At 49.5% G+C, this 57,273-nt stretch carries 57 protein-coding genes, 1 tRNA gene and 1 pseudogene (1 of these 59 only partly in view); 35 read left to right on the forward strand and 24 right to left on the reverse strand.

Features of this window, described 5'->3' with window-relative positions:
- Positions 1-42: 42 nt before the first annotated feature.
- Positions 43-360: pseudogene (locus HYW32_00035) on the forward strand (recombinase zinc beta ribbon domain-containing protein).
- A gap of 501 nt (positions 361-861) precedes the next feature.
- Here HYW32_00035 and HYW32_00040 read toward each other — a convergent pair.
- The 3 genes from HYW32_00040 to HYW32_00050 form a co-directional block, all read right to left on the reverse strand.
- Positions 862-951, reverse strand: a tRNA-Ser gene (locus HYW32_00040).
- Positions 952-1,062: 111 nt separating this feature from the next.
- The gene (locus HYW32_00045; GenBank protein MBI2589414.1) at positions 1,063-2,268 is read right to left on the reverse strand and encodes a hypothetical protein; all 1,206 of its coding nucleotides are present in this window, start codon (positions 2,266-2,268) and stop codon (positions 1,063-1,065) included.
- Positions 2,265-3,794: a type II/IV secretion system protein gene (locus HYW32_00050; GenBank protein ID MBI2589415.1), complete on the reverse strand. Its 1,530-nt coding sequence runs from the start codon at positions 3,792-3,794 to the stop codon at positions 2,265-2,267. The genes HYW32_00045 and HYW32_00050 overlap by 4 nt, the downstream gene beginning before the upstream one ends.
- Before the next feature lie 80 nt (positions 3,795-3,874).
- Between HYW32_00050 and HYW32_00055 the strand changes: the two genes are divergently transcribed.
- Both HYW32_00055 and HYW32_00060 read left to right on the forward strand, forming a co-directional pair.
- Positions 3,875-4,564, forward strand: a complete 690-nt coding sequence (locus tag HYW32_00055; GenBank protein MBI2589416.1) for a hypothetical protein — start codon at positions 3,875-3,877, stop codon at positions 4,562-4,564.
- A 96-nt stretch (positions 4,565-4,660) separates the two neighbouring features.
- Positions 4,661-5,590 (forward strand): hypothetical protein, encoded by a 930-nt coding sequence (locus HYW32_00060; GenBank protein ID MBI2589417.1) that lies wholly within the window; start codon positions 4,661-4,663, stop codon positions 5,588-5,590.
- A 49-nt stretch (positions 5,591-5,639) separates the two neighbouring features.
- Here HYW32_00060 and HYW32_00065 read toward each other — a convergent pair whose 3' ends face one another.
- The 12 genes from HYW32_00065 to HYW32_00120 all read right to left on the reverse strand — a co-directional run bounded on the left by HYW32_00065 (position 5,640) and on the right by HYW32_00120 (position 13,510).
- Positions 5,640-6,860: a hypothetical protein gene (locus tag HYW32_00065; GenBank protein MBI2589418.1), complete on the reverse strand. Its 1,221-nt coding sequence runs from the start codon at positions 6,858-6,860 to the stop codon at positions 5,640-5,642.
- A 25-nt stretch (positions 6,861-6,885) separates the two neighbouring features.
- On the reverse strand, positions 6,886-7,281 hold the full coding sequence (locus HYW32_00070; GenBank protein ID MBI2589419.1) for a hypothetical protein: 396 nt from the start codon (positions 7,279-7,281) through the stop codon (positions 6,886-6,888).
- 27 nt (positions 7,282-7,308) lie between these two features.
- Positions 7,309-7,467 (reverse strand): hypothetical protein, encoded by a 159-nt coding sequence (locus tag HYW32_00075; protein MBI2589420.1) that lies wholly within the window; start codon positions 7,465-7,467, stop codon positions 7,309-7,311.
- Positions 7,454-7,630: a hypothetical protein gene (locus HYW32_00080; protein ID MBI2589421.1), complete on the reverse strand. Its 177-nt coding sequence runs from the start codon at positions 7,628-7,630 to the stop codon at positions 7,454-7,456. Before HYW32_00080 ends, HYW32_00075 begins: the two co-directional genes overlap by 14 nt.
- A 15-nt stretch (positions 7,631-7,645) precedes the next feature.
- On the reverse strand, positions 7,646-7,966 hold the full coding sequence (locus HYW32_00085) for a hypothetical protein (GenBank protein MBI2589422.1): 321 nt from the start codon (positions 7,964-7,966) through the stop codon (positions 7,646-7,648).
- Positions 7,967-8,056: 90 nt separating this feature from the next.
- Complete coding sequence (locus HYW32_00090; protein ID MBI2589423.1) at positions 8,057-8,488, reverse strand: hypothetical protein; 432 nt, start codon at positions 8,486-8,488, stop codon at positions 8,057-8,059.
- Positions 8,489-8,495: 7 nt separating this feature from the next.
- Positions 8,496-9,365, reverse strand: coding sequence for a hypothetical protein (locus HYW32_00095; GenBank protein ID MBI2589424.1), 870 nt, complete (start codon positions 9,363-9,365; stop codon positions 8,496-8,498).
- Positions 9,362-9,991, reverse strand: coding sequence for a hypothetical protein (locus HYW32_00100; GenBank protein MBI2589425.1), 630 nt, complete (start codon positions 9,989-9,991; stop codon positions 9,362-9,364). The genes HYW32_00095 and HYW32_00100 overlap by 4 nt, the downstream gene beginning before the upstream one ends.
- 46 nt (positions 9,992-10,037) lie before the next feature.
- Complete coding sequence (locus tag HYW32_00105) at positions 10,038-11,438, reverse strand: extracellular solute-binding protein (GenBank protein MBI2589426.1); 1,401 nt, start codon at positions 11,436-11,438, stop codon at positions 10,038-10,040.
- Positions 11,439-11,466: 28 nt separating this feature from the next.
- The gene (locus tag HYW32_00110; protein ID MBI2589427.1) at positions 11,467-12,345 is read right to left on the reverse strand and encodes a UTP--glucose-1-phosphate uridylyltransferase; all 879 of its coding nucleotides are present in this window, start codon (positions 12,343-12,345) and stop codon (positions 11,467-11,469) included.
- A gap of 12 nt (positions 12,346-12,357) precedes the next feature.
- A complete protein-coding gene (locus HYW32_00115) occupies positions 12,358-12,753 on the reverse strand; it encodes an Hsp20/alpha crystallin family protein (GenBank protein ID MBI2589428.1) in 396 nt (131 codons plus the stop codon).
- A gap of 55 nt (positions 12,754-12,808) precedes the next feature.
- A complete protein-coding gene (locus HYW32_00120) occupies positions 12,809-13,510 on the reverse strand; it encodes a ComF family protein (protein MBI2589429.1) in 702 nt (233 codons plus the stop codon).
- 43 nt (positions 13,511-13,553) lie between these two features.
- On the opposite strand from HYW32_00120, the gene HYW32_00125 reads away from it, so the two are divergent.
- The 23 genes from HYW32_00125 (at position 13,554) to HYW32_00235 (ending at position 39,188) form a co-directional block, all read left to right on the forward strand.
- Entirely contained in the window at positions 13,554-14,174 is a 621-nt protein-coding gene (locus HYW32_00125; protein MBI2589430.1) for a hypothetical protein, read from the forward strand.
- 55 nt (positions 14,175-14,229) lie between these two features.
- Complete coding sequence (locus tag HYW32_00130) at positions 14,230-17,487, forward strand: S8 family serine peptidase (protein MBI2589431.1); 3,258 nt, start codon at positions 14,230-14,232, stop codon at positions 17,485-17,487.
- Positions 17,459-17,623, forward strand: a complete 165-nt coding sequence (locus HYW32_00135) for a hypothetical protein (GenBank protein ID MBI2589432.1) — start codon at positions 17,459-17,461, stop codon at positions 17,621-17,623. Before HYW32_00130 ends, HYW32_00135 begins: the two co-directional genes overlap by 29 nt.
- Positions 17,624-17,682: 59 nt before the next feature.
- Positions 17,683-18,567: a methyltransferase domain-containing protein gene (locus HYW32_00140; GenBank protein MBI2589433.1), complete on the forward strand. Its 885-nt coding sequence runs from the start codon at positions 17,683-17,685 to the stop codon at positions 18,565-18,567.
- A gap of 17 nt (positions 18,568-18,584) precedes the next feature.
- Positions 18,585-20,108, forward strand: a complete 1,524-nt coding sequence (locus tag HYW32_00145; protein MBI2589434.1) for a hypothetical protein — start codon at positions 18,585-18,587, stop codon at positions 20,106-20,108.
- A gap of 92 nt (positions 20,109-20,200) precedes the next feature.
- Positions 20,201-21,337, forward strand: coding sequence for a UDP-N-acetylglucosamine 2-epimerase (non-hydrolyzing) (gene wecB, locus HYW32_00150; GenBank protein ID MBI2589435.1), 1,137 nt, complete (start codon positions 20,201-20,203; stop codon positions 21,335-21,337).
- Positions 21,318-22,964, forward strand: coding sequence for an isocitrate lyase/phosphoenolpyruvate mutase family protein (locus tag HYW32_00155; protein ID MBI2589436.1), 1,647 nt, complete (start codon positions 21,318-21,320; stop codon positions 22,962-22,964). The genes wecB and HYW32_00155 overlap by 20 nt, the downstream gene beginning before the upstream one ends.
- Before the next feature lie 16 nt (positions 22,965-22,980).
- Positions 22,981-24,144: a hypothetical protein gene (locus HYW32_00160; protein ID MBI2589437.1), complete on the forward strand. Its 1,164-nt coding sequence runs from the start codon at positions 22,981-22,983 to the stop codon at positions 24,142-24,144.
- The gene (locus HYW32_00165; protein MBI2589438.1) at positions 24,144-25,238 is read left to right on the forward strand and encodes an iron-containing alcohol dehydrogenase; all 1,095 of its coding nucleotides are present in this window, start codon (positions 24,144-24,146) and stop codon (positions 25,236-25,238) included. The genes HYW32_00160 and HYW32_00165 overlap by 1 nt, the downstream gene beginning before the upstream one ends.
- An 8-nt stretch (positions 25,239-25,246) precedes the next feature.
- A complete protein-coding gene (locus HYW32_00170) occupies positions 25,247-25,984 on the forward strand; it encodes a phosphocholine cytidylyltransferase family protein (protein MBI2589439.1) in 738 nt (245 codons plus the stop codon).
- Positions 25,951-26,715: a CDP-alcohol phosphatidyltransferase family protein gene (locus HYW32_00175; GenBank protein MBI2589440.1), complete on the forward strand. Its 765-nt coding sequence runs from the start codon at positions 25,951-25,953 to the stop codon at positions 26,713-26,715. The genes HYW32_00170 and HYW32_00175 overlap by 34 nt, the downstream gene beginning before the upstream one ends.
- 60 nt (positions 26,716-26,775) lie before the next feature.
- Entirely contained in the window at positions 26,776-28,464 is a 1,689-nt protein-coding gene (locus HYW32_00180; GenBank protein ID MBI2589441.1) for a hypothetical protein, read from the forward strand.
- A gap of 68 nt (positions 28,465-28,532) precedes the next feature.
- Positions 28,533-28,748 (forward strand): hypothetical protein, encoded by a 216-nt coding sequence (locus HYW32_00185; protein MBI2589442.1) that lies wholly within the window; start codon positions 28,533-28,535, stop codon positions 28,746-28,748.
- 336 nt (positions 28,749-29,084) lie between these two features.
- On the forward strand, positions 29,085-30,149 hold the full coding sequence (locus HYW32_00190) for a hypothetical protein (GenBank protein MBI2589443.1): 1,065 nt from the start codon (positions 29,085-29,087) through the stop codon (positions 30,147-30,149).
- A 597-nt stretch (positions 30,150-30,746) separates the two neighbouring features.
- Positions 30,747-30,983, forward strand: coding sequence for a hypothetical protein (locus HYW32_00195; GenBank protein MBI2589444.1), 237 nt, complete (start codon positions 30,747-30,749; stop codon positions 30,981-30,983).
- Positions 30,984-31,092: 109 nt separating this feature from the next.
- Positions 31,093-31,677 (forward strand): NTP transferase domain-containing protein, encoded by a 585-nt coding sequence (locus tag HYW32_00200; GenBank protein MBI2589445.1) that lies wholly within the window; start codon positions 31,093-31,095, stop codon positions 31,675-31,677.
- A 14-nt stretch (positions 31,678-31,691) separates the two neighbouring features.
- A complete protein-coding gene (locus tag HYW32_00205; GenBank protein ID MBI2589446.1) occupies positions 31,692-32,333 on the forward strand; it encodes a glycosyltransferase in 642 nt (213 codons plus the stop codon).
- The gene (locus HYW32_00210; protein MBI2589447.1) at positions 32,320-33,438 is read left to right on the forward strand and encodes an N-acetylneuraminate synthase family protein; all 1,119 of its coding nucleotides are present in this window, start codon (positions 32,320-32,322) and stop codon (positions 33,436-33,438) included. Before HYW32_00205 ends, HYW32_00210 begins: the two co-directional genes overlap by 14 nt.
- A gap of 16 nt (positions 33,439-33,454) precedes the next feature.
- The gene (locus tag HYW32_00215; protein ID MBI2589448.1) at positions 33,455-34,447 is read left to right on the forward strand and encodes a class I SAM-dependent methyltransferase; all 993 of its coding nucleotides are present in this window, start codon (positions 33,455-33,457) and stop codon (positions 34,445-34,447) included.
- Positions 34,444-35,160, forward strand: coding sequence for a class I SAM-dependent methyltransferase (locus HYW32_00220; protein MBI2589449.1), 717 nt, complete (start codon positions 34,444-34,446; stop codon positions 35,158-35,160). Before HYW32_00215 ends, HYW32_00220 begins: the two co-directional genes overlap by 4 nt.
- A gap of 62 nt (positions 35,161-35,222) precedes the next feature.
- Positions 35,223-36,677, forward strand: a complete 1,455-nt coding sequence (locus tag HYW32_00225; protein MBI2589450.1) for a hypothetical protein — start codon at positions 35,223-35,225, stop codon at positions 36,675-36,677.
- Positions 36,674-38,179, forward strand: a complete 1,506-nt coding sequence (locus HYW32_00230; protein MBI2589451.1) for an oligosaccharide flippase family protein — start codon at positions 36,674-36,676, stop codon at positions 38,177-38,179. Before HYW32_00225 ends, HYW32_00230 begins: the two co-directional genes overlap by 4 nt.
- Positions 38,180-38,228: 49 nt before the next feature.
- Positions 38,229-39,188 carry a glycosyltransferase family 2 protein gene (locus tag HYW32_00235; GenBank protein ID MBI2589452.1) on the forward strand — a complete coding sequence of 320 codons (960 nt, stop codon included), beginning with the start codon at positions 38,229-38,231 and terminating at the stop codon, positions 39,186-39,188.
- 34 nt (positions 39,189-39,222) lie between these two features.
- Here HYW32_00235 and HYW32_00240 read toward each other — a convergent pair whose 3' ends face one another.
- Positions 39,223-39,939 carry a hypothetical protein gene (locus HYW32_00240; GenBank protein MBI2589453.1) on the reverse strand — a complete coding sequence of 239 codons (717 nt, stop codon included), beginning with the start codon at positions 39,937-39,939 and terminating at the stop codon, positions 39,223-39,225.
- A 181-nt stretch (positions 39,940-40,120) separates the two neighbouring features.
- Here HYW32_00240 and HYW32_00245 point away from each other — a divergent pair, with 181 nt between their 5' ends.
- From HYW32_00245 to HYW32_00270, 6 genes are read left to right on the forward strand one after another with little or no spacing between them, the layout of a single operon-like run.
- Entirely contained in the window at positions 40,121-40,624 is a 504-nt protein-coding gene (locus tag HYW32_00245) for a dTDP-4-dehydrorhamnose 3,5-epimerase family protein (GenBank protein ID MBI2589454.1), read from the forward strand.
- Between the two features lie 15 nt (positions 40,625-40,639).
- Positions 40,640-41,728, forward strand: coding sequence for an SDR family oxidoreductase (locus HYW32_00250; GenBank protein MBI2589455.1), 1,089 nt, complete (start codon positions 40,640-40,642; stop codon positions 41,726-41,728).
- Positions 41,725-42,624, forward strand: coding sequence for a dTDP-4-dehydrorhamnose reductase (rfbD, locus tag HYW32_00255; GenBank protein MBI2589456.1), 900 nt, complete (start codon positions 41,725-41,727; stop codon positions 42,622-42,624). The genes HYW32_00250 and rfbD overlap by 4 nt, the downstream gene beginning before the upstream one ends.
- Positions 42,596-43,333: a methyltransferase domain-containing protein gene (locus HYW32_00260; GenBank protein ID MBI2589457.1), complete on the forward strand. Its 738-nt coding sequence runs from the start codon at positions 42,596-42,598 to the stop codon at positions 43,331-43,333. The genes rfbD and HYW32_00260 overlap by 29 nt, the downstream gene beginning before the upstream one ends.
- A 7-nt stretch (positions 43,334-43,340) precedes the next feature.
- A complete protein-coding gene (locus HYW32_00265; GenBank protein MBI2589458.1) occupies positions 43,341-44,414 on the forward strand; it encodes a hypothetical protein in 1,074 nt (357 codons plus the stop codon).
- A 35-nt stretch (positions 44,415-44,449) separates the two neighbouring features.
- Positions 44,450-45,571 (forward strand): glycosyltransferase, encoded by a 1,122-nt coding sequence (locus HYW32_00270; protein MBI2589459.1) that lies wholly within the window; start codon positions 44,450-44,452, stop codon positions 45,569-45,571.
- Between the two features lie 9 nt (positions 45,572-45,580).
- Here HYW32_00270 and HYW32_00275 read toward each other — a convergent pair whose 3' ends face one another.
- Both HYW32_00275 and HYW32_00280 read right to left on the reverse strand, forming a co-directional pair.
- Positions 45,581-46,324 carry a class I SAM-dependent methyltransferase gene (locus HYW32_00275; GenBank protein MBI2589460.1) on the reverse strand — a complete coding sequence of 248 codons (744 nt, stop codon included), beginning with the start codon at positions 46,322-46,324 and terminating at the stop codon, positions 45,581-45,583.
- An 85-nt stretch (positions 46,325-46,409) separates the two neighbouring features.
- Positions 46,410-47,243 (reverse strand): methyltransferase domain-containing protein, encoded by an 834-nt coding sequence (locus HYW32_00280; protein ID MBI2589461.1) that lies wholly within the window; start codon positions 47,241-47,243, stop codon positions 46,410-46,412.
- An 89-nt stretch (positions 47,244-47,332) separates the two neighbouring features.
- Between HYW32_00280 and HYW32_00285 the strand changes: the two genes are divergently transcribed.
- Both HYW32_00285 and HYW32_00290 read left to right on the forward strand, forming a co-directional pair.
- A complete protein-coding gene (locus HYW32_00285) occupies positions 47,333-49,444 on the forward strand; it encodes a glycosyltransferase (GenBank protein ID MBI2589462.1) in 2,112 nt (703 codons plus the stop codon).
- The gene (locus HYW32_00290) at positions 49,441-50,517 is read left to right on the forward strand and encodes a glycosyltransferase family 4 protein (protein MBI2589463.1); all 1,077 of its coding nucleotides are present in this window, start codon (positions 49,441-49,443) and stop codon (positions 50,515-50,517) included. Before HYW32_00285 ends, HYW32_00290 begins: the two co-directional genes overlap by 4 nt.
- Here HYW32_00290 and HYW32_00295 read toward each other — a convergent pair.
- The 3 genes from HYW32_00295 to HYW32_00305 are packed head-to-tail and all read right to left on the reverse strand — an operon-like array spanning position 50,480 to position 54,798.
- Complete coding sequence (locus HYW32_00295; GenBank protein MBI2589464.1) at positions 50,480-52,456, reverse strand: hypothetical protein; 1,977 nt, start codon at positions 52,454-52,456, stop codon at positions 50,480-50,482. The genes HYW32_00290 and HYW32_00295 overlap by 38 nt on opposite strands.
- Before the next feature lie 9 nt (positions 52,457-52,465).
- The gene (locus HYW32_00300) at positions 52,466-53,647 is read right to left on the reverse strand and encodes a glycosyltransferase family 4 protein (protein MBI2589465.1); all 1,182 of its coding nucleotides are present in this window, start codon (positions 53,645-53,647) and stop codon (positions 52,466-52,468) included.
- Positions 53,648-53,688: 41 nt separating this feature from the next.
- Positions 53,689-54,798: a glycosyltransferase family 4 protein gene (locus HYW32_00305; protein MBI2589466.1), complete on the reverse strand. Its 1,110-nt coding sequence runs from the start codon at positions 54,796-54,798 to the stop codon at positions 53,689-53,691.
- A 111-nt stretch (positions 54,799-54,909) separates the two neighbouring features.
- Here HYW32_00305 and gmd point away from each other — a divergent pair, with 111 nt between their 5' ends.
- The gene (gene gmd / locus HYW32_00310) at positions 54,910-55,980 is read left to right on the forward strand and encodes a GDP-mannose 4,6-dehydratase (protein ID MBI2589467.1); all 1,071 of its coding nucleotides are present in this window, start codon (positions 54,910-54,912) and stop codon (positions 55,978-55,980) included.
- Here gmd and HYW32_00315 read toward each other — a convergent pair whose 3' ends face one another.
- The 3 genes in view from HYW32_00315 to HYW32_00325 are tightly spaced (at most 16 nt apart) and all read right to left on the reverse strand, a layout consistent with a single transcriptional unit that may run on beyond the window.
- Positions 55,981-56,328, reverse strand: coding sequence for a DUF2304 domain-containing protein (locus HYW32_00315; GenBank protein ID MBI2589468.1), 348 nt, complete (start codon positions 56,326-56,328; stop codon positions 55,981-55,983).
- Positions 56,329-56,334: 6 nt separating this feature from the next.
- Positions 56,335-57,099 carry a glycosyltransferase family 2 protein gene (locus HYW32_00320; GenBank protein ID MBI2589469.1) on the reverse strand — a complete coding sequence of 255 codons (765 nt, stop codon included), beginning with the start codon at positions 57,097-57,099 and terminating at the stop codon, positions 56,335-56,337.
- 16 nt (positions 57,100-57,115) lie between these two features.
- Positions 57,116-57,273 carry the end of a bifunctional 5,10-methylenetetrahydrofolate dehydrogenase/5,10-methenyltetrahydrofolate cyclohydrolase gene (locus tag HYW32_00325; protein ID MBI2589470.1) on the reverse strand. It continues 706 nt past the right edge of the window, so 158 of the gene's 864 nt are visible here — the last part of the coding sequence; its start codon lies beyond the right edge, outside the window — the gene reads right to left on this strand; its stop codon occupies positions 57,116-57,118.

Here is a 57,273-nt window from a genome sequence, read left to right on the forward strand (position 1 = left end):
GGCAAGAAAGGCAAAATGCTTTCCGTCTCAAATTATCAGTATATGTTGAAAAATAAAATCTATTACGGAATGATTGAATATAATGGCGAATTGTATGACGGAAAGCATGAACCGATTATCACAAAGAAACTTTTTGATTTATGCCAAGAAGTGATGGCGAACAAGAGCAAACCGAAATCGCCAAAACTCAAACCTTACATTTTTAGAGGATTTTTCCGTTGTGGAGAGTGTGGTTGTTTCATCACTACGGAAACGCAAAAAGGACACAACTATTTAAGATGTACCAAACGGAAAAATCCTTGTTCGCAAAGGTATGCGAGAGAGGACGCCATCACTTCTCAAATAAAGGAAGAAATCAAAAAAGTTTCTTTGTCTTCCGCTTGGGCAAACGCCTCAATCAATTTTTTCGAAAACGAAAAAATGAAACTTGCCCAAGCGGAAAGCTCTTTCGCCCAAAAAGCGAGAAATGAGCTTGTGGAGATAGAAACAAAACTTGATCGTTTGCTCGATTTGCAACTGGACGGCAATTTGTCGCAAACGGAATATACCGCCAAAAAGCACAAGTTCATTCTCGCAAAAAAGGATTTGGAAGAAAAAATATCCGCTTTTGGGCGAAAGAGCAATAATCGGTTCGAACTTGCCATTGCCTTTTTAAAAGAGGCTAACCAAGCCGAAAAATACGCTCAACAAGAAAATCTCGAACGGATTCGGGATTTTCTCAAAAAGATTGGTTCGAACTTCCGCATTGCCGACCGCACGCTGGCGTGCGATTTCAAAAATGCCTTCAAAATAGCGGAAAAATACCATGCCGAGGCGCTTTGCGCCGAGGCTAATTCTTACGATTTCACAAAAAGTGAAAATTGGCGGAGAGGGTGGGATTCGAACCCACGGAAGCCTTGCGGCCTCACTTGTTTTCGAAACAAGCACACTAGTCCACTATGCGACCTCTCCAATGCTCCGACAGTCTAGGCGAATAACCTGGCATTTTCAACCCGATTACGAGATTCATTGTTACTACAAGTCGGTTGGAGAACAAGGCCTCGAAAACCTCATGGCGCCTTGCTACAAATGGAACATTGCTAGGGCACGATCGAGGATCAATCCCGCGACATCGCGAGATTGGCCGCTTGAAGGGTAGTGATGAAGTTCGATTGCTGGCAGGCTGTTGACCTCGATGATCACGCTTTTGCCTGGGAACAATGGCTCGGCGAGCGTTGGGGCAATGAGATCAATCCCGAGGAGAGGTGCCTTGCAGGTATGGGCCAGCCGTGTAAGTTGAGCCTCAATATCAGGATGAATTGCGTCTGTCGCGTCGTGAAATTCAGCGCCCAACGCGGCGATAACTTTTTCTCCTAGGTAGACCCGTTGCCCAGTCGGAAGAGCGATATCTAACTCATATCCCTTCCGGGTGAGTTCATCGAGAATCGAGTCGCTTACAGCGTGAATGCGCCGACCAGAGCGCGACTCGATTGAGTCGGCTTTTCGACAGAGCAAAGTACGAATCGAGGCTTGTCCATCTCCGACGATCGACGGTGGATCGCGGCGACAGGCGGCAATTAGACGATCGCCAACGAAAACGACTCGCCAGACGTGCCCGGTGATGAACTCTTCCACGATAAGGTAGCGTGAGAATTGGCGGGTGCGCGCAATCGCGTTATCAATCTCGATCGGTGTCGACAGATTAACGAATGTATGGCGGCTAAGACTTCCGAATCGGGGCTTAATGACCACCGGAACCCCAAGCTGTTGCGCGAGCCGACGCGCTCGCGACGCGCTCGTGGCCGCTCCTCCTTGGGCGTGCGGAAGGTCGAGTCGTTGGAGAAGCTGTTTGAGCGCTTGCTTGTCGTCGTACGCTAGTTTTGGCGTTGCCAAAGTGAGGAGCGGTAGCCCTTCAAAGTAATGTCGCCGGTGGTCAGAGTGGAGTTCGCCAATGGGGCAATCCTTTCCTCGAAAAGTTAGACATTCAACGTGCGCGCCTCGTCGGTCAGCGGCGACCGCGATGATGCGTAAATTAGCGGCGGCGACCGTATCGTCGGCTGTAACTTTGCGAGCGCCTAGGACACCGATTTTTCGTAGAATATCAATGCCGACACCCAACCCAAAACCAAAGATCGTATGGATGACCGGCGGAGCGTGTTGTCGTACCCACTGCGTCGGACAACAAAGTGGGGTGGCGATCCACTCCAATATCTCGAGTTGCCGTTCGAGCCAATGATTGGGATGAGCAGTGTAGGGAGCACAGTCGCGACAAACTGATTCAGAGATCATAGTTGAGATTTTGGAGCGTCGTTAGACGCATCTGTCGCCACCCGATGGATCTCTTCCTCGGTTGTAAGGCCGAGTTTAACTTTTTGCATCCCATCCTCAAAGAGCGAGATCATGCCAGCGCGCTTTGAGGCCTGATTGAAGGCATCGATCGAGGCTTTTTGTTGAATAAGCGTTTCGAGTTCAGGATTCGGCGTTAAGAGCTCGGCAATCGCAATTCGACCTTTATAGCGTTCATCCCCCACCCCATTGGGATTTTCCAGACGGCGCACTAATCGTTGAGCAATAATTAGATTGATCACGCCTGAAAGCAAGTAAGTTTTGACGCCCATATCGAGCAAGCGGGGAATCGCGCCGGCGGCTGAATTAGTATGCAAAGTTGCTAAAACCAAGTGGCCGGTCAATGAGGCCTGAACCGCAATCGTAGCGGTTTCGGCGTCGCGAATTTCACCGACCATGATAATATCCGGGTCTTGGCGCAGAATACTTCGGAGCGCGGCCGGGAAATCGTAGTTCTTTTCATGATCGATCTGCGACTGCTGAACGCCTTCAACTCGATACTCGATCGGATCTTCAATCGTAATAATTTTCACGCCAGGTTTGTTTAGCTCCGAAAGAATGGCATAGAGCGTTGTCGTTTTACCGGATCCGGTCGGGCCGGTATTCAAAATCAGACCATTCGGCTTGCTAATCGCAGTGCGAATGACGGCCGCTTGTTCGGGCGTGAAGCCGAGATCGTCAAGCTTAATTTTAGCGCTCCCGCCGGTTAGCAAGCGCAGAACAAAGGTTTCGCCATAGCCAGTTGGTAAGCTGGAAACGCGAACATCAAATTTTTTATCGAGTGAACGATATTCAAACCGTCCATCTTGAGGTGTGTCGATAACATCAAGTTTGAGTTGGGCTAGATACTTAATTCGGCTTCGAAGCAGACGATACTGGGCAAACGACACCTCGGCGATCGTTTGGAGCACGCCATCGATGCGAAATCGAGCCGTCATTTTATTCTCGGCCGGTTCAATATGAATATCGGTAGCGCGCATCGCCACGGCGCCGGCAAAGAGCACATCCATGATCTCGGTGGTTGAGACGGCGCTTAGGCGTTGAGCTAAACCGGCGCGATCCTGAAAATTTGCTAACACCTCGTTTTTTTGCTCGCTCACCGCAGGCGTCGATGGCGCCTTGTCGGCTTCAATCTCGATCAATTTGCGAGCATACGAAAAACTTGTGCCCGAACAAACGGCGAGTGAAAGCGCCATGCCTTGAGCGGCGCCAAATTCGTTCAAAAAACGCGACAGGTCAGGATTCTCCGGATTCGGCGTGGCAAGTTTAAGATTTGCGCCAGCGCGCAAGTAAGGTATAAGGAGATACTTTGAAATTGATTCTTCGGGAATGACATGCAGGATAGTGCGAGAAAATGGGTAGTCGACTAGATTTACATATTGTAAGCGCAGACGCTCGGCAAGCGCTTGCGCTTCGCGTTCCTCCTCATCGCGATTTACGTTTTGCACCATCGAACGCACATCAAACATCAACCCTCCACTTCTCCACTTACTTTACCATACGGATTCGAGTATATTGCGAAATGAGTTCCATATCAAAAGGAGGAAGCATGCCGGAGACAATGACTCCGTCGGAAGCGCAAGAAGCGGCGCCAGATGGGAAGAAGCCAATTGAAAATGCCCCTACTCATCCAGCGCTCGGTGGCAACGATAAGGCCAGAGAATTAGCTCGAGATCTTGCAAGGGCGGCTGACGGAGAGACGCTTGTCGAGCCCACATTGCCCCCATTTAGTGGATTTGGAAAGCCCTCCACCAAAGAAGACCCATTGGCGCTTCATTTGCCTAAAAGTCCAGGCGAGGCAGGCGTTAGCGAAACAATTCAGCCTTTGGCGAACGATGGTGTTTTAAGCCCAGTCGATCTGGCCAGTTTCCCCGCCCAACTTGCGCCTGTCGTTCAAGAACTTGTTGCCCTTATCCCGGATAATCTGCATCTTAAAATCGGTAGCTGGGAACAGCCGCAAGCATCGGGCAAAGGTATCGAAGTTATTCCTTTCTTTGTTGAGAAGGATGGAAAGTTTGAAAAAATTGGCGAAGACCAGTTTCAGGCTCTAATCAGTAAGTTGTCGAATAAGGATAAAAATTCCATCACGCTTGCGCATAAAAACCTCGCGCAAGCCGCCCAGGAATATGTCAACTCGATGCAAATCTCGACGCGACCAGCGCCTGCCGAGAACAAGGGTGAATCAAAAGGAATTTTGGGTCAGGTTCGTTCTTGGTGGAATCGCCTACGAGGCAAGTGAGAAAAAATCTGGTTCAGATTGACATTTCCCTCCTGATATGATACAAATTTTTGTCCTTTAAGCAAGGGCGAAAATTTTTTATTGGAGGGTTTTACAATGAGATACTTTTTTCGCGAGCCGTTTTGGGTGATCGTAATGGCCATCTTTCTCGTGGGGCAGGCGAAGGCGTATACATCGCTCTACAGTCCGGCAGATTACCTTCTGCCGATCGTCGTCGAACGCCCGGAGCAAAGCGGGAGCCGGTCGGTGAATGAAAAGAAGCTCCAGGAGGGCATCGAGCGACGAGTCAGGGCGAACGGCTGGCCGTACGAGGAAGAGCCGCGTGCGTTTTACGCTTTCAAAATTTCGTATGAAATTTTGGCCGAGGGCGATGAGTCGCGGCGGCGATCTTCAACCTTTCGTTATCAGGTGCCGGAGTTTTATTCAACCTGGGATCGGAAGGGTAAGATGCGAACTCATGTTCGCACGCGCACCGTCTCGAGCACGCAACGCGACTCCCAACACCTCAAGGGTTACACCTTCGAGGTGAATGGTCGAGTGATCGATCAGGATGGGAGAACGATTCTTGAAGCCTGGCGGAGCGTGCCTTGGGTTGTGCGCCCACGGGCGTCGAATTCGAGCTCCTACCGCGGAATAGGTGGGAGCGAGTCGAGTAGCGTCACGCGCCGCGCCAACTCAGACGCGATCGAGTCCCATCAGCTCGACAGAGCGATGGACGATCTCATGGGCGATCTGACCGCCCAACTCACTCGCAAGGTTGCCGCGGGTGAGATTGCGAGAGTGTCTCGCGTATCGCGGGGCGGGCCATCGGGGCGAGAAGGTGTAGTACCGGAAAGTATCCGGTGCTCCTCGGAAGCAGTGGTGCTTCTCGAGGCCTGCCCAGAAACGGCTGAGAAGATTCGTGCCATCCTTGTGCGCGGCAACCAACCGCGCTTCACGCGAGCGCAAACCGGCGAGCGGTTTTGGGTGTTACGCGAGGCTCAAAACGAGCCTCGCGGCACCTTTGAAATGGTGCGCATAAAGTAGCAAGTAGCTTTTTTATCGGCCTGTCAGCGTGTGTCTGTAGGCCGGTTTTTTATTCTGGAACGAAAACAGTCCAGACGCGGCCATTGTCGTCCGGCACCGCATCTTGATAAAGCTCTTCACCCGTACTGGCATTTTTGATCGTAACCGGCAGATCCGGTGGTAATTGAAGTGTAGCCGTGCCACTGCTATTCGTTATCACTTCATCGATTTTTTGCCCGCCAGTATAGATTTCAAGGAGTTGATTAGGTTCAGTTTGATTCGTGTTTTTATTATTAGTAGTGATTAGCGTTAGACTCACTGTCTGGCGCGTGTGATCAAGTGTCACCTTACTTTCCTTGCCTTCTTCAACAAAGGCGGGACTAATAAGATTACCCTCTTCGTCGTAGATATCGACCTCGCCGGGTGCGACTTCCTCAACCGTGTCTTGTCCATTGGAGTCGGTGATGACTTCGTGAACAACGTCGGACTTGCGTTCCTTAACGCGCAATTTTACAGCCGGCGCCCCACTCTTGAGTTGAATCTTAACTTTTCCCGCCTTAATACTGGGCGTTGCCCCGCCGCCGCCAACACTGACTTGATTCCCGCCAGGGCTTAAATCGACGTTGGAGCTCCCGGGTGAGATCGAAGGTGTAATATCGGGCGCGTTGAAAGTGGTATCGGCGACGCCTAGAACCTGGAGAATATAAATTCCGATTGGCCACGCGAGAACAACGAGAGCAATGCCAATGACCGATTCAGTCAGCATGCTTTTTGCGGCCTTGCTTTGCGTGTCGTCGCCGGCGGCTGTGAGATAGCGAATCCCGCTTCCCAAAAAAAGAATCATAAAAATTACCGTGGCGGCGATTACGACCAGATTCCAGATTTTTGGAAAAGACGTACCGATATCATGGAAAATTGGGGGCAAGCTTTCGGGCGGTTCGAGGGCGAGCCCGACATTACCTTCTTGGCCAGTTTGTGTTGCCCCGCCCCCAGCGCTTTCACCGGAAAGTTTTTGCATTATATTACCTAGAGTACCCTTTACGCCTTCTACCGCATCATTAATCCCTTTACCAGTGTTTTTAGGTATTTGCCCAAGTGATTTTAAGCTATCGTTAATTGATTCCAAGATGGCGCTAGAGCCATCTTTAGCGTCAGCGGGTTCTGTTTTTCCAGCCGCACCACTTTCCCCCCCGGGGTCATCTCCAGCCTGGACTGTCGATATCGAGAATATCGGGGAAAATACAAAAACAAAGAAGAGTAAGCAATAATAAATAAAACAATAACTCTTCACGTTTTACCCCTCGCTCGTAACCAATTTACTCAACCGTTGTGGGGATGCTGTCGCTTGTCACGCCTTCGATTCCCAAGAGACGCAGAACATAGGTGCCAACTGCCCAGGCGGTTACCACGAGCACCAAGCCAACCACGGCGTCGAGCATGAGCGCCCGCGCTTTTTTCACCTGCTCTTCATTGCCGGAAGAGGCAAGATACATAATGCCGCCAACCAGAAAAAGAATTACAAACACCACGCCCGCTACGATGATGGCGATATCGAAGATGGATTCGATTGTGCCTTCAAAAGTCGTGAATTTATTCGGAATTTTATCGGGTTGTTCGATCGTTTGCCCAAAGGCAACCGCCGGCATGGCCCAGCTCGAAACAGCTAAAATCTTGACTAAACTTTCCCTCTGTCGCATTAACCAGACTGTCATAAATCCTCCTTTGATAAATATATATATTTAGCCGCCGATATCGATTGAACCAATCCCAAGCAAACCCAAAACGTAGTTGCCCACGGCCCACGCAATCACAATAATCACCATCCCGATCACGGCATCAATTAAAAGCTGTTTGGCTTTTTTAGTTTGTTCATCGTTACCCGCATTAGTTAAGTACATTATCTGGCGGATCAATATTTTGCAAAACTTGCCCGCCACCGCTGGCGCTTTCGCCTGTCGACTTCACACTTGGCGCGCCTGGCGCAGTCTTAGCCGCTTTCGCCAAAACGAGTGACGGCGCAAGAAACACAATTAATGAAATTAAGGAAATAAATTTTCGCATAGCCCTCCAGCCTATTTATTGAATGCCCAGATCAAGTTTGCCCGCCTCGCCAATGCCGAGGAGTTGCAAGATATATGTGCCTATCGCCCAGGCAATCACGACAATAATCAAACCCACGATCGCATCCACCAACAGTTTTTTGGCTTTATTCGTGTTTTCCTCGTTGCCGGCGGCCACAAGATACTGAATGCCGCCAATTAAAAAAAGCAGAACGAAAATCACCCCGGCCAAAGTGATGCCGATGTTAAAAAAAGCGCTGATCGCGTCCGAGATATTGGTAAATTCCGTGCCACGTAATTTATTTGGCGTATCGACGCTTTGGGCGAGTTGAATCATTTTTCTTGCCTCTATAAGTTTATAATGCCACTATACCATACTCGTTTCGTCGAGCGTATTTCTCCACAGAGGTGGTGAATTGCCAGTGTCCTAGGGTTCCAACTTAATCGCGTCCGGCAGTATGAACGAGGCGGCGAGAAATTTGAGAAACATATAGGAGCCAAAGACCACGCCGATACCGAGTAAAGTATATAAGATGCCCATTTTAGCCGCTTGTGCTTGAGTGGCGTTTCCACTCGAGGTAACAAGCTTGTAGCCATTTAAGATCAGAAAAATCAGGGCGATTGCCAGAACAAACCTAATCATTGCGTTCGCGATCGCTTTCAAAAATATCATAATATTTTCAAAGGTTTGTTCTTTTGGGTCGCTAACAATGCTCCAGTCGATACCAAAAAGATTTTGATCAGCGGCGTGCGTAAGTTGAGGAATGAGAAAAACGGCAAAAAGAAAAATTAAGCCTATCAAGAAGGTTTTTGACTGAACACGTTTTACCAGTTGGTAGGTTTTGGTTCGCAATGACATTTTTTCCTCACTCAATAAAGCGTTTTAAGACTTCGAGAATACCATAAGCGGTGAGCACAACGACGGCGCCCATAATTGCAAACAACATGCCGTTTTTAGCTTCTTTAGTCGCATCGGTATCGCCAGCGCCCAAAAGATAGCGGAAAGCATTTATCATAAAGAAAACCAGCGTTACCAGGCCAAGAAGAATGATCAAGATGTTGGGGATGCTCGAAGTGACTAGGGTTTCAATCGAATCGACGTTTAAAACACTTTTCAAATCTATCTCGCTGATTGGCGTGATAACTACCTTCGGGCTGGGTGGAAGAGTTGTGCCCTTACTGCTCCCGCCCAGGCCGCCGTTTCTGCTACTACCTCCGCCGCCCCCACTCCCACCACTTCCTCCATCAGCCCCCCCGCCAGTCCACGGAAACTGCCAGCCGTTACCAGACCCGCCATCAATCCCATTATTAAGATCTGATTCCGTAAACAGATCATCATTTGGACCATCGTCAAACCACCAGCGGCTATAATCATCATCTGTCATTTCCCAATCATTGTCGCCATCGTTGCTTCCTACGCCGCTCTCGCTCCCAGATCCGCCATCAATTCCATATTCAAAAGGCAATCTTACGTTGTCATCATTGCCCGTGTACCAGCTGTTATCTTGATTCGGAACATCGTCAAACCATGAGCGATTATCATCTTGATCGGCAGAAGAAAATCCACCACTATTGTCCTCATTATATGGCAAGTACCAGCCGTTATATGGGTTAAATGAAGCTTGAATTGGAAAGCGAATGTTGGAATAGACAAATGCGCTTACTCCAACCAAGCCAGTCAAGCCGAGGATGAATAGTCGAAGCTTAATTTTTTTATTGAGAGAGAATTTTTTCATAAACTAATTAAACCAATCCCAAGCAAACCCAAAACGTAGTTGCCCACGGCCCACGCAATCACAATAATCACCATCCCGATCACGGCATCAATTAAAAGCTGTTTGGCTTTTTTAGTTTGTTCATCGTTACCCGCATTAGTTAAGTACATTACGCTTTGAAAACTGGAACCTAGATCTGGCGCACCAATTTGAAGGATTGCGTTCCCACCAGTGCCACTTGTTCCACCACCATTGCTACCACCATTTGAATTTGCGCCGCCACTCGCGGCTTTATTAGGTGATCCACCTGACGAGGAACCGTTTTGAGCTAAAAGCCCTCCTTGCTGACGAATTTCATCAAGGCCTGGCGCCGGGTCTACGTCATCGGGGCGGCTAAGTGGCCTAAGTTCATTCCTACCGAGCGAGGTGTTGGTAAGACCCCCGTTAAATTCGGCGTCAATTTTATCTTGCGCATCCCCGCCCTCACTAATCATTCCACCATCAACCCAAGCTGGGGATTGAACTGGATCAGCTGAAGCGGTAAAACTAATTTTAGAGTAAGCAAAGGCGCTGGCGCTGATTAGACCCGTCAGTCCGAGGGCAAAAAGTCGAAGCTTAATTTTTTTGTTGAGATAAATTTTTTTCATATCAAAGATTGTTGTATCGTTTTGTCTCCTCGCGATAATAAATCACTCACTCACCCTGTAAAATGGCAGAAATTTTTTGAGCCGCTTCTTCAATGGCATTTTGTGGCGCCTGACTCTTGGTGCCCACGCGTTGAATTAAGTCGCGGAAAATTGTGTCAACTTTGTCGGGACGTTTCGTTTTATACCAACTCTTTGCCGTCTGTTGCTGATATGCAAACGGATTACCGCTCTCGCCTCGATCTAAAACGGTGGGCGGTTCTTCTTCGGGTTTAGGATCAGGCCGTTTTGTTGCCGAACGATAAGGATTACCGCGCTCAATCACCAAATTTTTTAACACCTCCCAGGCTAGAGTGGGATTTTTGGTATTTTTTGTGACCGTTTCAATATAGTACGAAGCATAGTCGACCGGCGTATCGATGTCGCGCACCTGCGGCAGAGGTATGGATGAATATTTGAGTGTCGGCGCGAGCTGGTTAAAGATTAGTTCGTAGTATTGAAAGCCAAAAATCATCGCCGCCTTGCCTTCAATAAAAGCCTGAACATCGCCTGGCATAGAGGTGTTCCAGGAATAGTAAGATTTGGCTGGATCGGCAAAACCGGTAAAGCGTTCTAATGCCTCTGTGCCCTTGAAAACAGTTTGGCCAACGGCATTTTTAACGCCTAAATGAAAGCTTGCGTTGGTGTGCTCGGGCGAAACCATCTCGGCGCCGTTTTGGAGCATGAGCGCGTAGACAACGTCTTCGGCGCGCGAAATGTTGTTGGCGGTGCCGGCGGCGAGACCAGAGACGCTAATACTCCCATCGGGATTTTTTTCAGTGAGAAGTTCAACCGCGCGCTGGAGCTTGTCGTAGGTATTGAGCGGATCGCGGAGCAAGTCAGCCTCTTCATCGCGGTCGACATCTTCGAGTTCAGAGATTTTTTTGTTGAAAACGGCGGTGTTTTTCCAGATGCCGAGGGTGTCAACATAGTAAGGCAAGCCATAAATGCTTCCATCGTACACCACATCTTGCGTAACGACCGGGGCAAACAGGGCTTTGAGGGCATCTTCATCGGTTTGATTGCTGTTTTTACCGAGGAGACCATTGGGCATCGGGACGAGTTTATTCTTGTGTCGCGGAAGCCAATCGTTACGGATCGACCAAATATCCGGCCCCTCGCCCGCGGCGAGCGCTTCAGCGGTAGTCAGTTCGAACTCGCTCGCGCTCATGAGTGTGTATTCAAGTGTGATCGCGGGATTGTCGCGCTCGAACTCCTCGATAATCGGTTCAAAAACCTCGGCGCTATCAAAGGTGCGCCAGATCTTGAGCGTGACTGGTTCGGTTTGGCCAGCGATGCCGCTACTTTGACTGCTTGAAGATTTCCGGCCGATACAGCCAGTTAAGAGTATTGGAATCAAGGCAAGCGCTAAAGCTCGCCCAAACCATTTAATTGGAGTTTTCTGACTCACTTCCCCTCCGTATTTACATTACATTGTATCACGCGCGCAGAACTTTAATGAGAAACTCACGAAACTCTGCTTTGAGATCTTCGCGTTTGAGAGCGAATTCAACAACGGTTTTCAGGTACTCCAATTTATTGCCGGTGTCATAGTAGCGGCCGCCGGCGATCTCTCGAACATAAGCTTTCCGTTTTTTACTCAAAGCATCGATCGCATTGGCAAGAAAAATCTCGTTGCCGTGACCGGGGCGGGTGTGCTCAAGCTCAGTAAAAATGTCCGGCGTTAGCACATAACAACCATCGGCTAAAAGATCAGAAGGCGCTTCATTGGGCAACGGTTTTTCGACCAAACGATTCAAGATTGAAGTGTGCGGCGTTCTGGTTGGAGTGATGTCAAAAATTCCATAGCGGCTGGCATCCTCTTCTCGGGCAAGTTTGACGCCTGACAGAACCGGCTCGCCGAACTCTTGAAATGTTTCCAAGCACTGTTTCAGCCTTGGAGTTTCCGCCCAGGTAAATTGATCACCCCAAAGAACGGCAAACGGTTCGTCGCCAATCACATGTCGAGCGTTCAAAACCGGTGTGCCGTTGCCGTAAGGACCTTTTTGGCGAATGTAGACAAAATTAGCCATCTCGGCGATTCGGCGCACCTCTTCGATTTGGCTCTGTTTCTCGGCTGCTTCGAGACGTTTTTCCAGCTCGAATGGATAATCGAAGTGATCTTCAATCGAGCGTTTATGCCAGCCAGTGACGATAATAATGTCTTCGATGCCCGAGGCGACAGCCTCTTCCACGACATATTGAATGACTGGTTTATCAACAACCGGAAGCATCTCTTTTGGCATTGCCTTGGTGGCGGGTAAAAAACGAGTTCCAAATCCTGCCGCCGGAATGACGGCTTTGCGAACCTTGGCCATAACACCTCTTCACTAGCGCGTTTTAATTGTCAGACGGCGCGCGCGAGTCTTGGTAAGTTTGGGAATTGTGATTGTGAGAATGCCGTTTTTAAGGTCGGCGTTGGCGTTGTCGGCATCCACCGAGGTGGGCAGAACATACGACCGCGAAAATGAACCCCAGTAACACTCTTGAACGAAATAGTTTTCACGTGTAATCGTATCGCCAAACTGGCGTTCGCCTTTGATCGTGACCATGTCGTCGGTGATGGCAATGTCGAGGTTTTCAGGCAAAACACCAGCAATTGGCGCCTTAATAACCACCGAGTCTTCAGTTTGATAGGCGTCGATTGCCAATTGCCCGCCGCTATCTTCTTCCAACCAGTCGTCGCTGGCCACATCCGTAGTTTGTTTGTCTGTCATTAAACCCATGCCGCCTCCTCTATTTATATATTAGAGAGGCAATGAGTAATAGGCAAGAGATGATTTAGGGCGCTTCATCATAGGCGAGGGTAAGAGCGGCGCGTTCGCGAAAGCCAGCTTGGGCAAGACAGCGAGCGGCTTCGGCAAGAGTGGCGCCAGTAGTGCAAATATCATCGATCAGTAAAACAGGCCCTTGAATTTCAGGGCCTGTCCATTTAAAAACGCCGCTCACATTTTTTTGCCGCTCGCGGCGCGAAAGCCCAACTTGACTCCGCGTTTCTTGGATTCGCTGAAGTTGAGTCCTGACAGGTATGTGAGTTAACTCGGAGAGGGCGCGAGCAAGTAGAAAAGCTTGATTATAACCACGGGATCGCAAACGCTGGGGGCTGATTGGGATTGGAATGAGCGCCGACCAAGACGTGTGTTTAAGAATAGTTTGCCAACGACTATATGCATGAGCCGCAAACTCGTCGAAGGCGGCCGAGAGCCCCTGATATTTTAACTTGTGGAGAGCGCGTTTCAGGGGTTGTTTTTGGTAACTCCCGAAACAGCCAAGCGCCTTGAGGTTCAGAGATTGTTGGTGCGTTTTGCACAGCGCGTTCGGCGCGAACGTAGTTCGTCGACAAATCTGGCATTGAGTTGGCGAGAGCGAGAGCGCGCTTTCATGAATACAAGTTTTGCAAAACCAATTTCCTCGTCGCTGGCAACCTAGACAAAAGGTTGGGCAGAGACAATCTCCAATTTCATTAAAAATAAGTTTAAGCATACGCGGGCTTTACTCTTATCTTTTCACCAGAGATGATATTAACATGAGTTCGCAGTCAGCGCCGATCGCAAATTTTTTTAGCAATCGTTTGGCTTATGTCGTTTCGGCTCTCTTTAGTCCATTCTTAATTTTGCCGGCGTTAATTGTCGCCGCAACCTGGCGTGTTGCCGCCTCCCCGCCGCAATTTGTAGCTTGGGTCGGCATCCCCTTCCTTTTTCTCTTTATCATACCGACCGCTTATATTGCGAACGAAGTTCGAGCGCGGCGGATGAGCGATATTCATATTATGGTCCGCGAACAGCGCGCGATGGCATTTTTAGTTTTTCTAGTTTCGGCCGCCGTTGCGATTGGCATCTACTGGTGGATAAAAGTTCCCGCGTCGCTCCTTATTTTAGGCGTTGTTGTTTTCTTAAATGCGTTATTTGCGGCTTTCATTACGCTTTTTTGGAAGATCAGCATTCATGCCTGGGTGCTTTCGGGTGCGGTCACGGCCTTTGCGCTGATTGTCGATTCGCCTTTTGCCTGGTGGATTTTACTTTTTATTCCGCTCGTCATTTGGTCGCGAATCTATCGCGGCCGCCACACAGTTTTGCAAGGGTTGATGGGGGCATTGATTGGCGCGAGCGCCACTTATGCGCTCTATCTTCTAATTCGGAGCACTTAGAATTAGAACTTAGTCGAAAAGTGAGAAAGTTCTAAATTTGCTATAATAAATATATATGCGTTGGCTCGACCGAGCGATCATATTTTTTTCTGCACTCTTGAGCGCAGTCTTGATGGTAATTCCGCAAAGTGTTGCGGCGGTTGATTTTAATTCTTCAAATATTATTTCCAACAGTGAGTTTATCGATACAAATTCAATGACCGCGCCGGAAATTCAGCGTTTCTTGGAAGACCGGGGCGGTTTTTTAAAAGATTTTACAGAAAACGGCCGCTCGGCCGCGCAAATCATTTACGATGCCTCTCACGGTTACGGTGATGCTTCGGGCGCGATCAACGGCATCGCGCTGACAACGAGTACCGGCACGGTGAGTCCGAAAGTGATCCTGGTCACCCTTCAAAAAGAGCAAAGTCTGCTGACAATGACATCCCAAAACGACAGCGCCTTGCGGGCGGCGATGGGCTATGCTTGTCCGGATTCGGGCGGGTGTAACTCTAACTATGCTGGTTTTACCAAGCAAGTTGAGAACGGCGCTTGGCAGTTGCGCTATAACTATGAGCGTTCACAGGCTACAGGCTTTGGCGATTATCAAGTGGGTCAATCATTTTGTTTTGACGATTTTAACGGCACTAACTGCGGCACATATGAAAATCGCGCCACCGCCGCGCTCTACCGCTACACGCCGCATGTTTATAATGGGAACTACAATTTCCATAATCTCTACTACAACACCTACAACTTCACTGGGCCGGAGTTCGCGGCGACCCTAATTTCTTGGTCAAGTTCGGCTGGGCTTTATCAGTATCCTTCGGTAAGCAGTGGTCAGGATGCCACCTTGCAGGTCACACTGCGAAATATGGGGCGCACGACTTGGCAAAGAGGGGCGGTGAATTTAGGCACGGAACAGAATCGCGACCGCATCACCGGTTTCAATCGTGGAACGGGCTGGCGATCAGGAAATCGAGTTTCGTTGGTTGAAGTCTCGGTTGCGCCGGGTGAAAATGGCACCTTTAATTTTGTGGTTTCGCCGCCTTATTCTCTTCAAAGCGGCACTTATCGAGAACACTTCCGCCTCGTGGCCGATGGCATCAGCTGGTTTGGGCCAGAGTTATTCTGGGATATTTCAGTGACGGCGAGTTATCAGGCATCAGTCAGTTCATGGTCAACTTCAAGCGGTTCGCATACTTATCCAAGCGTAACTCGGGGCGGAAATGGCACAAATATAATTTTGAGAGTTCAAAATACTGGCGCGGCAATTTGGCAGAGAGGGACGGTGAATTTAGGCAGTGATCAGCCGCGCGATCGCGGCACGGGCTTTTTGCGCGAGTCGGGCACTGGAGTGGCTTCGGGCTGGGTCTCACAGAATCGAATCCAGATGCAAGAGAGTTCAGTCCCGCCTGGTGAAACAGCGACTTTCTCCTTCTGGCTTCAAGCGCCATCGAATATGCGCCCGGGGACTTACCGAGAACACTATCGTCTGGTGGCGGATGGATTAGATTGGTTCGGACCCGAGTACTACTGGGATTTTGATTTTCCTTTGGAGTCAAAACAGATTGCTCTAATTGACGACTCTCCAGCTCGGAAAGTTCAAGTGGGCGAGGAAACCACTCACCACTCACCACTCATCACTCACCTGCTTACTTTCAGCGAATCGCCAGATGCGGTAAAACTCGCTTGCGCTCTTAATCTTTCTGAAGATGCGGTCGAAATTAATCAGGCAACTCAAACCGCTATTATCTCGGGTGAGATTCCTGATTTGAGCAAGCTGGCCGCCGTGTTGCCAACCCTCGAGAGTGTGGAAGCCGATGAGCCAATTCGAATCTTCTCAACCCCGAATGACCCCAGGTATAGTAGTCAGGCAACGACTTTCTCGCAAATGAACATGCAAGCCGGCTGGGATTACGTGCAGGGCAAAACGAGCGCTGTCATTGCCGTCATTGATACCGGCGTAGACGGAACGCACGAAGATTTAACCGGCAAGGTATTGGCAGGCAGAAATATCTCGGCCAATACCGCGATCGCGGCTAATACTGACTCGGATGACAATGGGCATGGCACGAATATCGCCGGCATCGCGGCGGCGGGCGGCGATAATTCCATTGGAATGACAGGGGTTGATTGGCAGGCGCGAATTTTGCCAATCAAAGCTTTCAATAGTGATGGATTGGCAGAGACTTCAGATATCGTTTCGGCGATTGAGTATGCTATTAATCAGAATGCGACCGTGATTACGATGAGTTTTGGTCGCTCAACACCTTCAGATGCGTTAGAAGCGGCGGTTAATAGCGCCGCCAGTCGCGGCATTCTTCTTGTCGCGGCGGCTGGCAATACGGGCGAGAGTTCAGTTTACTATCCCGCGGCTTATGAAAATGTGATTGCGGCCGGCGCCGTGCAGGCCGATAATGCTCGTGCCAGTTTTTCTAATTACGGTAGCGCTCTTGATTTAATGGCGCCGGGTGTTTCAGTAATCGCAACTGCCGACGGCGGGGGGTATGAAGCCGTGAGCGGCACGTCATTTGCTGTGCCTTTCATTGCTGGCATCTCAACCTTGGTGAAGGATTTTCATAGTAGCGCCAGTGCGAGTGATGTAACGAGTATTTTAAACTCGACGGCCACCAAGGTTAGCGGTATGAACGGCAATCTGCGAACCGATGAATATGGCAACGGTGTTGTGAATTTAGCCGATGCGCTTGTTAGCGCTGGAGACTATCAGGCTTCGACAATTTCTTGGTCAACCAGTAACGGTTTATTTACCTATCCAACTCTCTCTTTGGGTGGCAGTGGCGCGAATGTCATTCTCACAGTGCGAAATACCGGTACCTCGCGCTGGTTTCGCGATCTGGTGCATCTAGGCGCCGATCAGCCGCGCGATCGCGGCACGGGCTTTTTGCGCGAGTCGGGCACTGGAGTGGCTTCGGGCTGGGTCTCACAGAATCGAATCCAGATGCAAGAGAGTTCAGTCCCGCCTGGTGAAACAGCGACTTTCTGGATTAGATTGGTTCGGACCCGAGTACTACTGGGATTTTCGGGTTTTATCAGAACTCGATGGGTATGGAGCAAGCACCTTAAACTGGTCAACCTCGGATGGACTTTTTACCTATCCAAGTGTTATTCGAGGTGGAGCTGGCACGAATATCGTGTTACGGGTCCGGAATACCGGCACAACGACCTGGATACAAGAGACTGTTCATCTAGGCGCCGATCAGCCGCGCGATCGCGGCACGGGCTTTTTGCGCGAGTCGGGCACTGGAGTGGCTTCGGGCTGGGTCTCACAGAATCGAATCCAGATGCAAGAGAGTTCAGTCGCTCCGGGTGAAACCGCCACCTTTTCATTTTGGTTACAAGCGCCGTCCGGAATGAGTCCGGGCACCTATCATGAACACTTCAAAGTCGTAGCCGATGGTCTGGGTTGGTTTGGTTCAGAAGCGTACTGGGATGTTATCGTGAGATAAGGCGCAAATCACTAGATCAACACTACGGTCTAATTCACTTCATTGGCCTTGAACTAGATATGTCTCTACAGAATCAGCACAAACAAGCTCAACAGGCGCTTTATGACGCTCATCTCCTCGATGATCTTGCCGCGGGCGCCGGAACCTTTGGATTTCGCAAGCCCAAGTTATTGCGCGATCTCGCTTTTGCGCGTTGGCTTGCCCGCCTTGAACTTAAAAGCGGTGAGCAAGTGCTGGATGTTGGTTGTAATGCCGGCGCTCGACTTGAAGCTCTTCGGCGCGAATACGGGATCGAGGGCACGGGCATTGATCTTTCGCCGAAGACAATTGCGCTTGGCCAAAAACATTTTCCAGCGTTGACCCTTCAGGTGGGAGACGCCGAACTTTTGCCTTATCAGGAAAATTCTTTTGACACAGTCATTAGTTTCGAAACCTTTGAGCATCTGCCCAACCCTGGCAAGGCGTTGGCAGAAATCGGTCGTGTTGTTAGGCCTGGTGGTTGGGTGTTGATTTACGCTATTTCACGACGCAATGCTGGCACTTGGCATTGGCTTCAATCTAAGTTGAGCGGCGGTCGCTTGGGCACGGGCGCCTTGCGCGATCATCTTCCCGAACTTCTTGTTCCACCAGAATGCTTTCCAGCTTGGTCTCAAAAAGCGGGACTCAAGATCCAACAGAGAGGTCTTTTGCATCAATTTTTTACCCTTTTGCATGATGAACCTTGGAGCGCCTTCCTCGCAACACTTGCCCCCAAACGCTCTCGGCCACGACTTGATACAATAAAAATGGCAGGCAATCTACCTCGCGCGCCGGGCAAGTTTTTTATGCTCTACCGCGTCTGGCTTCATGGCATGGAGATTGTCATGAGTCTTTTGGATTTACCCTGGCAAATGGCACGAGTAAGCGATGGTATTTTTGTTTTATTGAAAAAACAAGAATTGTGATTAGGAGGGGCAAGATCTTGAAGCGTCAAAGTATTATCTCGGGATTCATCTTCGGGCTACTTTTAGGCGTACTTGGACTTCGTCTTTACCTCTTGTTTTGGGGCTATTTTCAATATGAATTTATTGTGCCGCCGGGGGGAGATCCAGCTGTTCATTTACAATTTATCAATGCGATTCAGCGTGGCACGTTTCAAATTGGCGCCTATCCGCCGGCTTTTCATTTTATTGTTGCCTGGCTCGCACAAGCGCTGGCCTTGCCCACAGTTACAATTTTAATTCTCGTCGGTCCCTTTTTAGTTGTATTGCCGGCGCTCGCGGTGTTTTTGCTCGCTCGAGCTTGGTTTGATCGCGTTACTGCGCTCTTGGCGGCCGCTCTAATTGGCCTGACTGGCGCGAGTCCGATTCTCGCTTATATGGATGGGAATTATCCAAATTTAATCGCTGGCGGCTTCTTCCTGATCCTTGGCATTACGGCGCTTGTTCTGGGGCTACGGAAACAGCCAGTTTTTTACAGCACACTTGCGAGCCTGTCTTTTTTAGCGGTGGCTTTATTCCATCACCTTACTTACGGTCTTCTGCTTGCGATTCTAGTGGTTTACTTCCTCGCTCTGTGGATTTTGAAATGGTTTAAAATTGGCTCGGTGCCATATTTGCGAACTGTGAGCTGGATAGTGTTGCCCTCGCTCTTGCTCACCGTCGCAGTCGCTCTTCTCTTGGCTGGGCCCGAAGTGATCTTGCCGGCGCTCCGCGATCTTTTAGGCGGTCAGCCGCCATCTATTTTTGATTCAGCGCTTCGAACGCCAATTCGTCTAGGGCAATACAATGAAATTGTTGGTCCGGTTGTGGTGGTGAGCGGTATTTTGGGTATCATCTTTTTGATTCAGCGCCGTGATTTGCCTTGGGAACGTCGACTCTTCTTGCTCCTTTGGATTGGGATTGTGTTTGCTCTTTCACGAACTCAATTTTCTGGTCTGCCAGCGCGATTTGCGCGAGAACTCGGCATCCCCTTGGCGCTTTCGGGTGGACTTTTGGGCACATCGCTCATGAAACTTTCAACCGATCGTTCTCATCAATTGGCAAGTGGAGCGATTCTCGCTCTCTTCCTGGTTTCGCAAACAGTGATGCTCACAACTGGCCCAGCCCAACTCCCCGAATCCTTTAGTCGACTCATCTGGTTTGACAAATCTGACCAAGAGAAGCTTGCTTATCTTGAAGACTTGCCAGTGGGAAGCCGAATTTTGGCGACACCCAGCTCGCCCTACTATGAAGCTCTGTTACCGGAGTATAAATTTTCCGCACTCGCGGCAATGGATCTCACGAATGAGCGTAAGACCGGGCAATTAATTCAATCCCGCGCCGACTATTTGTTTGTAGATACCTTGCCGGCGACTAATCCTGATCCAATTGCGTATCCATATTTTGCCAACTACGATCGGGCGCGAGTCGCCCTTGAAAATTATAGTGGAGCGAGAATTATCAAGACCTTCGCGGATGGTTCAGTTGTGAAACGCGTGATCGCCACCTTGCCAGCCGTGCAGTAAGAAGTAGATGGTGAGTGACGAGAGTTTTTTATTCGAGCTTGTCGAGAATCACCCTTTACTATCTATTACTCACTCTTCATTATTTATTAAGAATGAAGATCGCCATTATTTTGGGCACGCGCCCAGAAATTATTAAACTCGCCCCAATTCTTCGTCGCATCCAGGCGTCCGAGAATGAGCTTATGCTCATCCATACTAATCAGCACTACTCGGCAAATATGGACGGGGTATTCTTTAAGGAATTAGCTTTGCCAGCGCCAGACTCTAATCTTGGGGTTGGTTCAGGTACGCATGGCGCTCAAACTGGTTTAATGCTTGCCAGGCTCGAGAAGGCGTTGAACATGAATCGACCGGACGCAGTTCTAGTTCAGGGAGATACTAATACAGTTTTAGCAGGCGCCTTGGCGGCGGTGAAGCTTGGTATTCAAGTCGGTCACGTGGAAGCGGGGCTTCGAAGTTACGACCGAACGATGCCGGAAGAGATCAATCGCGTTCTGACCGACCATGCGGCCGATATTTTATTTGCGCCCACTCAAAATGCGGCCCAGCTTTTACATGCCGAAGGTATTCCTAGCGAACGAATCGAGGTTACTGGTAATACGATCGTGGATGCAATAAACGATCATCGTGAGTTAGTCAATTCACGTTCGTATATTCTATCCACGCTAAAGCTAGAGCCTCGAGGTTATTTGCTTTTAACCCTGCATCGGCCAGCGAATGTTGACCGACGAGAAACGCTCGCTGAAATTATTATAGGAATCACGAACGTGGCACGAATAACTCAACTGCCGGTAGTCTTTCCGGCGCATCCTCGAACAGTTAAACAGCTTGAGCAATTCAAGCTCACGCTTCCGGTTTCATTTCGTCAAATTAAGCCAATCGGCTACCTAGATTTTCTAGGCTTAGAAGCAAATGCCGAGCTTATTCTCACGGACTCCGGCGGAATTCAAGAAGAAGCCTGTGTCCTGCGAGTGCCTTGCGTGACCATCCGAGAAAACACCGAACGTCCCGAAACTCTGGCAGTAGGCGCTAACGAATTGGCAGGTCTAACCTCAATCGGCATTCAAGCGGCGAGTGCCAAAATGCTTGCGCAAGCTCGAACTTGGCAAAATCCTTTTGGCGATGGTCGCGCGAGCGATCGAATTCTTCACAAATTATCCACAAGGTTTTCCACACTGCCTGCAACGGGCTTTGCTAGTGTTAAGGGTCATGGCGACCACAACTTCTAAAGCCGAAGTTTTAAGGCGAGCTTTGGCGCGGCAAGCGCCGGTGTTGGCGCTTGAAGCGCACGACGCTCCATCAGCTAAAATCGTTGAAGAAGCCGGTTTCGATGCCGTTTGGGCTTCAGGTTTGACGATTTCTATTACTCACGGCGTCCCCGATCTCGGTCTTTTAGATCGATCTGAAATGCTCACGACCGTGAAATGCATAAATGACGCCACAACCCTGCCGGTGATTGTTGATGTCGATGATGGTTATGGCGGCATTCGAAATGTGATTCAACTTGTTAAGGAATGCGAGGCGATCGGTGTTGCGGCAATTATTATTGAAGAAAAAGGGCGAACAACCAAGGCCAATTCCCTTGATCAAAATGCGCATCACTCTTTGGAAGAGATTGACGTTTTCTCGGCAAAACTTAGAGCCGCTAAGCAATATCAACGCTCGCCTCACTTTCTCGTGGTGGCCCGGATTGAGGCCTTGATCGCGGGTTTGTCCGTTGAAGAAGCGCTAAAGCGCGCCAATACCTATACAGATGCGGGTGCAGATGCGATCGTGATTCACTGGAACAAAAAAGATCCCAGTTTAGTTTACAATTTTATCGATCAGTTTAAGGATCGGGTGCCGGTAATTGTCATCCCAACGAGTTATAGCCAGATTCCTGCCTCGGAACTTGCCAGTCGCGGCGTTAAGCTAGTGATCTATGCCAACCATCTAAGACGGGCCTCAATCACAACGATGCGCGCGATTGCTGCCCGGATTCGAAATGATGAGCGCACCTCTGAAGTGGAGGCTGAAATCGCTTCGGTGAAAGATCTTTGGAATATGGTTGGCACACACGAGGTCATGGCCTACGAAGAACGCTTACTGCGAGAAAGCAAGGCGCCGATCAATGCTCTTATTCTCGCGGCCGGAGAGACTAAGGAGCTTGGGCGAATCACCGACTTGCCGGTCGCGCTCATGCAGATCAATAAGAAGAGTTTCCTTGAGTGGCAGGCACATGCATATCGGGCGGTTGGCGTTGAGGCGGTTGGCGTCGTGACCGGTTGGCGAGCCGAGAAAATCACTCTGCCCGGGTTTACCTATATTAAGAATCCTGACTATGCCAAAACAGGAATCTATCATACCCTTCAAAAGGCAAAAAAATTTTTGACCGCCGAGACCCTAGTGTCTTATGGCGATATTTATTTTTCGGATGATCCAGTGCGTCGCATTCTCGTTGAACTTGAGAATGGGCAAGCTGATATCGTCATCGCCGTCGACCCGAATATAAAATATGGTCTTGTCTCTAATGACAAAGAGCTGGTTATGACCGAGGAAGAAACCTCGTCATTGGGAAGTCGGATGGCGCATCTATCGGAAAAACCGCGTGTCCTCAAGGTGAGCAAGAAGCTAGTTGGCAACGCGATCGCGGGCGAGTTTATCGGTTTGGCTGGTTTTTCCAAATCAGCAATAACCGCCTTATTACTTTTGCCTGAATCTCAACCTGAAACAGACTGGCGCCAGGCGGATTTATGTGACGCGCTTAATACCTTGATTGCTCAAGGAATTCAAATTCGGGCAATTCCAGCGCCGTTCTGGTATGAAATTGATAAAACCGCTGACGTGCTTAATCTTTTAAGCACCAGTATGGTTTAGTTAGCAAGGAGGGTGTGTGGCAGTCGAACCAGTTAAATTTTGGCAAGCGCTTGAAAAAGAGAATCTCGGTCCAATTTTTCAAGTTCCATGCTCGATATTCAAAAATTTTCTGAACTTTTGTTATGACACCGACAAGGAAGTCTACAATCCGGTTCATGAAGGCATTGCCCTAGTTCAAGCTTCGGGCGCTTATCTTGCTACCGGTAAATTGCCGATCGTGATGCTTCAAAATTCCGGTTTTGGCAATCTTTTGAATCCCCTCACCTCATTGAATCAGGTTTATGACATCCCTGCTTTGCTGATGATGAGTTGGCGCGGAGCGGATGGTCGAGGCACTGATGCGCCGGAACATGATGAAATGGGAACCATGTTCTTAAAAATTCTTAAGGCGGCGAATGTTGCCTCTGAAATACTTGATGAGAGACATTTCGGCGAGCAAATTTATAAGTCGAGCCAACTCGCTCAAAGCCAACGTCGCCCGACCGCGTTAATTCTTAAAAAAGATTTTTTTGCGCCCTACCAAGCACGCCAATCACACATCTCTCCAGCGCAAGAATTCACACGGCATCACGTGATCTCGGTGATAAAAAATTGGTTTGGCGAGCGAGCGATTTACCTTTCTTCGACTGGCTTCCCAAGCCGAGATTCGTTTAACGTTCGCGATACGCCCGATTTTTACATCATGGGTTCAATGGGCTATACGGGCGCACTCGGCTTACATATTGCAAAATCAAACGACCGTCCAGTTGTGCTCTTCGAAGGCGATGGCAGTGTTTTAATGCATATCGGCGCACTCGCTTCAATTGCGGCGCTTAAGCCAAAAAATCTGATCCATTTTGTTTTAGATAACGAAGCTTATGATTCAACCGGTTTCCAGCCATCGCTAAGCAAAGGCATCGATTTGTGTAAAATTGCGGAAGGTTTCGGCTACACGTATACATTGAACGTTCGTGAAGAAAATGATTTAAGGACTCTTCTCGCAACCGTGGAATCAATTAAAGGACCGATCTTGATCCGCGTCAAGGTGGGGCAGGTTCATACAAAGACTGGCCAACGCGTTTCGGATAAGTATTCTCCAGTTCAGATTACAGATCGTTTTATGGAGAATTTGCGATCTGGCTATCTTGGCATTCAAGAGTCAGGCAATCAAGCGCGTGACGTGGTTGAGGTTAATGTCTAATGCCCTGGTCGTACCATCTGCCTACACAGATCACGTTCGGTGAAGGCGTATTTCGCGATATTGATCGGTGGTGGTTAGCTAAACTGGGGCGGCGTGTCGGCTTGATCACGAGTCCATCTCAACAAGCGCGGGCGGTTGAACTTAAGGTTTGTGCGCGTTGGGATAAGATTACTTCCAACCCATCGGTTGCGACGCTTCAATCTTTGATTAAATGGGTTAAGTCAGAATCCCTCACCGGCCTAGTTGCTCTTGGCGGCGGCAGTGTGATCGACAGCGCCAAGGTTGCTTCAGTCCTGGCTTGCCAAGACATCTCACTTGTTGAAGCGCTCACCCGAAAAACTCAATTAGTCGCTCGACACTTGCCACTTATTGCTTGCCCGACCACTGCCGGCACAGGCGCAGAGGTTACGAAATGGGCAACGGTTTGGGGCGACGATCTTCGCAAGTATTCATTTGAGCATGAACTTGCTTATCCACTTCAGGCGGTCATCGACCCAGAGCTGACTTATTCATTGCCCCGTCAAATTACGGCCTCAACCGGCTTGGATGCATTTGCGCAAGCGATCGAAGCCTATTGGTCGCGTAATACTCAACCGCTCTCGCAAACCTTGGCGCTTCGTGCGATCGAGCTGATTTACGCCACTTTGCCAAAAGCAGTCGATCAGCCAAAAGATGGCACAGCGCGTCACGACATGGCGCTTGGCTCGCTCTTGGCCGGACTCGCCTTTACCGGCACGCGCACAACGGCCTGCCACGCCATTTCTTATCCAATGACCGCTCATTTCGGTGTGCCGCATGGCTTTGCCGTTGCTCTCACTCTTCCAAACATGCTCCGTTTCAACGCCGAATCCTTCGTCAATTTTTCTACGTTCGTGAAGGCACTAGATGCAGATTCGATCGAAGCGGCCGCGAAACGCATTGAGCAGTTGATGCAAGTAGTAGGCGCGCCAACTACTTTAGCCGCCGCCAAGGTGCCTAAAACAGGCTTGCAAACTATTCTTGATGAGGGCTTTCATCCCGACCGCGTTATTCACAATCCTCGCGAACTTGACAGACAGTCGTTATCCGAGATGCTAACTAAAATTGCAAACTAGGAGGTTGGATGCAGGCTTTAATCGTTGCGGCGGGCCGTTCGTCTAGACTCTATCCGTTGACTCTCAAGACTCCGAAAACCCTGCTGTCGGTTGGCGAAGCGAGTTTAATTGAACGGTCGGTTCAAGCGTTGACTGCGGTTGGCGTTGATCGGTTAGTGGTGATAACGGGCTTTGAAGCCGAGCAGATTGAATCAGCCTTGGGCGATCGGGCGAGCTACGTTCGAAACGAAAACTTTGCCACAACCAATAATTTGGCAAGCTTACTGATTGGATCGCAAGCGCTTGATCTGTCAGAACCCTGGCTCTACCTTCATGCCGATTTAATTTATCATCCGCGCTTACTTGAAAATACATTAAAAGCGCCGGGTGAAGTGGTTTTCTTAGTTGACCAACAGTCAATCGGCGAAGAAGAAATGAAAGTTCGGATCAAGGATGGGCGAATTATTGAAGCCAACAAGGCGATTCCGCTTAAGGAAGCCGCTGGTGAATGGACGGGAATTATCAAGTTTAATCCAGAGGGTGCGGCATGGTATCTGCCAGCGGTCGAGAAAGCAGTCGCGACTGATCCAACCAAATATGACTGCGTGGTCGTTCGTGATCTTGCCGCCGCCGGATATACAATTAGCGTTGCCTCGACTGAAGGCTTACCGTGGCGCGAGGTTGATTTTCCAGAAGATCTTGCCGCCGCCCGGGAGATCGCCAAGGAGATTCCATGGCCAGTTCCATCCCTTCAGTTCGCGAATTGATTCCAATTATTCAAAAACGAAACTACGAGACCGCGACTACTTTTCAACTTGTTCATTTTCGTATTTCTCCTTACCTAACTCGCATCCTTTTGATGTTGAACATCTCTGCTAATGCGACGACTCTAATCGCGCTCTTAATTGGTCTTATGTCGGTGTTTGCGCTTGTGCGACTGGTCAATAGCCCGCATCTTGTTTTAATTAGCGCACTGCTTTTTCAACTTCATTACCTGTTTGATTGCTCCGATGGTGAAATTGCTCGATTTCGCAAAACCCAAAGCCCGGCTGGCAAGTACGCCGACCTATTTTTGCACCTTTTTGTTTACCCGATTTTTTTCCTTTCGATGGGTTGGGGGGCAACGAATGCGACTGGGAATCCATATTTTTTGCTTCTAGGCGGGATCAGCGCGGTTGGAGCGCTCTGGTACGACCACCTCTGGTTCGATTCTGGGCCGGATCCGGCATCCTTGACTCCAGTCAAAATGCCAAGCGTGACAATCGCAAAAAGAAAGTCAGCCCTAACTTTATTCATTGAACGGTCGTCGATTGTATGGAGCTTTCCCCTAATTGCTAATGTGTTTGGTCTTGTTGGAGTTTTGGTAAGTGCGTTAGGTAGCCTTGAACCGCTCTTTTGGTTTCTTTGGTTCTACGGCATTTCGTATCCGCTCTTCAGTGTTTTTACTGCTTGGCGCGTTCATCGCAATCTCGTAAAAACTTATGCTAAGCGCTCATAGCCGCACCAGTATATCTGGTTAGCATGCGCCCGATCATGCCTCAAGCACCTGGGAGTTTACATGGCTCGCGAGCGGAAACAGAAAAAACCCATTCTTGTAATTCTTGAGGACCCGACTTGTCTCGATCGCATCCACAATGCAATTCATCCTCATGAACAAGACCAGATACTCTATTTGCCTCTGAATGATTCAAGTTATCGAGCGCTTCAGTCGGCCAATTTGCCAAGTGTCGATCTTACCTCGCTTCAATGGAAGTCGTTTATTGGCATGGATGATGAGGCTAGAAAACTTGCTCGTATTTCTATAAACAAAAATAAGAAGGTTTTGCACGGTCAAGAGATTACCCAAGTGCTTGAGTGGCCGCTAAGTTATCTCTTTGCGTATCTATTAAAAAGAATCTGGATAATCGATTGGGCAATTCGAAGTTACAAGCCAGGCCAGATTATTTTTTGTATTCCAAAAAACAAGTTCCAACTTTCAGATGATCTATCATTTTCAGAATCAAGTTTAATCGGAAGTCGTTTAGCGTTGCTTTTGGCGCGCCGGAGTTCTCTGCCGTACAAAATGATCCGGGTGCGACAAAAAATGGCCTTTGATTTCCTCCGACCTCTCCGTTTAATATACCGTTGGTGGCGCTCGCAACGCTTCCCAGAAATCCCGTTGAAGCGGTTTGATGTCTTGGTCGCTCCAGCCGTAAAAGAGGCATCCTTTTCAGCGTTCAAGGGCAAAAATATCAACAGACTGACAAGTTATGGCTTACCTCTCCCTCTTTTTTCGCATGAACAGTTTCAATTTCCGCCGCTTCGTTACAGAGGCATATCGCTTAATTCGATTTTGAATTCCACAGCTAAGCAGGTTGGTCGAACGTTGCGGAGTTATCGCGCGTTTTTCGAGCGTGTTTCGGCCGCTCTCGCTTTTGCTCATGCCGAATTTGTAATTGCGAGCGAAGACACCAGCGCTTTTGGAAAATCTCTTGTTCTTGCCGCTAAATCCCAAGGGATTCGTTCAGTGGTTAGCCAGCATGGGGTCACAGGTCACCCGATTGGTTTTATTCCACTCACGGCCGATAAGTTTATGGCGTGGGGGCAAATTTCGCGAGATTGGCTAATAAAACACGGAGTGCCAGCTAAACGAGTGAGTGTTACAGGGCATCCAGCGTTTCAGGCTCATCAGGTTGATAGAACTCGTCGAGCTATACATCGAACGAACGTGAATAAAATGTTGAAGTTAGCGAGCAGGGCAAAATTAGTTGTGCTCACCACGCAAGTGATTGAGGAACGATACTGTTTCCCTAATTATCATGTAAATTGGTGGGAAAATACGCCGTTTATTCAGGACGTAATCAACGCTGTGCTGGATATTGATTTAGCGGTTTTAGTGATCAAACCTCATCCCTCGGATGAAGGAATGGAAAAAATTATTGAAAGCTTAATCACTCGCGAACGAGTCAAGATTGTGCGGACGATACCGACGCCAGAATTACTCGAAGCCGCTGATGTGGTGGTTACAGCTTGGTCAACGACTGGTCTTGAAGCTCTCGCCGTTGGGACGCCGGTCGTGTGGCATAACCCAGCGCGTCGGCCTGACTATCTCGGCTATCGTCCGTACATGAAGCATATTGAGGCGAAGAATCCACTCGAACTCACTGCGCTTATCCGCCAGGCAATCAAATACCCGCTTCATTACCTCAAATCAGCTAAGACTGTAGAATATCTTAAGGATTACTTCAGCGTTCCACATCTCCATTAAACTGACAAATATTCGTTGCCATACCCGAGGCACTCTTCATCCAGCAACTCGAAGGACCTCAACCCTGGATGGGCCTGGGTTCGATTGCCTGGGTCGGGCCAGAGATTGAACCTTCAGGCGATGCCGAAGGCGAGGTCGGTCGGAGACGGTGGGTCTCGATCGGAGACTTGGAGGGTGAGCTCAAGGAGCATCCAGAGCATTTTATGGGGTTTCATTACCCCGTACTGCTTTGGGCGGTGAACCTATTGAGAAAACCCGTCGCCACATCGGCGACTAACCAATAGAATCATCCAAAGTGAGGCGTTTTTCACGACGCCTCTTTTCTTATTAGAGAGAACTCGGACGTGAGTTCGGAGGTCAAATCTGCCTACTCGTAGCAAATACTCTCATGCGAATCATTAGTCTCTGCCACAGTGTGTACCAGCACCAGTCCCACATCGTCTGAAGAACGAAGTGCCGCCACAAGTTCCTCAAGGCGTACGTCAGGCGAATCTAGACAAGAGTTTTGCCGGTTATCCATATTCCGTCAGAATGTTGAAGTGAAAACATATCCCCAGTCTACATTGGAATACACTTGATACCATTGTGCTAGATTTAAACAAAAGAGGGGAAATATTTTTATGATGACTCGCGCAAGGCTTTTAAGTTTAGTAGGCGGGCTGGGTATATTGGGCCTCATGGGCGTGGGCATCGCTTTAAATAGATCAGAGGCTTCCTCAATCACAGAGAATTTTTTTGTTCAGCCCCAAGAAGGTGTCGAAGCGCTTACTGTGACTGCGACGTATGCTGATTACCTGTTAATCGAGGGTACAGAACTTACCTTCCAGTTTGATAGGGAGACGACGATCGTTAATCCCTCGGGGCAGAACATTGGCTCTGTGAAGTATACGACCGTGACTCACCGCTATCAGAAGCCAGGGAATTATTCCGTCAAGCTTATTGCGAAAATTCCCCTCGGAGACGGAAAGATTCTCACGAAAATAGTCCGAAAACGTGTCAAAGTAAGTAAGATCAAGCCCGGCCAATACTTTTCCATTGAACCCCCATCCGGTCTGGCCCCGCTCGGCATTAAGGCAGTGTACGCAGACTACTTCATGATTGAAGACACGAAGCTCGTCTTTGATTTTGGAGATGGCACGGTCAGTGAGGACAGCGGAAACTACAGCAACAACACAGGCTCGGTTAAATACACTACCGCTTTTCATCGCTACAACGAGCCAGGCAAGTACACGGTTGGTCTCACGGTGAAAACACCTATCGGCGGCGATGAATTTCGTGAAAAAACCGTGAAAAAAGTGGTAAGGGTACAGCAGGGCGACTTAGTGTTACCTGTGCCGACTATTCGTAAACTCTATATGACTGGTCAGGGAACATTGCCGCGAACAGAAATAACTATTGAGCCTCGTATTCGATTGTCTGGGCGCGAAGCGCGTGGAGTATACATTGAAGGGACATCGATCACCGAACAAACTAATTTCGACGTCTGTTTGACGAATGAAGCATTCTCTCTACGAGCGGAATGCGAACAACTCGGTGTTTTTGGCACATTTAACAATAACGGTGGGTTCGACTGGTTCCTGTGGTTTCCAGACACTCTTTTCACACAGAAAGGCAACTATGTCATCGAGGGGAGAGCACAGGGTTCAGTGCAAGCGTCAACACTTCTTGAAATTGTACGAGAATAGTACGAACTTTCTACTTACATAACGCAACAAAAGAGCATGCGTTCTCTTTTGTTGATGAATAGACCTGCAATTTTGTTTTAAAGAGCGCTCGCCAGGGCGCTCTTTACTTGTCTAATGCCGTGACGATACTTGGCAAGTTAAATACTCCTTGATAGCCTAACCGTGAGTTAGGAGGCGATGGTGACTTTGGCACAGAAAATTGTTGCTGTTATCTCGGCACGGATCGAGTCAAAGCGACTCGTGAAAAAAATATTCAAGAAATTGCTGGCAAGCCGCTTGTAACTTGGGCATTTGAAACAAGGCCGCGTCGCAATGTACTTACACGATTACTTTAGTACTGGCGCACGCTTCGGTTGAATCACGCCCGGTTTAGGCGTAAACTCCAGACGTTTCGTTGGGAACCACCGGCAAGTCGGTGAATTTAATAGATTGGAGGAAAATGCGATATGAACGTTATCGCATGTTCCAAAGACCCTGGAGGGTTCAATAATCTCCTCCCCGTGTTGACCCGCACTCTTCCCGGAGACCGGTTTTCTCCAGTTCCAGTTGGAGAACGGCAATCTGGCGGAGCATCCGCTCGTGGCGAGCGGATGTGTTATGAAAGCAACGAATCTCGCCGAGTTGATCAATCAAGTGGTCATGGCGCTTGATGGGGATCTCGGTTCGAGAATTCTTGCTTCCCAGGAGGGCTACTACCGACTTGATGGCATGAACGCGGAGCGGTTTTGCCATCTGCTCCGGGATTTGGGGCACTGCAGCTTACAGCGTAGCGACCCCTTTCTCGTGAGGTCAGGTCTGTTCGATTGCCAAACTTACAGTTCGGTAGGTTTATAACCTACCACATCGCGGGCCTTCGGGCCCGCTTCTACGTTTAGCCCACCTTGCATCAGTCATGACATGTGCTAGCATCAGGAAAATATCCAAGCAACAAAGGAGGGATTGCGTGTCATCTCCAAAGGTCAAACGTCCAAAAATCGTTGCTGTTATTCCGGCGCGGATTGGTTCGAAACGACTTCCTAAGAAGAATATCCAAGTGATTGGTGGTCTTCCGTTGGTTGCGTGGGCCATCAAAACCGCCCAGGCAACCAAGCTTATCGACGACGTCTACGTTTCAACAGAGAGTGATGAGGTGGCCACAATCGCTCGCCAATACGGCGCCAAGGTACTTGATCGGCCCGAGGAGCTGGCCGGTGATACGATCCGTATGCAGGACGTTGCACGCCAGGTTATGACCGAGCTCGCGGATATTGATGTCCTTGTCTTAGTTGGCGCGAATACGCCTGGCTTGCCACCTGAAACGCTCGACGCCGCAATCCAAAAGCTCCTCGACCACAGCCGCTGGGAAATTCGAAGTGTTGACAAAGACGGCCTTGAGCATTTCATGTTTTGGATTATGACTCGGCAAGCCTGTTTTTGGGATGGTCTCTCCGTCTATTTTGGTGTTCAAGAAACAGGTGTCGAGGAGATTCATACACCTGAAGACCTGGAACGTGTCCGCGCGATCCTTGAACAGAAAATTATTGCATGAGACTAAGTGTCATTGTGACCAATTATAATCTTGGCAGACAGCTTGGCCGATGTTTGCGGAGCTGTTTGGCGCAAGCTTTCCCCCGAGATGAATATGAAGTCATTGTGGTCGATGATTGCTCGACCGACTTCTCGCACAATATTCTCGAGGCCTTTGGGAATGAGATTAAGGTTATCAAGCTTGGTAAGAATGTGGGTGTTGCGGCAGCTTCAAACATCGGGATTCAGCGCTCGCTTGGTATGTATGTGATTCGAGTTGACGCCGACGACTATATTAACCAAAACTTATTTCTGTTTATGAGCGAGATTCTGACATATAACAAAGATATTGGCTTTGTTTACTGTGATCTGATGAAAGTAGCTGAAAACGAACAGCAACTTGGCAAAGTCGACCGAAGTGTCTTGGAAAATTTGTATCACCATGGCGCTGGAGTAATGTTTCGTAAATCTCATCTCGAAGAAGTTGGCCTTTACGATGAAAAATTTCGCAATGCCGAAGATTACGACCTCTTAAAGCGCCTCATGAAGAGCTACACAGGTTTTCACCTACCCTTGCCGTACTATCGGTACGTAAGGCACGCCAACAATATGACCAACGATCAAGTCGGTCGGCTTGAATGGAACAAATTAGTGGAGGAGAAACATGCGACGCATTAAGGTTGGGAAGCACTATATTTCAGACGCCGATTCGGTGTTTATTTTGCCCGAGGCGGGCGTGAATCATAATGGGTCACTCAAGCGAGCGAAGGATCTCATTCAAAAGGCGGCCGAGGCTGGCGCCCAGGGCATTAAGTTCCAAACTTATAAGGCGGAGACGCTTGTTACCAAGAGTGCTCCCCGCTTCTGGGACTGGGAAGGTGAACAAAAGAAGGAGGGGACGCAGTTTGATTCCTACAGCATTCTCGACAAACTGCCGTGGCACGCCTACAAGGATCTCTCGTCGTACGCAAACGAGCTTGGCATCGAGTTTATTTCGACGCCGTTCGATGAGAAAGCGGTCGATATGCTCGACGCGCTTGGCTCCCCGGCGTTCAAGATCGCTTCGTCTGATCTCACCTACTTACCGTTTTTGCGCTACGTCGCCAAAAAAGGCAAACCGATTTTTCTCTCAACTGGCGCGGCCACGCTCGGCGAGGTTGAGGAAGCGATCCGAACGATTGAAGCGGCTGGCAATCGCCAGATCGTGGTGATGCACTGTACACTTTGCTATCCGACCGAACCGAAGGATGCGAACTTGAGGATTATTCAAACACTTCGTCGCACGTTTGGCTACCCAGTTGGCCTCTCGGACCACACTATGGGTACGGCAATTCCGCCCGCCGCCGTTGCCCTTGGAGCCAGGTTGATCGAGAAACACTACACAGTTGATAAAACCCTCGGTCTCTCCGCCGATCACTGGCTCTCGATCGACCCGATCGAACTCAAGCAGATTGTCGAGCATGTCAAACAAGTTCAAATCGCTCTTGGCACCGATGAAAAGCGAGTTTTCCCTGCCGAAGAGCATACTTACCTATACGATAAGCGGAGCTTGGTGAGCACGCAGGCGATCAAAAAAGGTGAGGAAATTACGACTTCGATGCTGACTGGCAAGCGCCCGGGCACTGGCATCCCAACCAAGTTTTTTGATCTCATCGTTGGTAGCGCGGCGCAACTGGATATTCCCGAAGACACCACGTTGACTTGGGATATGGTAACCCAGCGCACTCCACTTGAGTTTGAAACGCTTCGTTCGCCAGCGGCTCGCATTCCTGAAATCGTTTAACGCTAGGCGAGAATCTATGGCTCGAACGCAACGCGTCCGGTGTAATCTGTGTGGCGCCGCTGTTGCTCGCTTGTGGTATCAAGCGGGTGAGTTTACATATGTAACTTGCCAAGTATGTAATTTGCACTACCTCAATCCTCAACCAACGCTCGAGATACTTGTTAATGAATACTACACGGACGACGCCTACTTTTCGTGGTATTACGATGGCGGCTACACTGCTCAAGAAGAAGCTATGCTTGCAAGTTATCGGCAGACTGTGCGCGAGATTGTTTATGAGGCTGGAATCCAAAAGGGTCAACTCCTAGATATTGGCTGTGGCAGTGGCTATCTCATGGTCGTTGCCCGTGAGCTGGGGTTTGAGGTGGAGGGCATCGAGCCCGGCAAATCGGTGGCCGAGCATGGTCACAAGAAGTTTGGTCTCAAAATCCACATTGCTCCGCTTGAAGAAGTGAAATTAGCGCCCGAGAGCTACGATTTGGTGGTGATCGAAAGCACGCTTGAACACATGCTCGACCCTTTCGATACCTTGAAGCGAATTGCCCGCATACTTCGTCCTGGTGGCGTGGTGTTTATAAAAGTGCCGAACGCAAATGTTACGCTTACTAGCCGAGCAGTTCGAGCTTCAGAGATTGAGGAAAATACGCCGTTCCACACTTACTACTTCACGCCCCAAACGCTTTCAATGTTGACTCGCAAAGTTGGTCTGTGGCCAATCTCGCTTAACACCGCTCTTCATTTTTCAGTCCCGTTCCGCCTAAGACAATGGTGGGAAGAGCAACGTGAACGTCGAATGAAGCGCGGTTATGTTGTTTCCCATTTGGAACGAAAATTAAATCCAAAGAGATTTGCGTCTTCTCCAGCAACCCTGCTCGATCGTTTTGTCGGCGCCATGATCGATATTGGAGCAGTGCGACTTGGGACTCCGCTCTGGCGGGCAATTGATAGAATACCCCTAGCGCAAAAGGGTCATACAATTAGCTTATGGGCCCGCAAGGAAGTTTTATGAGCGCCTTTGATCAGGCCATTCGTTACGTTAAATACCTTACTGGTTCTCTCTCGGGTCAACGCTTGTTTGGCCAGGAATATATTGATTATCGAATAAATCACGACTTAAAGCGCGCTGACCAGCAGAAGGTCTGGGAAGAATGGGGCAAGGCTAATTATTACCAGCAAAGGGCGGCCGACCCGCCGAGCGATCAGACGATCTTCAATGTGATTAAACGCGCTCGAGCCAAGCGTGTGCTGGAGGCCGGCGTTGGTTATGGCCGAAATTTGAAACATATTCATGCGACCATTAGCCCGGATATTCAACTCGCTGGCGTTGATTTTGCCGAAAGTATGCTCAAGCATGCCCGTCAATTTCTAGGTGATATTCCGACCGAATTGGTGCGAGGTGACATTACTGACCGACTCCCCTTCTCCGATCAAGTTTTTGACGTGGTTTTTACTTCGGGCACACTTCAGCACATTGGTCCAGATTCAATCGATCAGGTTTATCAGGAGTTATGCCGCCTAACTAAAAATTATTTGGTCCTAGTTGAAGCCGATCAGCCGGGTTATGGAAATGGAAAGCTGATTGCCGAACACTGGTTTAAGGATCATATCTATAGTTACCACCACGATGAGAATTTGAGAGCGTTAGGCTGGGTGATTGAATCGAATGCAAGGCCAAAAGGGAATCCAAATGCCCGGGTTGTAGTTGCGAAACGGTTCTTATGATTGTGGTCCTGAACCCGACTGGATCGAACTCCCGGATTGAGTTTGGATCCTCTGATCCTCGAATGTACCGCACGTTGCCCGGGAACTTTTTGGCGCTCCATGAGCTCCTGATCGCCCGAACAATTCCGCATACTGTTCTTCCTTCCCGAATTCTTACCGATGTATCGCCCGACAAATTTCCAGGCGCTTGGCTCGTTGTGCCGATTGGAAAGTACTCGTTTCATGAGAGGCGGGCGCTCCACGGCCTCTTGAATCGTCTTTCAGGTGTAATTATGGTTGATCCTCGTCTGCAAAAAGAATTTCCTCCGGGGCCGCGCATCCTTCATCTCAAAGAAGATCTTGGGCAGTCACTTTTTCGTCGCTATGCAGTCAAGACACAGAAACCAAAACGATTTTCTCGCAAAACAGTGCATTTTGGCTACACGTTCGATCCTGATGAGCATGGTCATGCCGCACCTGATCAGGAACCGGAGCAATTTCGGTTACTGGCGGAATTTTTTGCCTCGACCGGCTATCCATTAGTTGTGGCCGGTGTCTCGCCCGCTGTAAAATCTTGGTCAATTGGCCACGACACCGAGGATCAGAAATGCTTGCGTTCGGGTAAAAAGATTGTCGAGTTCAACCAGTCTTATGGCGTCCGGTCTACTTTTTATCTTCGCCAGTTCATGGGCTTGGGTGATTTTACCGATCACCATTTTTATAAAATTCAAAAACCGTACACGCCACAAGAAGCGTTTCGTGCCCTTAGTCGTCAGGGCACGGAGTTTGGTTATCACGGTGAAAGCGCCACTTGGATTGCTCTTCGTGCTGGCGGATTGCCGGCCGTTGAGAGTCACGGTATCGCCTTGTCCTATCTCCGGCGTGAGTTGTCTGAAGAGCAGATTCAAGTTGGTTCAACACACATGGGTAACCACGGCGAGGTTTATCCGCAAGACTTTCGCGCGTTGGCACAAAACCGAATTACTCTCTGGCGGAACTCATTCCGTTTCAATGGTCTGACACCGATGCGACCTTATTTACTCTACGATCGTGAGGGGAATACTCTATCTGGAATCTGGGGGCAGATGGATGATGTGATCGACGATTTAGCCAATCTCACTCTGGAGAGGCCGAACCATCTTGGCCACCCGCCGCAACTCAACCAAAAAAGGTTGGAACGAGCGATCGAGACTCTTAAATCAGCTCCCGACGGCCACCTCTTCTTTCATTCTCACCCGCATAATTTTGACGACGTTGCAGGCACGCCCAAGAATTATGCGGCAGTTTACCAAGCGCTGAAGCAGGCCGAGTTTAGTAATATTACCAGTAACGAACTTGTTGGGTATTGGCAAAAACGGAGCCAGGTTGTGTTGCAACCTGTGGCGATGGGGTCTGGGGCGCGAGTAAGAGTGCGAAACAGTTTTTCTGGGCTTGTCTTGGCGTGCTACGCTCAAGCGGCGCTCGAGGACGAGACCGGTACGGCGCTTCGCACTCGCATCCTCTACCGTACTCATCCTACGATCGTTCAAGTAATATGACACTCGCGCAAAAATTTCTCACAAGTGTTTCCTGGAATTTTGTCGGTAAAATCGCGGGTCTGATTTTAGGCACGCTAAGTTCCATTGTAGTCGCCCGTCTCTTGGGCCCAGTGGCTTATGGTGAGTTAACCGTTCTCTTGGCTGTGATCGGTACTATCCCCGTCTTTCTTTATTTCGGTTTCGAAGAGTTGCTCACGATTGTGGTGCCAACGCTCGTGGCCAAACGTGAAAAAATGGCCATCCGTCAGCTAATTTGGTCGGCGTTGATTGGTCGAGTCGGGATCATTCTGCTCCTCGCGGTCGTTGTTCTCATTTTCGACAATCAACTCATGACCTTGTTTGGTCACCCCGAATTTACTCAGTACACGCCGTATATTATATTGTCGCTCATCGTGAGCGCGATCACTTCTCTTCTGATGGGTGTGGCGCGGTCTTTTTTTGCCTATCGGACGATTACGATTACTGAAACACTGGCGCAAGTTAGTCAACTGATTTTAGTTATCGTGTTGCTCCCAGCCGGTTACGGAGTGGTTGGGGTTCTGATCGCCATGCTGATCGGCCAGGCCGGGGCGGCCATTATCCTCGGTGTGAACACTAATGTTTTTCGTTCCGGTCTGGTTCGGCGGCCATCATTTCCTAGGAAGCATGTTCGGCTCGCGCTCGCGCTTTGGCTCGTTGGACTGATTGGCTACGTGCTTGGCAAGCAACTTGATGTAATTATGTTAGGCGCCTTGCGCGTGCCACTTGAAGAGATCGGTTTTTACGGTCTGGCGTTTGGATTCGCCGAGATGCTTTACGTGTTTTCGCTTGGGTTTGGAGCGATCGCCCAAAGCGCTTTCTCGGATATTTTTGGTCGATCTGGCGCGCCTGGACTTCACGTCGTCTGGCCAGTCGTGGCCAAAGTTGAGCAACTTCTGATTGTGCCGATTTATATCTTCGCAGTCATTTGGGCGCCAGTAATTTTAGAAGGACTTTACGGCCAGGCTTTCTTGGCGGCCGTGCCAATTTTCCGACTATTGGCGACACTGCGAATCGTTTATGTGGCCACCAGCGCAAGCTATGCCTCGCCCGTTTTTTACTTATTCGGGCGCAAGAAATTGGCTGTTTCACTGCGTTTCTTGGCAGGTGCGGGAAACTTTGTTGGTAACTTAATTCTTATTCCTTTTCTTGGAGTCTTTGGCGCGGTTTGGGCAACAGGTTTATCAACGGCAGTGATTGGAGTGGTCGAGGTCGCGGTCGTCTATCGTCTTCTGCGCGCTCTGCCACCGATTGGATTCTTTCTGAAATTAGTTTTGATGTTCGGTCTGTCCGGCGCCTTAACGCTTCTCTTGCCTCTCACGGGCATTTCCGCTCTTCTTATTGCCCTGTTGATATATATCGCCTTGGCCATCTGGCTTGCCACTTGGTTGAAGTTATTCACTCAAGAAGAAGCGGCGATGGTTGAAGCGGCCTCGGCCGAATTTGGGCGGCTCGTCCGAGGCTTTACACATGCAGGTAAATAGTGAAGGGTAAAGAGAGAGTTGTTAGTCACGGAAACAAAAGGAGTTAATAATGCCATCAGTTGCATTAATTATTCTCAATTGGAATGGGTATCACGATACGGCGCCATGCTTTGAGTCGCTCCGCAAAAGCCGAGGCGTCAATTTTGAGATTTATCTTGTTGATAATGGTTCAGCCAACAAAGAAGCGGCGCGGCTTGAAAAGGAATTCTGCGATCTGCCCTTGCGCGTGATTGCACTGCCGGAAAATCTTGGCTTTGCCGCCGGTAATAATCGTGGCCTTGAAATTGCGCTTAAAGCGAAGGCGAAGTACTTTTTACTTCTTAACAACGATACGATTATCCCTACGGATTTCCTCAAAAAAATGGTGACTGCGATGGAAGCCGACCCAACCCTTGGCGTTTTGGGCGCGGTCAACCTTTACGAAGCTGATCGAAAGCGGATTTGGTATACCGGCGGGTATCTTAATCGGTCGACGGCGGATTTTACCGACCCTCGGCACAACACTACTTATATACCCAGTGATCGAATTGAGCCAACAGACGACGTGGCGGGTTCGTCTCTCATGATTACCCGCACGGCCCTGGAACAAGTTGGCCTCCTTGACGAACGATTTTTTAATAACTTTGAGGAGAGCGATCTTTGTTTGCGAGTTCGGGATGCGGGTTACCGAATTGCCTGCCATATGGGCGCTTTTATCTACCATAAAGTTTCGGCCGCGACCGGTAGCACAGGGCCCGCGAAAATCGATATCAATGAGTATTTCTTTCATCGCAACAAAGTGCTTTTTTTGCGTAAGCATTGGTCGTTTTTTGCCGGCGCGCCAGTTTTGGCTTGGCATTCGATCATGAGTTTGCGTCGGTATCGCTACGCTCGTTCTCGTGGCAACCGAGCCGCCCCGCTTATTCTTTGGGGTTTGCGGGATGGTTTTAAGCAGAACTACTGGAAGGGTAGCCTCCCTGCGATTATCGAATGGCGCAAATCTTTTCCTCAACAACCGGTGAAGGCATAAAAAAACCACCCAGTTTAGCCTGGGTGGTCACTGGTCAGGCCAGTATCAATTTCCCCTTCCCCCCACTCGCAAGCCAGCCGAGGAAGCGACAGGTCGCAAGGCAGGAGCGACCATCCTTGAGCAGGAGCGCCTCCTGCCAAGGAATAAACCGACTGCCGAGAATCTTCTCGGCCATCCCCTTGCTGGCCGCTCGATACAAACCAGAGCGGAGCCGGAGTCGACCCTCTCGCTCTTCGAGCTCCTGCTCGAGCATCTCGAGGGCGAAGTAGTGGGTGCCCTCATCGTCCCCGCCCGCTTCCAGGATGGTCGGTTGCGGGTTGCCTGGCCCGCCCGGCAGTTTTTTGATCCGCTCCTCGAGACGAGGGAGATCAGCCAACTCTTCGGCGACCTCTTCGGTCGCCGCTTCGAAGTGAGTCTTGCCGGGATCTAAGAACCCTTGCGGGTATTCCCCGATCGCCTTTCCCAGCGTTGCCCTGGGCTGGTCGACAACGCCAAGATAGAGTTGATCGCTATACCAGGCGTACGGGACAGTGACCGCCCCGCCTCCGCCCGGTTCGCGCCAGCGGAGCGTGTCGTAACCACCTGGGTCCCAGCCATAGGTAACCTGGATTTTCATCCTGTCGTTTATTAGGCGTGCCGAACGCACTGGGTTGGCGTACGACTCATCATTGATTTCGAGGCGCCAACCGCGTTTTCCCTGCATCTCTAACGGAATTTCCGCCAGAGTCTGACTGATCAATGCTTCTTGCATGACGCATCGATCCCCCTTCTTGTATTTATTCAGGCTATAAAGCCTAACCTGATTCTAGGGGGGGGTGACTATTTGTCAACGACAAAAATGACTTTATCAAGGTAATCCACTTTTTCGGCTTGCCAAGTTGGTTAGCATAAGCTAACGTCCAGAACAAAGCTTAAAGATCAAAAGGAGGCGTATGAGCTCGACGGCAACAGCTGAAAAAGTCAGTCTGATAACTCACCAATCAGGGGCAATTGATGATGTTAAGGTCGTTGACCTGACGATGCATCTTGATGACCGTGGTTATTTGTACGAGATTATCCATCGCACCGATCCGTACATTGCGAAGTTCGGCCAGGTATATCTAGTTGGTAATATGACTCGCGGCACGATCCGTGCCTTTCATAAGCATGAAAAACTGTGGGACTACTTTTGTATCGTCCATGGTTCAGCCAAGTTCGCGTTGGTCGACGATCGCCCGGATTCATCGACCTATGGCAATATCCGAACGATTGTTTTGAACTCAAAAAAGCCCCAGATGATCGTTGTGCCCCCCGGCGTGCATCACGGTTGGATGGGGCTTGAAGACGACACGATTTTGGTTTCAGTTGGAAGCGAAGTCTATAATAAAGATAATCCAGACGAAGAACGAGTCCCGTTCGACTCGTTTGGTTATGATTGGTCGGTAAAGTTTAAGTAATACCGAGGAGGGAACATGATCCTGGTCACAGGTGGAGCTGGCTACATTGGCGCAGTCGTTGTCCACCAACTCTTAGAGCGAGGCGAGGCAGTTCGGATTTTTGACAAACTTTTCTTTACCGAGGCGCCGCTCAAAGGGGTGCGTGACAAGATTGAGCTCGTCCAGGGCGATATTCGAACGATTGACCCCTCTGTTCTTGAAGGAGTAACCGCGATTATTCATGCCGCCGGACTTTCCAACGACCCGACGGCAGAATACAACCCGCAGGCGAACCACGAAATGAACACGGTCGCGACCGAACGTCTGGCCAAACTCGCTAAAAGCATGGGCATTAAGCGATTCATCTTTGCCTCGTCATGTTCGATTTACGACAAAGGTTTTAATGCCGAGGATATTCTGCAAGATGAAACGGCTGTGCTCAAACCTCGCGCCGCCTACTCGGTCTCGAAGTACCAGGCCGAGCAGATTCTTCTTAAAATGGCTGACGAGCATTTTAAACCAGTTATTTTTCGCCAAGGGACAGTCTATGGCTATAGCCCTCGGATGCGCTACGACCTGGTGGTCAATACATTCGTTAGAGACGCGCTGACCAAAGGTCGACTGACGGTTAACGCCGGTGGCGAAATGTGGCGGCCACTGATCGACGTCACCGACATTGGGCTTGCCTATCTAACCGCGCTAACAGTGCCAGTCGATAAAATCGGTGGGCAGATTTTCAATTTGAGTTACAAGAACTATCGCGTTCTTGAGCTTGCCCATTGGGTCCGTGAAGCGCTCAAAGACGAGGCCCATATTGATATCGACGTGGACTACACCAACTACAACACCCGTTCCTACCGAGTTTCCACGACGAAGACCGAGCGACTCCTCGGTTTCCGGCCCAAGGTTTCCGTTAAAGACTCGGTGCTCTACATGATTGAAAAAATCCGTGAAGAAAAAAAGACTGACTTTGAAAACCCGATTTACTACAACATCAAGTGGATGACATTCCTCGATGAAACTGAACGATTGCTCAAAAAAATCGGCAGTGTCTATGACTTACCCGAGGCAGACAAGGCTACTCTTGGCGCAAAACTAGCAATTAAAGAGCCAGTCACCAAATGAAGGCTCGCCCGACCATGATTATAGGAGCGAACGGCGCGCTTGGCTCCGATTTAGTACTTGCCTATGGCAACGAAGCTTTAGCCGTGACGCATGCCGAGTTAGAAGTTGGTGATGAATCGAGGGTGCAAGCCTATCTTAAAAAAGCGAATCCCCAAGCGGTAATTAATACCGCGGCTTATCACCAACTAGATGAGTGTGAACGCAACCCCGCTCAAGCTTTCGCCGTCAATGCGCTTGGCGCTTTATATGGAGCGCGCGCGTGCGCTGAAATTGGCGCCAAGTTTCTTTATGTGAGCACTGATTATGTCTTCGATGGCGCTAAGCAAAAACCTTATCTTGAAACTGACAAACCGAATCCAGAGAGTGTTTATGCCGTGAGCAAATTAGCCGGCGAACAATTTGCCCTTCATTACAACGACAAAGCTTATGTCGTCCGCACTTGCGGTCTCTATGGTGCCACGCCTTCGCGTGTTAAAGGCACAAATTTTGTTTTGACGATGCTCAAATTGGCTCGTGAAAAGGGAATGGTCTCGGTAGTGGACGACCAGTTTATAACGCCAACCTCCACCCGCGACCTGGCAAATCAAATTAAGCGCATCCTTGAGGATGGCCAACCGGGTCTCTACCACGCAACCTCGGCCGGGAGTTGTAGCTGGTACGAGTTTGCCGAAGCTATTTTTGTCGAGGCGTCAATGTCAATTGAGTTGAGGCGTAACCAAACTGATCTAGCCACTCTCGCTGTCAAGCGTCCCACCTATTCTGTTTTAGAAAATCAGGCCCTTAAAGATCAGAGGATCGATATCATGCGTTCCTGGCGAGACGCGCTCAAAGACTATCTGCGCGATTTACTAGCCTCGCAATCTCCCCATGCCCCATCCGAAGCTCTCGCGGCTTGAAGCCTACGTCGCTGGCCGTTTCGATGATCTAGCAGGTAATGCGGAGATGTTTCCGGAAGATCTCGCGCTAGATGATTGGCAGTGGCTGGCAGTTGTTAAAGTACTCGCTCCAATCAGCGGTCAGACTGTGCTCGATGCCGGTTGCGCTAAGGGGAAGTTCGTCGCTCGCCTTGAGGCGGAAGGAGCGAAAGCGATAGGAATCGACTTGAGTCCGGCTCTGCTTGCGGCGGCGCGAGCGCGCGGATTGAGGGCTAGATTTCTTGAAGGATCAGTCACCGCCTTGCCCTTTGAAGATGAGTCGTTTGACGCGGTGATTTGCATTGAGGTTTTAGAACATGTGCCGGAACTTGAGCGCGCGCTCAAAGAATTAGGTCGCGTCTTGCGGCCTGGCGGCAGTTTGGTGGTGATCGACAAAAATAGGGCTGGGCTTCACCCCGAGTGGCCGTATCCAGCCGCCCTTTATAAATGGTGGGGAGAACGCAGAGGGCGCTGGATGTACTCACTTGACGCGCCGATTCAAGAGACATGGTTTACCGCAAGTGGATTGAAAGATATGCTTGCAAAACAAGTTGGCCCAACCGAAGTTTCGTTTCCTCGCCGTTTTACTCGGACCTTGACCGCTCGACTAACTCGCCTGTTACCTCTTTTGTCGTATGATCTTTTGTGGCATTCACAAAAACGAGTAAAGAATACATCTATTAAAGAATAACAGACTTATGAATTGCCAAAAGATCACGAAGTGGCTACTCGATTGCCAGTTGACGGACGGCCATTACGCTGGGGGATTACTTGAAGGCGAAGACGTGCGCACCGGCAACTACGAGTTCGTTTATTTTGAAACGACCGGGTATCTCCTCACTTATTTAGTGAATGAATACCAGGCAACCCGTGAGGAGATTTTTTTACATCGGGCCAAGCAGGCCGTTCAATTTTTGACCGCAAATCTTACCCGTTGGGGACTCCCCTACACCCTTGATCCAAAGAGTAGCAAGCTAGATCGCCGAGTATTCACCTTTGATAACGCAATTATTATTAGTGGACTCTTGGATCTTTTCACTGTTACCAAACTAACACGTTATCGGGCATTGGCTCTATTGATTTCCAGGCCGTTGATTAAATCGATGATTCGCACTGATGGGACTGTGCGGGCGTATCGTGATCTTCAGACAGGGCGAGTGACGCATTCGGGCACTGATTTTGCCACCGACGAGAGCTGTATTCATATTAAGGATTCGATCGCGCTCTTAAAGCTTGCACGGGCCACTGGTCGAGGCAAATATCGTACACTGGCTGAACGGCTATTGGCGACCGCGCCCAGCTTTCAACGGCCAGACGGCAGTTTTCTGGTGCATAAGAACGGTAGTTTTGTTTTTTCCCATGCTCACTGCTACGCCACCGAAGGTTGTCTGTATGGTTACTTATCAACTGGGAGCAAAGAGTATCTCAAATGGGCGTGTGCCGCTGGCGATTACTTGAGTAGCGCTCAAGCCTGGACGGGGGGCATCTACCAATATGAACGATCTGGTCAAACAGCGGCTGATGCTACATCTCAAGCGATCAGAATTTGGCGCTCGCTCGATTTAATCACCGGACGTCCCGCGTACGGAGCCAATATTAAGCGAGCATTGGCTTATCTTGATCGAATGCAAGCCGCTCAGGGTGGGCTTCGCTATACTCAAGGTCGCTTTTTGGGTCGCTCTCCTATCCTTTACACCTGGGTGTCGATGTTTGCCCGCTCCGCTCAATGCTTGACAGGATCTCCCGCGCCGCTCATCAATGAGATCTACTAATGGGCTCGTCTTGTAATTCTCTGCAATGCATCCTCATGATTCCGCACGGAACCGATCCGTTTGTCGTTGTTCGGGGCGATGTGCTGGCTGACGCCTTGGGTCGGAAGCAGGGTGTCACGGCCTATACGCTCAAAATCAACTCTGGTCAACCCAAGACGCTCGGCGAGAAGGTCAAGTTTTTTTTTAGTAATCTGGCACGGCCGATTTCAGTCGTGCAAAACGACCTCAAAGATTACGATGTTATTGTTCCCTATCTCTTTTTACCCGTTGCGCCGTGGTCGATTTGGCTGATCCGGTTTTTCGCCCGCTGGCAAGTAAGCCGCGTGATTCAGCTTATTCAGCCAAAGTTCGTAATAAATGCGTCTTACTTTTCGTTTTCGGTTACTCCAAGCCGTTACTATCGCCTAATCTACGACCTGGTGGATGATTTCGACGGCTCACCGCGTGAAGGTTGGTTCGATCGATCAGTTCGTCAATTTGTGGGGCGCGAACTTAAGTCGGCTGATGAGATTTGGACGATCTCACTCGGCCTCATGTCTAAACTTAAGCAGGTTGGCTACCAAACGATTCGCTATGTGCCGAATGGCACCACGGTTGATAAATTTCGCACAGTTTCTGATACAAAAATTTCGGCCCTTCGGCGCAAACTTGGAGTCACAAATAAAACTGTGATTGGATACATCGGCAACCATGCTTCTTGGTCTGGGATCGATTTTGTTCTTGATCTCGCCCGAAAGGTGCCTAAAAATTGGATTTTTCTCGTTGTCGGTGGTGGATCAGAAGTCGACAAGCACAAAGCGACTGCGCCAAAGAACATGAAATTTATAGGGCCAGTTTTACCTAGCGAAGTCGCAACCTATTTCCGGTTGACTGACATTGGCATTCTGCCATTTATTCGGATGCCGTTTACGGATAATGCGCTTCCAATCAAAGTGATCGAATATGGCGCGGCCCGCAAGCTCTTAATCGCCGAACGTCTAACCGAGTTGCAACGTTTAAGATTTCCTCACGTTGTATTTCCTAAACGCCGGTCGGTTGCCGCCTGGTTAGCCGCCTTGAAAACTACTCGCCGCACGCGGTGGCAGGCAGGCTGGGATCAAACAATTGAGGCCTTTGACTGGAACGAAATTGCCAAAAAGATCCCGCTTGATTATTAGTAAACACATCTAATGCTTGGGTTTCCAAATCTCAATGACAGTCAGATGCCCGAATAAAGAGCGCGCCAGGTGGTGTTTAAGCGTATTGCGCCCAAACAGGTTCATGAGTCGCTTGCCGAGCGGTAGGAACCACCAGCCGACAACTGGGTTGTATGACCAAACTTTAGCCTGTGGGATTTGGGCGATTTGAACGAGGCGCCGGGCACGGGCTGGGTGGATATCATCTTCATAGCCGTAGACCCAGCGGCGAGTGATAATTAGGAGCGCTTTGGCGATTGTATAGGGCAGATCGAGTGGATTTGGCACGAGAATAAACGTTACGCCGCCTGGCTTGGTAGCTCTATACATCATCTTCATGAGCGCGAGCTTGCCTTCATCGACAAAGTGTTCAATGACGCCGCCATTCCAAACTAAGTCGTAAGCGCCAAGAGAGTGTTTGAGCGCCAGAGCATCATCCTCGATAAGGGTTACGGGTAGATTCGCTTTGGCAAAAGCCTGACTTGCGAACTTGAGGGCTTTTGGCGAGAGGTCGAGGAGTGAAACTTGAGCGCCGGCGCGAGCGAGTTCGAGCGAGCTTAAACCAGAACCAGCGCCAACTTCAAGGACTGTTCGACCCGACCAATCTGGATATAGCGCCTTGACGGTCTCGACGTTGGCTTCGTTATCAACGCCGCTATAACTTTTGGGATCATAGTCTTGGGAGACAGCGTCCCAAACTTCAACAACGTCAGCCTGTTGGTACTGATTTGCCATAAATTAAGGGTAAAGAGCAAAGAGTGATGAGTAAAGAGGTGCGTATGTGCTCGGTGCATTTGCAATCAAGTTGATCTGGTGCTTGTTAAATAGCGGCTGGAATTGGAGTGTGTTCGCCGCGCTCGGCGACGAGAAAAATCGTTTGGCGGCCAGAGGGCATGAGTTGAGAAGCTAGATAAAGCAGTCTGCCAATCGGTGATCGATCGGGGCGGTACCAAAAGGTCATTGCTTCGAGTGTAGTCAAGCCTGAATCGGCCAGGAGGCGTTTGAGTCGGCGAATATCATAATAAACGATGTGACCCCAGAGCCCATCCTCGCGATTTGCCCGACCGTCACCCCAATAACCCAAATCGCCATTGCCGCGAAGCAAGCTCAAACGTGAGCCAAGACTGGCTAAATTGGGAGTCGTGAGAATTATAATCCCGTTAGGCGCTAATCGATCGCGGATCGCTTCAAGAGAACGCAAGAGGGTGGTGTGATCGAGATGTTCGGCAATTTCTGTAAACAGAATCACATCATAGATTTTGTCGCCATACAGCTTTTCATCCTCGGTGAAATCAGACAGTTCGAGCTTAATTTCATACTCGGCGAGCATTTTTTTGAGAGTTTTATTTTCAAGATATGGGCTGGTCGGAGATTCAAAAACAGTCCAATCGATCGGATAACGCTTAGCTAGATAACTGGCAATTGCGAAATCTTGGTGACCGCAAGCAAGTCCGGAGGCGTTCAGAATTCGGAGCTTGTCCTTGGATCTGATTCGGGCAAAATGCTCAATCGCATCGATGCTTTTAGCGTGGCGAATTGCGCTTGAATGCGCCCAGGATCGAGCTAAGGCGAGGTTAGCCTGACCGACAATTTTGCGTTCTACCAAATAGCAGAGAGGTTCAATTTCGTTAATGATGGCTTGCGTTGCTGACATATTGGCACACCGTTATTTACGCGCGGGGCTCTTTACGACTATGGGGTTGCTTCGTTACGCTCGCCACGTCACATGTAAGGTAGTACAAGATGAAACGAAGTACAATCATTGCGAAACGCCTGACGATCGGTCTTGATGGTCGAGCGTTCACTGAGCCACTCACCGGTCTGGGCCAGCTAGCGGCTGAAATTATTCTTGAACTTATACGCCGTCGGGATCGAATTATTATCTTTACAGATCAGCCGCCGCTTCCAGTTTATCGACGCTGGCTGGGTCGATCGGTGCGGTGGATCATTAGGCCCGCGCCTTTTCGCTGGTGGTGGGAGCTATTCACTTTGCCTCGTTTACTCCGTGCTTACCCCGTTCAGGTTTATCATGCAACTGGCAATCAGGGCGCGCCGCTCTTTGGATCAACGCCATCGGTGCTGACTGTTCATGATTTAATTCCGCTCCGTCGCGCAACATCAGGCTCGCTGATCGACCGGCTATACGCTCGTTTTGTAACTCGCCCGCTTATCGCGCAAAGCGTACGGCGCGCTGTACGCATCACCACGGTTTCACGTGCGACTCGGGCTGAATTGGTTGCTCAATTTCCGGCCATAACGCTTGAGAAACTTTCGGTCGTCTACAATGGTTTGCCGACTCAAACTTATCCCGCGCTCGGACCAAAAAATAATTTTCATCTGCCCTTGGGTCCATACCTACTCTTTTTTGGCGGCTTCGACCGACGCAAGCAGATTCTAGAGCTCATCGAAGCTTTTGAAAGTATTGCTCGCAATCAGCCCAGTCTTTCACTTATTTTAGCGGGGCAGAAGAATCATTATTTCGAAACTGAAGTCGCATCTCGTTTGGCGCGCTCGTCTTTGGCGAGGAGAATTATTTGTCCGGGCTACGTCGATGACCGCACGCTTAATCGTCTCATTAAAAAGGCGATCGCGATTATTTATCCGTCGGCGGCCGAAGGTTTTGGTTTGCCGGTACTGCGTGCTTACGCCGCTGGCAAGCCGCTTGTTGCAACTGATCTACCATGTTTTCGCGAACTTCTTGGCTCAAAAGCGCCGCTCATATCATTGCCCGTCACGCCCGCCTCACTTGCCGCCGCGCTTGAAACGACTCTCGCGAATCCCGCAGAGAGCGCTCCAGTTAGAGATTCAAGGTTCTCCTGGCGTCGTTCGGCGCGTTTATTTCGTACGCTGTATCAAGAGGTATCAGTTCGAACGCCGCGCGTCGAATCGGCTTTGCGCCACCTTGCCACAACCTCGCAAGTAAAAACCCAACAAGTTTCCTTAATCGCAACTTTTTGGAATGAGGCTCACAGTATCGAAGCGTTTATCGATTCGATTGCCGCCCAAACTCGTCGACCCGATGAAGTTGTTTTAGTTGATGGCGGCTCAACCGATGACACTGTTGAGCGCATTCTAAAACGCAAAAAGCGAGAAAAAAATCTCAAAATTCGTCTTGAGATCGTGCCCGGAAATCGATCAGTTGGTCGGAATCGCGCGATCGCGCTTGCCCGCTATCCAATTATTGCCGCGACCGACGTTGGTTGCACTCTCGCCCCAGAGTGGCTCGAAGAAATCATTCAGCCATTCGAGGAAAATCAGGCGACAGTTTGGGTGAAGGGCTGGTATCAAGTATTGGCGCACACGCCTTGGCAGAAAGTTATTGGTATCTTTCTGGTGCCGCCGCTTGGTCGAGTCAATCCAGTCAACTTTTTACCTTCGACGCGTTCAGAAGCATTTACAAAAACGGCTTGGGCGCTGGCGGGCAAATTCGACCCACGCTTGAATCACAATGAAGACACCCCCTTTGCCCTGGAACTCCAGCGCCTCGGTGGCCATTCTGTCTTCACACCCTTTGCCTACGTTTATTGGGAACCGCCCGCGACGCCAACTGCAATGTATCGGGTTCTGCGACGTTACGCGGTGGGCGATGGCGAGTCCGGCGTCTGGACACTTCAATTTACTATCGCTTCTTTGCTTATCATTTTATCCTTGGGATTGATTACTCTAGGCTTACTGGGCTTGCAGTTCGCTTGGTTTGGGTTGGGATTGCTTTGGCTCATTTATCTTTTCGCGGTCTATCTGGATCACCCCAGGCTCCATTTGGCGGATTGGTGGCGGGTGGCGATTACTCGAATTCTGATTCTCGTCGCCATTATTAGCGGCTATATCAGTGGCTGGAGGAAAAGAATCAGATGAAAGTTCTTTTTCAGTGTCGAAAAAACTTAAACACCTACGCTGGCGGTGATCGCGTGCAAATTCTTGCTACTCAAGTCGCCTTGAAAAAATTAGGTATTGAGGCTCAACTCTCGCTCGGAGAGCCGCCAGCTTTGGACGGAATTGATGTGGTGCATGTTTTTAATCCGCTCTTGGTCTCCGCGCGAATTCTCAAGCAGGCAAAAATCGCTGGCGTGCCAGTGGTCGTTTCCTCAATCTTTTGGCCAATGGGCGAGTATTTTCGTGCTTATAAAGATTTTACCCGTACCTTGATAACACTCCGACCCACCAACTGGGTTTCTGCCAGTCTTGAGATGGGCTTGCGTTATTTAACTTATACCTACGCTTGGAACCCATTTATCGAACATCGCCTCACTCACTTTTTGTCGCAGGCTGATCTTGTCCTGCCAAATTCAAGCGCGGAAGGCGAGATGATCGAGTCACGGTTAAAGGTTAAAACTCCTTGGCGAGTTGTGCCGAATGGCATCGATCCACTCTTAAAAGTAAAAAAGATGGTTTCACTTCCCTCTCTCTTGAAAAAAATAAAAAACTATATTCTCTGCGTCGGTCGTCTGGAGCTCCGAAAAAATCAGCATCTTTTAATTCAGGCGCTTTCGGGTATCCAGGTTCCTCTCGTTTTGGTGGGTAATCGAACCGTGAGCCCAAGTTACACCCGCGTCTGCGAAAAATTGGCGCGCCAGCACAATCAAACGTATTTTATCGATCATCTACCTCAAGAAGCTTTGCCACTTGTCTACCAGCGAGCCCGTGTCCACGCTCTGCCTTCATGGTATGAAACGCCCGGACTTGCCTCGCTCGAAGCGGCGCTGGCCGGTTGTCGCATTGTGACGACCTCTACAGGCGGCCCGCGGGAATATTTCGGTAAAGAAGCATTTTATTGTCAGCCGAACGATCCTGGATCAATCAAAAACGCAGTTTTACAAGCCCTAGCCGCTCCCATTTCATCTCGGCTTCAAGAGCGAATCAAGTTAAACTATACTTGGAAACAGACTGCTATCAAGACATTGGCAGGGTATCGGGCGGCACAACGCTAATCAGCCACCCGACTTCCAATTCTTCCATAAAGGTAATGCCATCGGCAACCGGTCGGAAATTTTCTTCGTAGATTCCAAAGGGCGCATCGGAGGGGACAGAGTAGGTAAAACGAAAAGTTCCAACCTTGCCCGGCTCAACACGACGTTCTTGTAAGCGGATTCGATTTGAGCTCAACCAGCCGCTGGTTTCAATCGCTGATCTTGAGAATTTATTCAAAGCCGGTATGCGATCTTGAGGCAGATTCGTGGCCAAATGCACTAGATCATCATCCCAATACGTGCTCCCAGTGTTTTTAAGAGTGACTTCAAAAGCAAGCGTCGTGCCAGGCGTTACATTGACTTCGCGAGCTGATTGTTGCACAAGCTCGGCATGATAAGCTGTGGCTTCGAGCAAGGGCGGTGTAAGATTAATACATTCGGCAAAAACCGAATTAGAAGTTGTAAGAACCGCTTGGTCATTTAAGCGATAAAGTTGGCTGACACCATCGATGTAGATCAACTCGACGCCAGCGAGAGTCTTGAGGACATTGCCAACGCAATCGAGGTCGCTTGTTGAGGCCTTCCAGTCGGGTTTGAGGAGAAGAGCATATTCAATGGGATAACCATAACCGGTGGTAAAGAATGACTCGCCAGTGAAGATTGCTCGTTGCGTCATTGGTCTTTGCAGAGCCGATAAAAAGTAGGTGGAAACGAGGGAAACATTGCTAATGATATGCTCATCTTGCTGAATAATTGCCTGCAAGTCAGAGACAGATTTCAAATGTTCCAAGGTCATATAGTTAGAGCCGGTGGCAATCCGAGCATTCATTTCTTGAGCGTATGGAATTGGGAAAATCAAAATTGCCGTCACAAGCGTTAAGGCCAACGGGCGCGCTTTTATTTTTAATAAAGCATTCAGCCCGATCGCGCCAGCGACCGCCAAAAAAGGGATCGATTCATAAAGAAAGCGACTCGGGTAAAAATAAAAACCGACCCGCGGTAAAAATGATAGGGCGAAGCTCACTAGCACCCAGGTGACTGAAAAGATCAGTGCTTGACGTCGCATTTGATTGTTTTTTTTAATCACAACGCCGAGGCCAAAGAGAGCAAGGAGTGAAAGGGGTAGACCAAGAGCGACGACGTAACCAGGCAGAGTGATGAATTCGCGAAACGGCCCAGGCTCCCAATAGGTTGGGACACTCACAATATACTCAATTGTCTGCCAAGGCGCTCGGATCAATTCCGGCCAACGCCAAAGCGCCACTCCGTTTGCCACAACGAACACAAAGATCAGCCACCATTTTCTGCGGATCTTATGCAAGAGCGTTTTCCTCTCCGGCCAGGCGAACATGAAGAACGTGATGACGGCAACCGGTACAAAAAGCATAAATGAGAGCGATTTATGAGTGAGATACAGTAAGATGCCAGTTAAAAGATAGATCAGCAAGACGGCACTTAAGCGTCTTTTGCGTGTCAGAAAAAGCGCTACACAGCCAACAATTAGAAAAGCGAGAAAATTAGCCAGAGTTGCGCTGTTAATCAAAAAAAGCATGCCAAATGAAGTTGCAAGGAGAATTGGGATAGCGGCGATCAAGCCATCAAGACGTTTTGCGAGTAACCCTAAAACAGTCGCAATCGCAACCAAAATTCCGAGTTCGAGCAATGAAAAGAGCGGGTAATCAAAGTCGAGTTGCCCACCAGTGAGATACCAGAGTCCACTTAAAAGCGCGACCGGCAAGGGGCTTTCATACGGCACGCGACCATAGGGCGCAATTCCTTCGTGAGTCGGCAAGAGCCGATGGGCGCGGACAGCTTCAACGGCATCGATGATGTAGGTATTGGCATCGGCGCCGGGCGGCGTTGGCTTACTGAAAGTGGGCGTTAGAATCAACCCGGCCAGAATTAGACTCAAGCCAAATAACAACCACTCAACGCTTATTTTACGAAGCGCTCTTATCATTGAGCTAGATTATAGCAAGTCGGCGACGCGGAGCAGTAGTTGGGCAATTGGTTGCCAGGCGTAGTGTTCGCGAACAAGTTTTTGCATCTTTCTCACCTCTTGAACGCGTTGTTTTTCGGATAATGTGAGGATAGCTTGGGCAATGGACGCGCCAATTTGTTCGGGTTGATCCATATTGATCGGGTGACCACCTATATCGCGCAAAACATAACGCAAAGATTTTCGGTCAGCAAGAATCGGATAACAGCCACCTGCAATCGCCTGCAAAACTACGATTCCAAAACCCTCATTAAGAGAGGGAAAGACTAGAAAATGAGCGCTCTGACAGTATTTGACAAGCATTTCATCGCTAACTTTGCCGGCAAAGGTGACGGCCTGGCCAAGTTTTTCTTTTGAAACCTGCACTTCCAAAGTTGATTGATAACCTTGATCTTCACCCACGATTGTTAGTCGAGCTTTGGGACGTTTTTTGAGAATCTTTTTCAGGGCCTGAATTGCATACTGCGCGCCCTTATACTCAACTAATCGCCCAATAAACAAAAGTTCAAGCTGATCCGCGCGCCGGGCGGCCGAATTGCCTGCGAATTGAGCTGAATCGACGCCGACCGGAATGACGTGAATTTTTTCGCGTTTGGCGCCTAAAGCTAGATATTCCTCAACATTCGCATCAGTCAGAGCGATGAGCGCATCATAAGAATTCAGCATATGCCTACCCAGAGTGCGATCGTGCAAGTTTAAGGCTAGTCGGGCCGCTAATGATTGATGAGGCTGGGTTAAATCATAACCCGAGAGAACAAGTTTAGGGCGCCGAGCGCGCTGGGGCAAAAGCGGATAAAGCGGCTCAAAAAAAGTATAGCCGTGCGCATGAATGAGATCGAAATCTTCCTTATGCTTGCGCACCCAGGCATAGAGGGCTGGCGTCCACATGCCGGTATAAAATTGAAAGCGGGGCGGGAAACGTAAGACCCGAACCTTGGAGCGCTCCTCGTTCTCGAGTTGAGCTGGATACGTTGAGCGACGTATCCAGCCTCGGGCGGTCCAACCAAAAACATCAAATTGATTCAGCGAGGTCGTGGTGACAACGGTCACTTCATGACCAAGCTCGCCGAGCGTCCAGGCAATGTGAGCGGCGGTGCTTTGCGATCCGCCAATCGAGGGTGGGAAGCGGTGGACAAGTTCAAGGATTTTCATATGAGGGAGTGTGAGTGCATTTTCGTTTATTCCTAAAAGAATTATGCAATGAGTTCGCTATAGAGCATGAGATGACTGGCAACAGACGCATCCCAGGAAAAACTTCTTCTTTTAATCTTATCAAATTTATTTCGTTGCGCTAATTTGAGGGCGCGTGCGAGGGCTTGACTGTTGCCAGTTTCGAAAAAGATTACCTTGCCCGATACAACTTCTGGCAAGGAGCCAGCGCGACTCGCAATGATTGGTCGGTCCATGGCGCAGGCTTCAGCCGCACTGAAGCCGAAGCCCTCGGCAAGCGAGGGCACAACTACACAGTCGGCGCTCGCTAGAATCCTAGGCAAGCGCGCTCGAGGCAGTGGTGGGCGTAAGGTAATTTTTGTTTGCAGTCCTAGGCGTTGAATCTGTTGCTCGATGGCGCGGTAACCAGCTTTGGGATCTTGACCCAAGATCAAGAGTAAGTGCGCCTTGACTGGTTGGGTCTGCATCGCGTCGATGAGCAAGCTAACACCTTTAGAGATGCCTGGTCGACCAAAGTACAGAAAAAGAAACTTTCGCGCATAACCTAGCCTATTTTTTTCATGTTCGTGATGATAGCGAGTTGGGGCAAAGAGTTTTTCATCGATGCCGTTGTGGATGATGCGAACTTTTTTTTTGGCGCCGCGCAGGGCGATCAGGTCTCTTGAGGTTGCCTGTGAGACGGCAATGAATTGGTCGAAAGGGAGACGCAGAATGAGTTGTTCAATGAGAAAATAGATCAGCGCGAGCGGGAAGGTAAGGTCGTAGTGGAACCAGCGTCGTCCCCAGACTTCATGCACCGTAACGACCACCGGTTTTCGAAGCAATTTTCCTGCTAAAAATGCGGGCAGGGCGGCATTGTAGGTAGTCGTATGAATAAGATCAGCGCTCCGCGCGTGCTTAAAAATAGTTGGTAGCGCGAGACAAGTAAACCAGTAGCGGCGTGAAAATGGTGGTGTAGCGACGCGCCGAATTGTTATTCCGCGCCAGTTCTCGATGAGTGCGTTATTTGGCAGACGAGTGGCGATCGCCATAAGAGTATGATTTTTAACGAGTCGTGTCGCCAGCTCTTCGAAAAGCACAGTCACGCCGCCGACGAACGGGTAAAAATGTTCCAACACAAAGAGAATCTTCATGGGTAAATAGTAAGTGGTGATTAGGGATGTGTGAAGAGCCAGCAATCTTGGAGACTATTGCCTATTGCCTACTTACTTAAGTACGCTTCACTCAAATGCAAAAGGAGAACTATGTCAGAAGCAGAAAAACGTGGGCAAAAACGACGGGCGCTTATCACTGGTATTACTGGCCAAGACGGTTCTTATTTAGCTGAACACTTGCTTGAATTGGGTTATGAGGTTTATGGCTTGGTCAGGGCGCTCTCGACAACCAATCATACAAACATTGCTCATCTTAAAAACAAAGTGACACTCCTCGGAGGCGATCTTCTCGATAAAACTTCTTTGATCGCGGCGATACGCTTGGCGAATCCTGATGAAGTCTATAATCTAGCCGCTCAATCGTTTGTTCATCTTTCTTGGGAGCAACCTGTGCTAACTGCTGAATTCACGGGTCTCGGCGTACTGCGTATGCTCGAAGCAATTCGAGAAGTGAGTCCAAAGATTAAGTTTTACCAAGCCTCGTCGAGCGAGATGTTCGGTAAGGTTGTTTCTGCCCCGCAAGTTGAGACTACTCGGTTTTGGCCGAGAAGCCCTTACGCCGTTGCTAAAGTATTTGGTCATTACATAACAGTTAATTATCGCGAATCATATAATTTGTTCGCATGTTGCGGCATCTTATTTAATCATGAATCACCACGTCGAGGTCTCCAATTTGTGACACGTAAGATTACCGATGCCGTGGCGCGTATTCATCACGGTCTTGCCCAAGAGGTTCGTCTCGGCAATCTGGATGCTAAGCGTGATTGGGGGTTTGCTGGCGACTATGTGCGCGCCATGCATGCGATGCTTCAGGCTGAAAAACCAGATGACTATGTAATTGCCACGAGTGAGACGCATTCTGTTGCGGAGTTTGTTGAACAAGCTTTTCGCGTTATCGGAATAAAAGATTGGAAAAAATATGTTGCTATCGACAAAAGATTTTTACGGCCGGCAGAGGTGCAACTTTTGCGCGGCGACGCTAGTAAGGCACGTAAAGTGCTTAAATGGGAACCGAAGGTCTCCTTTTCGGAACTGGTTGAGATGATGGTTCGATCAGATATCATGCGTGTTGAGCTTGAGCTCGCACATGCTCAAACCGCTCAAGCCCTGAACCAACTTGAATCTTTTCGCCAGCCTGAAGTTCAGCAGACGCTAGGCTAACTACTCTTCGCGTTTCTGGCGTGTTGAGAATTCTTGAATTGCCAAATCGGAGATGAGGTGATCAACGCGACGCTCAATTCGATCAGCCTTGAGATAAAACCGATATGAGAGGAAGAGTAGGAATACCAAACCGATCCCAAGGATAGTGCCTTGCCCCGTGCTCGGACCGAAAATTTTTTCGCGGACTATGTCAAGTGAAGCTGGAAAGATTGCCGCCCAGGCGACGCCGATCCAGGTGAAAAGCCAAAATAGAAAAACCACAAAGGGCTCGCGACCATGACGAAATTCATCATAGGATTTAGCAATCACAAGCGCGGCTAAAAAACCGACAATGGCAGAGGCGATCATGAGTTCTTATCCCGATAAGGTTTTTCCAAGTAAACGGAGCAAAATGTTGATTCCATTTAAGGTCGATTGGCCTTTCTTTTTGGAGTATTCAGTGTAGATTGCTCGGATTGGGACTTCACGGATGCGCAATTTTGCCCGCTTGGCCGCGATTAAAATCTCGGTACAAATTTCATACCCGCTGGTTGAAAGTTGTAAACGCTCGAGGGCACGAAGAGTGTATGCCCGGTAGCCTGATTGAGAGTCGGTTGCGGTAATTCCACAGACCGCCCGCAATAGCCAACTGCCGGCATCGTTCAAGATTTGTTTTAAGCGCGGCATGTTTTCACGATCTTTTTTGCGAGTGCCGAGAACGATGTCGGCTTCATCTCTGATTAAAGGCGATAAAAGATTGTGGAGCTCGTTCGGGTCGTGCTGGCCGTCGGCATCGAGGGTCACTAAATAGGTCGCATGAAGTATTTGAGCAAGTTTAAAACCGGTTCGGGTCGCCAGACCTACCCCGCTATTCAAGCGATGTTTTGCAACCCAAGCGCCGTGCGCCGTGGCAATTAGACTCGTTTCATCGCCAGAGCCATCATCGATAACCAGGGGCTGAATTGCGTCAATGTTGGATAGGGTCTTCGGTAAAGAATTAAGCACGTTGCCAAGCGCCGCCGCTTCATTGTAAGCGGGTATTAAAATTACCAGTCGCGCCGTGTCTAAATCAGATGTTTGCTCTTGGACAAAATTGAGGCTGTGCCCAAGTGTAACTGTTGCGACTTCCTCCCCAGACATTTACCCTCCTGCACATCTATTGACTTAATTTAAGTTGCTGATATTCGGCGGCTAGAATGACATTTGAGAGCAAGGAAACAACTGTCATCGGACCGACGCCGCCGGGAACAGGGGTTGCAAGTCGGGACTTTGCTTTTGCCGCTTCATCAATATCGCCAACAAGTGTAGCATCCT

Source organism: Candidatus Berkelbacteria bacterium, from assembly GCA_016187225.1.
Lineage (GTDB): Bacteria > Patescibacteriota > UBA1384 > JACPKC01 > JACPKC01 > JACPKC01.

Excerpts from the sequence above, each read along its gene's own strand:
- HYW32_00055 (MBI2589416.1), top strand. The coding sequence starts at position 3,875 with ATGCCGGAGACAATGACTCCGTCGGAAGCGCAAGAAGCGGCGCCAGAT.
- HYW32_00155 (MBI2589436.1), top strand. The coding sequence starts at position 21,318 with ATGGCGACCACAACTTCTAAAGCCGAAGTTTTAAGGCGAGCTTTGGCG.
- HYW32_00140 (MBI2589433.1), top strand. The coding sequence starts at position 17,683 with ATGTCTCTACAGAATCAGCACAAACAAGCTCAACAGGCGCTTTATGAC.
- HYW32_00170 (MBI2589439.1), top strand. The coding sequence starts at position 25,247 with ATGCAGGCTTTAATCGTTGCGGCGGGCCGTTCGTCTAGACTCTATCCG.
- HYW32_00075 (MBI2589420.1), bottom strand. The coding sequence starts at position 7,467 with ATGTACTTAACTAATGCGGGTAACGATGAACAAACTAAAAAAGCCAAA.
- HYW32_00240 (MBI2589453.1), bottom strand. The coding sequence starts at position 39,939 with ATGCAAGAAGCATTGATCAGTCAGACTCTGGCGGAAATTCCGTTAGAG.
- HYW32_00165 (MBI2589438.1), top strand. The coding sequence starts at position 24,144 with ATGCCCTGGTCGTACCATCTGCCTACACAGATCACGTTCGGTGAAGGC.
- HYW32_00230 (MBI2589451.1), top strand. The coding sequence starts at position 36,674 with ATGACACTCGCGCAAAAATTTCTCACAAGTGTTTCCTGGAATTTTGTC.
- HYW32_00090 (MBI2589423.1), bottom strand. The coding sequence starts at position 8,488 with ATGTCATTGCGAACCAAAACCTACCAACTGGTAAAACGTGTTCAGTCA.
- HYW32_00265 (MBI2589458.1), top strand. The coding sequence starts at position 43,341 with ATGAATTGCCAAAAGATCACGAAGTGGCTACTCGATTGCCAGTTGACG.
- HYW32_00210 (MBI2589447.1), top strand. The coding sequence starts at position 32,320 with ATGCGACGCATTAAGGTTGGGAAGCACTATATTTCAGACGCCGATTCG.
- HYW32_00195 (MBI2589444.1), top strand. The coding sequence starts at position 30,747 with ATGAAAGCAACGAATCTCGCCGAGTTGATCAATCAAGTGGTCATGGCG.
- HYW32_00185 (MBI2589442.1), top strand. The coding sequence starts at position 28,533 with ATGGGCCTGGGTTCGATTGCCTGGGTCGGGCCAGAGATTGAACCTTCA.
- HYW32_00135 (MBI2589432.1), top strand. The coding sequence starts at position 17,459 with ATGCAAGAGAGTTCAGTCGCTCCGGGTGAAACCGCCACCTTTTCATTT.
- HYW32_00060 (MBI2589417.1), top strand. The coding sequence starts at position 4,661 with ATGAGATACTTTTTTCGCGAGCCGTTTTGGGTGATCGTAATGGCCATC.
- HYW32_00095 (MBI2589424.1), bottom strand. The coding sequence starts at position 9,365 with ATGAAAAAATTCTCTCTCAATAAAAAAATTAAGCTTCGACTATTCATC.
- rfbD (MBI2589456.1), top strand. The coding sequence starts at position 41,725 with ATGAAGGCTCGCCCGACCATGATTATAGGAGCGAACGGCGCGCTTGGC.
- HYW32_00115 (MBI2589428.1), bottom strand. The coding sequence starts at position 12,753 with ATGGGTTTAATGACAGACAAACAAACTACGGATGTGGCCAGCGACGAC.
- HYW32_00050 (MBI2589415.1), bottom strand. The coding sequence starts at position 3,794 with ATGTTTGATGTGCGTTCGATGGTGCAAAACGTAAATCGCGATGAGGAG.
- HYW32_00100 (MBI2589425.1), bottom strand. The coding sequence starts at position 9,991 with ATGAAAAAAATTTATCTCAACAAAAAAATTAAGCTTCGACTTTTTGCC.
- HYW32_00180 (MBI2589441.1), top strand. The coding sequence starts at position 26,776 with ATGGCTCGCGAGCGGAAACAGAAAAAACCCATTCTTGTAATTCTTGAG.
- HYW32_00080 (MBI2589421.1), bottom strand. The coding sequence starts at position 7,630 with ATGCGAAAATTTATTTCCTTAATTTCATTAATTGTGTTTCTTGCGCCG.
- HYW32_00290 (MBI2589463.1), top strand. The coding sequence starts at position 49,441 with ATGAAAGTTCTTTTTCAGTGTCGAAAAAACTTAAACACCTACGCTGGC.
- HYW32_00300 (MBI2589465.1), bottom strand. The coding sequence starts at position 53,647 with ATGAAAATCCTTGAACTTGTCCACCGCTTCCCACCCTCGATTGGCGGA.
- HYW32_00045 (MBI2589414.1), bottom strand. The coding sequence starts at position 2,268 with ATGATCTCTGAATCAGTTTGTCGCGACTGTGCTCCCTACACTGCTCAT.
- HYW32_00175 (MBI2589440.1), top strand. The coding sequence starts at position 25,951 with ATGGCCAGTTCCATCCCTTCAGTTCGCGAATTGATTCCAATTATTCAA.
- HYW32_00315 (MBI2589468.1), bottom strand. The coding sequence starts at position 56,328 with ATGATCGCCTCTGCCATTGTCGGTTTTTTAGCCGCGCTTGTGATTGCT.
- HYW32_00275 (MBI2589460.1), bottom strand. The coding sequence starts at position 46,324 with ATGGCAAATCAGTACCAACAGGCTGACGTTGTTGAAGTTTGGGACGCT.
- HYW32_00085 (MBI2589422.1), bottom strand. The coding sequence starts at position 7,966 with ATGATTCAACTCGCCCAAAGCGTCGATACGCCAAATAAATTACGTGGC.
- HYW32_00235 (MBI2589452.1), top strand. The coding sequence starts at position 38,229 with ATGCCATCAGTTGCATTAATTATTCTCAATTGGAATGGGTATCACGAT.
- HYW32_00070 (MBI2589419.1), bottom strand. The coding sequence starts at position 7,281 with ATGACAGTCTGGTTAATGCGACAGAGGGAAAGTTTAGTCAAGATTTTA.
- wecB (MBI2589435.1), top strand. The coding sequence starts at position 20,201 with ATGAAGATCGCCATTATTTTGGGCACGCGCCCAGAAATTATTAAACTC.
- HYW32_00125 (MBI2589430.1), top strand. The coding sequence starts at position 13,554 with ATGAGTTCGCAGTCAGCGCCGATCGCAAATTTTTTTAGCAATCGTTTG.
- HYW32_00305 (MBI2589466.1), bottom strand. The coding sequence starts at position 54,798 with ATGAAGATTCTCTTTGTGTTGGAACATTTTTACCCGTTCGTCGGCGGC.
- HYW32_00270 (MBI2589459.1), top strand. The coding sequence starts at position 44,450 with ATGATTCCGCACGGAACCGATCCGTTTGTCGTTGTTCGGGGCGATGTG.
- HYW32_00215 (MBI2589448.1), top strand. The coding sequence starts at position 33,455 with ATGGCTCGAACGCAACGCGTCCGGTGTAATCTGTGTGGCGCCGCTGTT.
- HYW32_00120 (MBI2589429.1), bottom strand. The coding sequence starts at position 13,510 with ATGCTTAAACTTATTTTTAATGAAATTGGAGATTGTCTCTGCCCAACC.
- HYW32_00280 (MBI2589461.1), bottom strand. The coding sequence starts at position 47,243 with ATGTCAGCAACGCAAGCCATCATTAACGAAATTGAACCTCTCTGCTAT.
- HYW32_00225 (MBI2589450.1), top strand. The coding sequence starts at position 35,223 with ATGTACCGCACGTTGCCCGGGAACTTTTTGGCGCTCCATGAGCTCCTG.
- HYW32_00245 (MBI2589454.1), top strand. The coding sequence starts at position 40,121 with ATGAGCTCGACGGCAACAGCTGAAAAAGTCAGTCTGATAACTCACCAA.
- HYW32_00130 (MBI2589431.1), top strand. The coding sequence starts at position 14,230 with ATGCGTTGGCTCGACCGAGCGATCATATTTTTTTCTGCACTCTTGAGC.
- HYW32_00250 (MBI2589455.1), top strand. The coding sequence starts at position 40,640 with ATGATCCTGGTCACAGGTGGAGCTGGCTACATTGGCGCAGTCGTTGTC.
- HYW32_00295 (MBI2589464.1), bottom strand. The coding sequence starts at position 52,456 with ATGATAAGAGCGCTTCGTAAAATAAGCGTTGAGTGGTTGTTATTTGGC.
- HYW32_00285 (MBI2589462.1), top strand. The coding sequence starts at position 47,333 with ATGAAACGAAGTACAATCATTGCGAAACGCCTGACGATCGGTCTTGAT.
- gmd (MBI2589467.1), top strand. The coding sequence starts at position 54,910 with ATGTCAGAAGCAGAAAAACGTGGGCAAAAACGACGGGCGCTTATCACT.
- HYW32_00190 (MBI2589443.1), top strand. The coding sequence starts at position 29,085 with ATGATGACTCGCGCAAGGCTTTTAAGTTTAGTAGGCGGGCTGGGTATA.
- HYW32_00110 (MBI2589427.1), bottom strand. The coding sequence starts at position 12,345 with ATGGCCAAGGTTCGCAAAGCCGTCATTCCGGCGGCAGGATTTGGAACT.
- HYW32_00220 (MBI2589449.1), top strand. The coding sequence starts at position 34,444 with ATGAGCGCCTTTGATCAGGCCATTCGTTACGTTAAATACCTTACTGGT.
- HYW32_00260 (MBI2589457.1), top strand. The coding sequence starts at position 42,596 with ATGCCCCATCCGAAGCTCTCGCGGCTTGAAGCCTACGTCGCTGGCCGT.
- HYW32_00320 (MBI2589469.1), bottom strand. The coding sequence starts at position 57,099 with ATGTCTGGGGAGGAAGTCGCAACAGTTACACTTGGGCACAGCCTCAAT.